Genomic DNA, 54458 nt, shown 5'->3' on the forward strand with positions numbered 1-54458 from the left:
GTAGCGGTCGCCGAGACGTCCCCAGAGCGGCGCCACCAGCGCCGCCGCGAAGAACGTCGCGCCATAGGCAAACCCCGACCATTGCACGATCGCCGCGTGGCCCTCGGCGCCGAGCTGCTCGATATAGAGCGGCAGGAACGGCAAGAGCAGCGTCATGGCGACAAGCGTCGAAAACGATCCGGCAACGCACACGAACAGATTGCGCCGCCAGTGGATGTTGTAGGTGCTGTCGGTCGCCGGGGGCGTGCTCTGCTGCTGCATGTCATATGTCCTGTCCCAGCAACTCTTATCGATGCTTGCTGCGGATACCAATTTGGGATACCAAGATGGTGTTCCTGATGGACGCAAGCTTGACCGCTGTCAATGCGACCGTCTCAAACGTGATCGGAAAAGGCGGCCGGCAAGACGATCGCCAGCAACGATCAGAAAATGGAAACGACAATGTCGCAGATGCAGAGCGTCGAAAAACAGCTTCGGCAAATGATCCTGGGCCTCGAGATCGGTCCCGGCGAGAAGCTGACGGAGCGCTGGATCGAGAGCCGCTTCGGCGCGTCGCGAACCCCTGTCAGGGCAGCACTTCTGCGGCTCGAGACCGAGGGCCTGGTCGGCAGGGACGGACGGGGCTGGACGGTGTCGCCGATCAATCTGGCTGAACTCGAGCAGATCGCCGTCTACAGGGAAGCGGTCGAGGTTGCGGCGCTTCGCCTGACATGCGGCCTGGCGGACCGGAGCGCCGTCGATGTCATCGAGGCGATGCTCGAGTCCTGCGACAACGACACGCCGCGCGAGGAATGGCATCGCGTCGGCATGGATTTTCACATCGAGCTGGCTCGTCTGTCGGGCAATGAATTCCTGTTCCGGGCGGTGCGCGATGCCATGACGCGCCTGTCGCGGGCGCGCTGGCTGGAGGTCCGCGACGAAGCGGCCCTCAGCCGCGCCTGGGCTGAACATCGCGCCATACTGGCGTCGGCACGCCTTGGCGACGCCGATGAAGCCGCGCGCCTGCTGTCAGGCCACATCGTCGGCAGCCGCGACCGGCTGGTGACGTCGCTGGCCAACGATCGGCGCGGTCTTCGCGCCAGAGGCTTTGCCGTCGTTGCTGCTTAATGGATGAAGGGGCGCAAAGCGGCGTCTGGACCTATGCGCACTTTCGCCTCGCTTCGCAGACGCCGATGGCGTAAGGAGCGGCCATGGAAAACAACCGATTTGAAACACCTGTGACTGTGAAGTCAGTCGCGGCGGGAAGCACTCAGCTCTTGCGCACGGCGCGTGAGGCTTCCGACTACCTCCTCAACAGCTGGCCCGGCAAGCGCAGCCCCAAGCATCGCGCGGCCCTGCAGGCCTGCCATGACGCACTCGCCGGCGACAAGCCGGCGATGAACGCCAGGCGCGCCTTCATCGCGGCAGCACGCGAAGTGGACGTGTTCGTCAGCGACAAGGCGCCCGCCTGACACAAGCCGACATTTGGGGCGGCAATCTGGATTGAGGCACGGCCCGCATCTGCGGGCCGTTTGCCGTCACTTTGCCGTTTCGGTTTCGGCTTCAGTCTCGTCTTCGGGCTTCGAACGTTCCCGCGCTGCAACCTTGGCTGCCAGCTTCTCGGCCTTCTTGGCCGCTTTCTGGCGGTCGCGTTCCTTGCGTTCCTGATCGTAGTTTGGTGGTCGCGCCATATTGGCTCCTTTTCACTGCCTTGCGGCTCTGGTCCTGCCTAGGAGCATTAGCCGTCAAACACAACAGCTGAAGCGATAGTGCGTCGATGATGGCCAGGCTTGCAAGATGCGCGTCGCAATGAAGGGGTCAGATCCATCATTGCGGCGGCCAATATCTATCGCCATCGATTTGCCGATCAGATGCCGCTTCGGTCAATCACCAGATCGGCGGCACCAAAACGGTCCTTTGCCGTCAGCTGCTGGTGCCAGTAGGGATAGAGCAAGGGCGGCCTGCTGACCGCGTCGAGGCGCTCGCGCTCCTCGCCGGAGAGCATCAGGCTTGCCGCCGCGATGTTGTCCCGGAACTGCGTTTCCGTCCTGCCGCCGATCACCAGCGAACTGACGGCCGGCCGGCCAAGCAGCCAGGCCAGCGCCACCTGCGCTGCCGACACGCCGCGCTGCGCGCCGATCTCGACAAGCACGTCGACGATCCGCCACAGCCGGTCCTCGTCGCGGATCGGCGGTTCGGACCAGCCGGCAAGCTGGCGGGCGGTGGGGCTGTCGCGGCGGTATTTGCCGGACAGCAATCCGCCGGCAAGCGGGCTCCAGACCAGGACGCCCAACCCCTGGTCGACGGAAATCGGCAGCAACTCGTACTCCGACTCACGCGCTTCCAGCGTGTAATGGATTTGCTGCGTGACGAAGCGCGGCTGATGATGGCTGTCGCTGATGCCGAGCGCCTTCATCACCTGCCAGCCGGAATAATTGGAGCAGCCGACATAGCGGATCTTGCCTTGGGCAACCAGCGTGTCGAGCGCGCCGATGGTTTCCTCCAGCGGTGTCACGCCATCCCATTCGTGCAGGAAATAGATGTCGATGACGTCTGTCCTGAGCCGCTTCAGGCTCTTCTCGCATTCGCGGATCAGGTGATGGCGTGACAGGCCTTCATCATTCGGGCCTTTGCCGATCCGCATCCGTGCCTTGGAGGCGATCAGCACGTCGCCCTTGCGCTTGCCGCCGAGCGCTTCGCCGATGATTTCTTCGGAAATGCCATTCGAATAGACGTTGGCGGTGTCGATGACATTAATGCCGGCGTCGATGCAGAGATCGATCATCCGGCGCGCCTCGTCGAGATCGGTCTTGCCGACAGCCGAAAATGCGCCGGCGCCGCCGAACGTCATGGTCCCCATGGTCAGCGTCGAAACTTTCAGGCCGGAACGGCCGAGGGTGCGGTATTCCATGTCGATCCTCGCGATTGCGTTGAGAAAGGGGCTGGGGAGGGTGCCCGAATGTGGCCGCTATTTGTAGGACAATTTGCGCGACTTGTCGCCATGCCAGGACGCCGGATCGATCATGCCTGGCGGGATTGGCAGCGGCGGCGATCACGCTCGGGCTGCAATAAAACCGTCATTGCAGGCCTATATTGAAGTCGGCTCAGGCGTTGCCGTTCCGGGCTGTAAGCCGGAGTTTGGGGCGCCGGACGTGGATCGACAGAGCTTGCAAGTGGAGCAGCCGATAATGACCGAGCTAAAACAGAATTCTCCGGCCAGGGATTGGCTTGAAGCCGAGCTCGCCGACACGCTCGACGAAGACTATGAGCTCGAAATGTCGGAGCCGGCGCTGTCGATGGAGATCGCCAAGATCTACAAGAACTCGCATCCGCCTTCGATCGATCGCATGCAGTATTTTCGCGACCTCATCACCCTGCAGTCCGAATTGATCAAGCTGCAGTCCTGGGTCGCCTACCACAAGAAGAAGCTGGTGGTGATCTTCGAGGGACGCGATTCGGCCGGCAAGGGCGGTGTCATCAAGCGCATCACCCAGCGGCTCAATCCGCGCATCTGCCGCGTCGTGGCACTGCCGGCGCCGACCGAGCGCGAAAAGTCGCAATGGTATTTCCAGCGCTATGTCCCGCATCTGCCGGCCGGCGGCGAGATCGTGCTGTTCGACCGCTCATGGTACAACCGCTCGGGCGTCGAGCGGGTGATGGGCTTTGCCCAGCCCGATCAGGTCGAAGAATTCTTTCACGACGTGCCGGAGTTCGAGCGCATGCTGGTCCGCTCGGGCATCACCGTGGTCAAATACTGGTTCTCGATCACCGACGAGGAACAGCAGATGCGCTTCCTGATGCGCATCCATGATCCAATGAAGCAGTGGAAACTGTCGCCGATGGATCTGCAGTCGCGTGTGCGCTGGGAGCAATACACCAAGGCCAAGGAAGAGACCTTCGCCCGCACCAACATCCCGGAAGCGCCTTGGTTCATCGTCGAGGGCAACGACAAGAAGCGCGCGCGGCTGAACTGCATCGACCATCTGCTCAAGCAGTTGCCTTACGAGGAAGTGCCGCACGAGGAGATCACGCTGCCGGAGCGCGTCTTCAACCCCGAATACGAACGCCAGGTACTGCCGCGCGAACTCTACGTGCCGGAGAAGTATTGATGGATCGCTCCCTTCTCCCCGTCACTATACGGGGAGAAGGTGCCGGCAAGCGGATGAGGGGCGGCGCCTGCGTTGGTTGAGTCTAAAAAATTCTCCATGCTGGCAGAAGACTATTCTGCCGTTATATTGCCCTCGATAGCGTTTTCGGCGCCATACTTCGGCTGGCTGGCGTCGCCCCTCATTGCCCTGCCGGGCATTTCTCCCCGTATAGTGACGGGGAGAAAGAGCTGTAACTACGCCCGCTTGATGGTGACGTGCGTGGCAAGCGGCGTCGCCACCTGCTCGCTGCAGATATAGCCCAGCTTGAGCATATCGAGGCCGGCGAAAAGGTTCTCGCCCGAGCCGAGCAGCACCGGCGCGATCGCCAGATGCATCTCGTCGATCAGTTTTTCCTGCAGATATTGCCGGATGGTGGCGACGCCGCCGCCGACCCGCACGTCCTTGCCGCCAGCGGTAGCCTTAGCCTGTTCAAGAGCTGAATGGATACCGTCAGTGACGAAGTGGAAAGTCGTGCCGCCCTCCATCATGATCGGTTCCCGCTTGTGATGGGTGAGCACGAAAACCGGCACATGATAGGGCGGGTTGTCGCCCCACCAGCCCTTCCAGCTGTCGTCAGGCCACTCGCCGCGGATTGGCCCGAACATGTTGCGGCCGAGGATCCAGGCGCCGACATTCTCGAAGCTGCGCGCCGCGAACGCCTCGTTGACGTCGGTGGTGCCGCCATCTTGTCCGAGCACCATCTCGCGGAAGGTGCGGGTGTCGACAAACCACTTGTGCAAGGATTCCCCACCGACGCCGAGAGGATTTTGCAGATCCTGATCGGGACCGGCGCCATAGCCGTCGAGCGACAGGGTGAAAGCGTTGACGCGAAGTTTGGACATGCGAGCCTCCTCGATAACCGGTTGTATTTTGCAAGCAGTTGTTTTGTAGCAAACTGATTGTGAATTGCAAGCGGTATTTTCAAGCTCAAACGAAGCTCAGGCAACGGTCAAGCGGCCCTCGCTATGGATTCCCCGGCCAGGAGCCGGAAATTGGTATGGATGTCGAAGCGGATTGGCCGACATTGCTCGCCGCGATCGGCCGTTGTCGCGAAGAGAAATTACCCCTTCAGCATCTCCGCCACTTCGGGTGCGAAATAGGTCAGGATGCCGTCGCACCCGGCGCGCTTGAAGGCGAGCAGCGATTCCAGCATTGCCTTCTCGCCGTCGATCCAGCCATTGGCGCCTGCCGCCTTGATCATCGAATATTCGCCCGACACCTGGTAGGCGAAGGTCGGCATCTGGAACTCGTCCTTCAGCCGCCGGATGATGTCGAGATAGGGCAGGCCGGGCTTGACCATCAGCATGTCGGCGCCCTCGGCGATGTCCTGTTCGGCCTCTCGCACCGCCTCGTCGGAATTGGCATGGTCGATGTAATAGGTCTTCTTGTCGCCCTTGAGCAGACCGGCGGTGCCCACCGCCTCGCGATAGGGACCGTAGAAGGCCGAGGCGAATTTGGTCGCATAGGACATAATCGCCACGTCCTGAAAACCATTGGCGTCAAGCGCGTCCCGGATGGCGCCGATGCGGCCGTCCATCATGTCGGATGGCGCGATGATGTCGGCGCCGGCGGCCGCCTGGATGACGGCAGCGGCGGTCACCTGTTCCACCGTCTCGTCATTGACGATGATGCCGTCGCGCAGGATGCCGTCATGGCCGTGGCTGGTGAATGGGTCGAGCGCGGCGTCGGTGATGATGCCGATCTGCGGCACCGCATCCTTGATCGCACGGGTGGCGCGGTTGATGACATTGTCGGGATCGAGGATATGCGAGCCGGTCTGGTCGCGCAGCGAGATGTCCACATTGGGGAAGGTGGCGAGTGCCGGAATGCCGAGTTTCGCCGCGCGCTCGGCCTCCTTGACGGCGAGATCGATCGACAGGCGGAAGACGCCGGGCATGGCGGCGATCGGCTCGCGGACACCCTTGCCCTCGACGACGAAGATCGGCCAGATCAGGTCGTCGACCGTGAGCCGGTTCTCCTGCACGAGACGGCGCGACCAGTCGGCCTTGCGCATGCGGCGCAGACGGCGGCTGCCGGTGATCTCGTCGACGCCGCGCGCGCCGGCGGGCTTTGCGGGGGTGAATTTGTTCATCGCTAAATACTCTCGTTCGGGCAGGCTTTTACCACGAGCTCCCGCTGCTGACCAATGCGGCACGATTGTGCCAGCGATCCGGTCGAAGTCTATTCGGGTTGCCCATTGCCTGACAGAATCTGTGCTGCGCCCCTGATGGCGACACGGAAAGCCTCGTCGAAGCCGACACCGCGCACCTGCCAGATGTAGGTCTTGCCGGCCGCGGCCAGCCGCCAGTCGGCGATCCAGCCCAGTTCCTTGTCGCTCCAGACGAGACTGCCGGAAAGCGCCTGGTCGGCGCCGGTCTTCTTCGCCAGTGTGTCGAGCTTCGTCATCTCGGCATTGCGAAGCGCCTGATCGTCCAATCCGGCCCGCGACAGCTGCGCCGCCGTGGGAAAAGCCACCTGCATGGCCAGCGGTACGGCGGCATTGCCGAACGATTCGCGCATCGGCATGCCACGGTCGTCGTCGGCATCGAGCGCATAATGCATTGTTCCGCGCTCGGTCGTCAAAAACACCGCCAGCTGCGGCCGCTCGGCCAGCCACGGCCTGCTGCCGAGCGAAGCCAGCACCGGGTCGATTTCAGCCGGCTTGTACTGGCAGGAAAGGTTGTGGGGCCGATCGTACGTTCCCTGATCGTCATGGTTGGGAATGCCTTCCATGCGGTCGCGGTAGCGAAAGCCTGCGACGAAGCTGCCGGCCTTGTCGCGCAATGCCGTCATTTCAGGTTTCGCCGGCAGGCGCTGATCGCCGGAAACCCGCACCAGAACCGCGTCGAGGCAGCGCTTGAAGCCGGACTGGCGGTTCTTCTCGTACTTGCCGTTGACGATGGTATGCGAGCTGTAGAGATCTTCCAAAGTCGCCGCCATGACCGGGTGAACAGCCAAGCCGATGCTCAGCCCGATTGCCATCCGCGCAAGGTGCGAAAATCGAGTCATGAACAATCGTCCCGTTCGAAGCCCCGCCAGAGCCGCACTGCACCGAACTCTATCCAGTTTTCCAGTATTGCAGTTCGATTTTTAGCACTGGCTCCTGGTCCGGGCCAGAGCTTGCACCGGTGCGCTCGCCATTGACGCACCCATGCGCCACGCTTTAGCACTTCAGTCCCGGCGGCCGGGAGAGGGATTCTTTCACGATGGATTTTGGCGGAGGCGACGAGATCCGCTTCGAACATCTGGGCCGGGCCGGCGTCGTCACCTTGACGCGGCCGCAGGCGCTCAATGCGTTGACGCACCGCATGATCGGGGCGCTCGGCGCTGCCCTTTCCGCCTGGGAGGACGATCAGGGCATCGACGTCATCGTCGTCAAGGCAGAGGGCAGGGCCTTTTCGGCCGGCGGCGATATCCTGCATGTCTATGAGACAGGCCGGGCGGGAAAACCGCCGGTCGAGTTCTTCGCCGACGAATACCGGCTCAACGCCCGCATCAACAGTTTCAAGAAACCTTATGTGGCCCTGATCGACGGCATCGTCATGGGCGGTGGTGTCGGCATCTCCTTCCATGGCTCGCACCGGGTGATGACCGAGAATGCCCAATTTGCCATGCCGGAGGTCGGCATCGGCTTTTTTCCGGATGTTGGCGCCAGTCACCTGCTGCCAGATCTCGGCGGCTCCTTCGGCATGTATCTGGCGCTGACCGGCAATCGCATCCGCTATGGCGATGCGCTGTGGTCGGGGCTGGCCACCCACACCATCAAGGCCGAGGACCAGGCTGGCTTCCTCGACCGCCTGGCGCTGACCGGCGATCCGGAATCGGTGCTGCGCGGCTTCTTCGTGCAGGCAAGGCGCGAAACCGACAGGCCGACGCTGGAGGCGATTGTTCGCCATTTTTCGCAACCGTCCCTGAACCGCGTCATCGACAGCCTCGAGCGTGCGGCGGACGCCGACGAGTTCGCGGCAAAGACACTTGCGACGATCCGCACCCGCTCGCCGACCAGCCTGCGCGTCGCCTGGCGGCAGATCAGCGCCGGACTGACGCTGTCCATGGAAGCCTGCATGAAGATGGAGTTCCGCATCCTCAACCGGATGCTCGCCGGCCATGATTTCTACGAAGGCATCCGCGCCGCCATCATCGACAAGGGCTCGAAGCCGCAATGGCGGCCGGCAAGCCTCGCTGCGGTCAGCGAAGCGGATGTCGACGCCTATTTCGCCCCGCTCGGCGAACGGGAACTCTTGATATGAGCGAGGTGACTTCGAGGCGCGTCGTGCTGCAGCCCTCCGGGGTGGAGGTGATCTTCGCCTGGTTCCAGCGCGTCATATCGGGCTATTGCCTGCTGTTCGGCATTCTCTACTGGATCAGGTTGATCGGCTTTTATCCGGGTACGCTGTGGCGGTTCGACCTGATGCCCGTGCACTGGCAGGTCGCTGCGGTGGTGCTCGCCGTGTTCTTTCCCTTTGCCGCTGCCGGCCTGTGGATGCTGGCGTCCTGGGGGCCGGTGATCTGGTTCATCTGCGCGGTGACCGAGACGGTCATGTATGCCGGCTTTCCCGAGCTATTCGGCCACCGCTTGCTGATTGTCGCCTCGCATGCGGCGGTGGCGCTGCTCTACATCGTCTTCCGTGTCGTCATCTACCTGCAGAAGCGCCCGGTCCGCCACTAAGCCGTTGAACCCATTGGCGGCCCCGCTTTCGCCTCGAATGAGCCCCGCAATCGTTGCCGAAATCTTTAGGTTAATTATCCTTGCTCGGGTGACCGTTCGTTAAGCCTCTTCCGAAACCCCTTACCGGTAAGCTCTTGTTAGCCCTAGCGTTTAAGTCGAATTTTATGAGTATTCGATAGTGTCGCGATCAAGGTGAAAAACAAAAAATCACCAGGGCGACAAACGAGAGGCAAAGACAATGATCAATTCGCGTCCGGCGGCGAAGACCGCCAACGTATCCGACGATCGCCGCGAGGCTATCCGTTCCCTGTACATGGAATCGCTGCAGCTTGTTGAGCGGCTGCACCGCCGCCTGCTTGATGTGATCAAGGACGAATTCGACCGCAACGGCCGTTCCGACATCAATGCCATCCAGGCGCTGCTGCTGTTCAATATCGGCAATTCCGAGCTGACCGCCGGCGAGTTGCGCTCGCGTGGCTACTATCTCGGCTCGAACGTCTCCTACAATCTGAAGAAGCTGGTCGATCTCGGCTTCATCAATCACCAGCGCTCGCGCATCGACCGCCGTTCGGTCCGTGTCTCGCTGACGCCGAAGGGCAACGAGGTGGCGGAAGTCGTTGCCGGCCTCTACGAGCGTCATGTCGGCTCGATCGAGCAGGTCGGCGGCATCAACACCGACGAGTTCAAGCAGATGAACCGTGCTTTGCAGCGGCTCGACCGCTTCTGGAACGACACCATCGCCTACCGGATGTAAGGCGCCGCATCGGATCCGGCCCGCGCCACAGAAACGCGGCCGAAATATCGACCTTCAGTCAGGGCCGGTGCCGAGAGGCATCGGCCTTTTTCTAGCGACTGACGGCGACTTGAGTTCATCTGTTTGTCGGCTGACCGCAACCCCGTAGGCCACGCTTTGCTTTCGCTTCCACAATGCCTAATGTCGCCGCACAAGGGGGCATGATGGGTCGAAGCAGGCGTTTCAAGATCTGTTTTGTCGCGGCGGCGCTACTGCTTGCGTCAGAAACGGCTTTCGCCGAGGAATGGTGGAAGGATGCCTTCGCCATGGAAGGCAGCAGCCCGTGCGACGGCAATGACTCCAGAGTGACGTTCACCGATAAGTCGGTGGAAATGTGGGAAGTCGGCTGCACAATCGACAAAGTCCAGAAGATCAAAGGCCTGGACGCCGTCATTTTGGACCTGACTTGCTCGGACGATAACGACAGTGTGGAAAAGAGGCGGGCGCTGCTGCTCAAACTCGATGACAGCAAGATATTGCGTTACCCTGAGAACCAAGTGCTGCAACGATGTTCCGAGTTGGAGGCTCCGGGTTCGAAGCCTTGAGCCAGGGTCGTTCGCGGCTGGCTGCCGGTCCTGCCGCGCGGCAGTCGACCCCATGTCGGCGACGCTCCGACCCGATACCCAAAAGCATCGGTCCGTCCTTTTCGGAATGCCGGTCAGTCGGATTCGGGCGCTAGGCCACGTTGCCGCCATATTCCAGTGGAACCGAGAGTGGCAGTGATGCTGGTGTGAAGACCATGCGTTCACCCGCAATCCGTATCGCGCCTGGGCGCTGTCACACCAAGGTGATACGGAGCATGGTTGGCTAATTGTTAAGATTGCCAATTTTACAGTGCGGGCGAGATCGCCCGGTGATCAACGCAGCAAGTGATCGAACTGCTACAAATGTCTGGAACGTCCATGAGAACCAGCCGTCGTTTTTTCCTCTCCGGAGCCTCCGCGCTCGCAGCCGCAGTGGTCGCCGGCGGCGCCAATGCGCAGGATGTGATCGGTGACATCCTGAAATCCTCCGCGCGCGGCAATTGGGACGACCAGTTCGATGCCCGCGCCAGCGAGGGCGGCAAGGTGGCCTCGACGCTGCCGATCTTCAGCCCGCAGACCGTCGCCTTCACGGAACAGGCGGTCGGGCAATACCAGAACATTGTCGGGCAGGGTGGCTGGGTCGACGTTCCCGCGACCAAGAAGCTGCAGCTCGGCGTCGATGACCCGGATGTGGTGCCGTTGCGCAAGCGGCTGATGGTTTCCGGCGATCTGTCGCAGAGTGCCGGCATTTCGACGGCCTTCGATTCCTATGTCGACTCGGCGGTCAAGCGTTTCCAGCTGCGCCATGGCCTGCCTGCCGATGGTGCGCTCGGCAAATACACCTATGCGGCGATGAACGTTTCGGCGCAGATCCGGCTCGGCCAGTTGCAGACCAATCTGCAGCGGCTGCGCGAGAAGGCCGGCACGCTGGGCAGCCGTTACGTGCTGGTCGACATTCCGGCAGCGCAGGTCGAAGCGGTCGAGAACGACCGCGTCGTGCTTCGCCACACCGCGATCGTCGGCAAGATCGACCGACAGACGCCGATCGTCAATTCCAAGATCAACGAGATCATCGTCAATCCATACTGGAACGCGCCCGTCTCGATCGTCCGCAAGGACATCATTCCGCTGATGCGGAAGAATCCCGATTATCTGAAGGACAGCCACATCCGCCTGTTCGCACCGGATGGCAGCGAAGTCGATCCGATGAATGTGGACTGGTCGACCGACGACGCCGCCAAGTACCGTTTCCGCCAGGATCCCGGCTCGGAAAACGCCATGGCTTCGGTGAAGATCAATTTCCCGAGCCCTGACGGCGTCTACATGCACGATACGCCGCAGCAGAGCCTGTTCGGCAAGATGTTGCGTTTCGATTCCTCGGGCTGCGTGCGCGTGCAGAATGTGCGCGACCTCGTCACCTGGATCCTGCGCGACACGCCTGGCTGGGACCGCCAGCATTTCGAAGCGGCGATCAAGACGGGTGAAAACACGCCGATCCAGGTCACCAATCCGGTGCCGGTCCATTTCCTCTATCTCTCGGCCTGGTCGACCGGTCCGGGCGTCGTGCAGTTCCGCGACGACGTCTACGCGCTTGATGGCAACAACGAACTGCAGATCACGTCCGCGCTGTAAACATTTGATTCCTAGCTAAAAAGGCCGCCTCTCAGGGCGGCCTTTTTCATTGATTGGGTGCCGCGGCGTTTTTCACGGGACGGGCGGCTGGACGGATCGGCCGGCTTTGCGCATGGTCGGCGGAAAGCCTGGAACCGGACCATGGAAGTCGCCGTCTTCATTCTGGTCGTGCTCGTCTTCGTGGCGCTTTCCGGCGCTCTGGTTCGCCTGGTACGGGTGCCGTTGCCGGTGCTGCAGATTGCGATCGGTGCCGCGCTTGCGTGGCCGGTGCGCGGCATCCATGTCGAGATCAATCCGGAACTGTTCCTGCTGGTGTTCATCCCGCCGCTGCTGTTCGGCGATGCCTATGGCGCGCCGAAGCGTGAACTGATGGCGCTGCGCCGACCGATCCTGGATCTGGCCATAGGGCTGGTCTTCTTCACCATCGTCGGCTTCGGCTACGCCTTGCATTGGCTGGTGCCGAGCATCCCTCTGGTGGTTGCTTTTGCGCTAGCCGCGGTGCTGTCGCCGACCGACGCGGTGGCGGTGTCCTCGATCGTCGACAGGAATGTCGTCCCGGCGCGGCTGATGCACATTCTGGAAGGCGAGTCGCTGCTCAACGATGCGTCCGGGCTGGTCATGTTCCGCTTTGCCGTCGCGGCGGTGCTGACCGGCAGCTTTTCCCTTGCGGCGGCTTCGCTCAGTTTTCTCTATGCTGTGGCGATCGGCATCCTGATCGGCGTGGCGGCGCTGTTCGTTGCCGCCAAGCTGCTGCAATTGCTCAACCGGATCGGCGGCGTGCCGGCCGAAGCGCAGGTGCTGGTGATGGTCCTGCTGCCCTTCATCGCCTATCTCGGCGCCGAGCATGTCGGAGCTTCCGGCATTCTGGCGGCTGTCACCGCGGGCCTGCTCACCGGCGGCTCCGGCGTGTTTCGCTTCCTCGGCGTCTCTGCGCGCATGCAGACGATGTCGCTGTGGACGACGCTCTCCTTCGTTTTCAACGGCGCTCTCTTCATCGTGCTCGGCCTGCAGCTTCCCGACATCATCCGCCATGTGCCGCCGGAACTCATGAGCCTGCACCCGATCATCCAGCCGATCGCGACCGTCATCGCGCTGACGCTGTGCCTGATCGCGTTGCGCTTCCTGTGGATCTGGGTGGGCGATATCGCCGCCGGCATCGCTGCGCGTCTGGGCAAGCGCAAGGTGGAGCCGTTCGGGCTGCGCGTGCGGCTCGCCGGTTCGGTGGCCGGTGTGCGCGGCGCCATTACGCTGGCCGGCATCCTGTCACTGCCGCTCGCCATGCCGGACGGCTCGCCGTTTCCGGCGCGCGACCTGGTCATTTTCCTGGCCGCCGGCGTCATCATCTGCTCGCTGGTCATCGCCAGCCTCGCTCTGCCGACGATCGCCAGGGGGCTGGTCGAGCCCGGTGAGGATGCCGGCGCCGCCGAGGAGCGCCTGGCGCGCGTCGGCGCCGCCAAGGCGGCAATCGCGCGCATCGAGAGCATTGCCGGAGCCGCCGATGATGAGGGAGGCGAGGTGCCCGGCACCAGGCTTGCCGCTGCCGACAGCATCGTCGCCGGCTACCGGCGCCGCATCGCCGCCTCGGACGAAGCCGATGAGGCCCGCGCCGAGGCGCGCGAAGCCGGAAGGCTGGAGCTCGAATTGAGATTTGCGGGCATCGAAGCCGAGCGCGAGGCCGTGCGCGCCATGTTTCGCAGCGGCGAGATCAACGACCATACGTCGCAAGCGCTGTTTACCGAGATCACGCTCACCGAGGCCTTGCTGAAAGGCCGGAAGGCTCGGAAATAACGACCCGCGGGCCAGGCTGGCGCAATCCGGCCAGCAAATTTCGCGCCGCAAACGTGGCGGGGCGAAAACAACTGTGTTAATGGCGCGGCAAATGCATGTCGCCCAAAAGTGTGCAGCGGTTTTGGGACAACGACATGCATAAATCAAAAATTGCCCCCGAACCTCGAGGATTTCAGGCCATGGCAACAGCAGCGGCAGTGTCGAACAAATTCGAATCCTTCTTCGAAACCACGCTGGCCGATGCCGATCCGGAGATTTTCGGCGCCATCCGCAACGAACTCGGTCGCCAGCGCCACGAGATCGAGCTGATCGCCTCGGAAAACATTGTTTCCCGCGCCGTGCTTGAAGCGCAGGGCTCGATCATGACCAACAAGTACGCCGAGGGCTATCCGGGTAAACGCTACTATGGCGGCTGCCAGTTCGTCGACGTGGCCGAGGAACTGGCCATCGAGCGCGCCAAGAAGCTGTTCGGCTGCAACTTCGCCAACGTCCAGCCGAATTCCGGCAGCCAGATGAACCAGGCCGTGTTCCTGGCGCTTTTGCAGCCGGGCGACACGTTCATGGGCCTCGACCTCAATTCCGGCGGCCATCTGACCCACGGTTCGCCGGTCAACATGAGCGGCAAATGGTTCAAGGTCGTGTCCTATGGCGTGCGCCAGGACGACCATCTGCTCGACATGGACGCCATCGAGAAGACCGCGCATGAGACCAAGCCGAAGCTGATCCTTGCCGGCGGCACCGCCTATTCGCGCGTCTGGGACTGGAAGCGTTTTCGCGAGATCGCCGACGCGGTCGGCGCCTATCTTATGGTCGACATGGCGCACATCGCCGGCCTCGTCGCCGGCGGCGTGCATCCGTCGCCGCTGCCGCATGCCCATGTCGTGACCACCACGACGCACAAATCGCTGCGCGGCCCGCGCGGCGGCATGATCCTGTGCAATGACGAGGACATCGCCAAGAAGATGAATTCGGCGGTGTTCCCCGGCTTGCAGGGCGGCCCGCTGATGCATGTCATCGCTGCCAAGGCTGTCGCTTTCGGCGAAGCGCTGAAGCCAAGCTTCAAGGTTTATGCCGAGAGCGTTGCCGCCAACGCCAAGGCGTTGGCCTCCAGCCTCAAGGAGACCGGTCTCGACATCGTCTCCGGCGGCACCGACAACCATCTCATGCTGGTCGACCTCAGGCCCAAGAACGCCACCGGCAAGCGCGCCGAGGCGGCGCTTGGCCGCGCCAACATCACCTGCAACAAGAACGGCATCCCGTTCGACCCGGAAAAGCCTTTCGTCACCTCGGGCGTGCGTCTCGGCACCCCGGCCGGCACCACGCGCGGCTTCGGCCAGGCCGAATTCCGCGAGATCGGCAAGCTGATCGCCGAAGTGCTGGACGGTCTCAAGGTTGCGAATTCCGACGAGGGCAATGCCGCTGTCGAAGCTGCGGTCAAGGCCAAGGTCGTGGCGCTGACCGATCGCTTCCCGCTCTATCCCTATCTCGGCTGAGGCGATAGGAAGGCTTACCGCCTGCTGCAACGACAAGCGTCGTTTCAGCAGGCCGGGGCGACCGGCAGGAGCCTTGATGATGCGACCGTTTCGTTTCGCCAACCTTGGTGCCGTTGGCGCTCTGGCCGCTTTGATCGCCGTGCCTTTCCCCGGCGTCGCCTTGGCGCAAACCGCCTCTGCTCAACCCGCGCCCGCGCAACCCGCACCTCAGGCCGAGCCGGCGGCGCCCGCCCAGGCGGCACCCAAGCTCGAAACGTTCGGCAGATGGTCGACCCTGGTCGACGAGGTCGACACCGGTGAGGATCTGCGCAAGACCTGCGCTGCCTCGACCGCCTTTATCGGCGCGGGCGGCGTGCCCGGTACCTTGACGCTCGTCATCACGAACGGCGATGCACTGCCGCCGGATGCCTACCCCTCCATAACCATCGCCGTCGACAACAAGGGTCTGCCGGCCGGCAAGTCGATTGCCGCCACCTTCGGCGATGACAAGGGCCGTGTCGCCGCCAAACTCCATTCCGATGGCGCCGTCAACGGCCGGCTCAGCTGGACCGTGGACAATCAGGCCAAGATCAGCCTGGCGCTCCTGCGCGCCATGCGCCGGGCATCGGTACTTGATGTCTCCTTTGGCGACGCACCTGTTGGAAGCATATCCATGGATGGCTTCACCAAGGCCTATCGCAGCCTCGGTGCATCGTGCGGATTCCCGACCGCCGACGTAGCTCCCTGAAAACATCGGTACGCGGTGCGGCTGCCTGGCGAGGCTGGCAATCCTGCTTGCGCCTCGCTATCTCTGAAGCGCAAGGGGCTGTTGGCGACACTTTGCCATCGCTGCAAAAACCTCTAAGCCTTTCCCTTCACCAGATTCGCCAACCAAAGGCTTCTCCATGCGCTGTCCCTATTGCCAGTCAGAAGATACGCAGGTGAAGGATTCGCGCCCCGCAGAGGATGGCGCGGCGATCCGCAGGCGGCGTGTCTGCCCCGATTGCGGCGGTCGCTTCACCACCTTCGAGCGCGTGCAGTTGCGCGACCTCGTCGTGGTCAAGAAATCGGGCCGCAAAGTGCCCTTCGACCGCGACAAGTTGCTGCGCTCCGTGGAGATCGCCGTGCGCAAGCGCAATGTCGATCCCGAGCGCATCGACCGCGCGGTGACCGGCATCGTGCGCCAACTCGAAAGTTCCGGCGAGACGGAGGTTGCTTCGGGAGAAGTCGGCCGGCTGGTCATGGAAGCGCTGAAGTCGCTCGACGACGTCGCCTATGTCCGCTTTGCCTCGGTCTACCGCAATTTTCGCGAGGCCAAGGATTTCCATGAATTGCTGGGCGAGCTCAAGGGCGACGAAATCAAGGGTGAAGAGGAAGCCAGCTGAGCATGACTGCAAGCGAACAGGCCGCCCTTGATCGCCGCTTCATGGCGGCGGCACTCAGACTGTCGCGAAAAAATGCCGGGCGCACCGCGACCAACCCGTCCGTCGGCACGCTGATCGTACGCGATGACGGCAACGGTCCGATGATCGTCGGCACCGGCGTCACCGCTGTCGGCGGCCGCCCGCATGCCGAGACCGAGGCCCTGGCCGAGGCCGGCGAGCTCGCGCGCGGCGCCACCGCTTACGTCACGCTGGAGCCTTGCGCCCATCACGGCCGCACGCCGCCTTGCGCCAATGCGCTGGTCAATGCCGGTGTCGCGCGCGTCGTCGGTGCGGCCAGCGATCCCGATTCGCGCGTGTCCGGCAAGGGCTACGCGATCCTGCGTGCCGCCGGTGTCGAGGTGGTCGAGAAGGTGTTGGCCGAGCAAGCCTCCGAGCAGATGGCCGGCTATTTGATTCGTTCGTTGAGAAAACGCCCAGAAGTGGTTCTCAAGCTTGCGCTTTCCAGCGACGGAAAGATCGGCAGGGAAGGCGGTGGGCAGGTGTCGATCACCGGAGATATCGCGCGCCGCGAAGTGTATCTGATGCGGGCCGAGGCGGATGGCATACTGGTTGGTATCGGCACGGCCCTTGAGGACGATCCGGCCCTGACGGTGCGTTTGCCGGGGCTGGAGAACCGTTCGCCTGCCCGCATCGTGCTCGACCGCCAGATCCGGTTGCCGGAGGCCTCGAAGCTGGTTTCGGGCGTCGACCGGGTGCCGCTCTATGTCGCCGCCTACCTGGAGGCCGATCCGCTGCGGCGCGCAGCACTCGAACGCGCCGGCGTCCGCTTCATCGGCACGGAAACGCACGAGGGCGGCGTAGCCTTGCCGGAACTACTCGAGGATCTGGCCGCGCTCGGCATGGCCAGCGTGCTGGTCGAGGGCGGCGCCAGGGTGGCGAGCGCCTTCCTGGCCGATGGGCTGGTCGACCGCATTGTGCTGTTCCAGGGGCCGGAAGCGATCGGCGACGACGGCATTGCATCGCCAATCGACGCCGACCATATCCCGGCAGGATTTCGCAAGCTGCGCGACATGCGTTTCGGCGAAGACAGCTACGCCGAGTGGATAAGAGACCTCTAGGGATCAACACCGATGTTTACCGGAATTGTCACCGATGTCGGCACTGTCGCTTCCGTCAAGCCGCTCAGGGAAGGGGTGGGGCTGCGCATCGACACAGCCTATGACCCGCAGACCATCGCCATCGGCGCCTCGATCTCCTGCGGCGGCGTCTGCCTGACGGTGACGGCCTTGCCCGACAGCGGCTCGAATGCGCGCTGGTTCGAGGTTGAAGCATGGGAGGAAGCCTTGCGGCTGACCACGGCCTCGGGCTGGAAATCCGGCACCAAAGTCAATCTCGAGCGGGCGCTGAAGATCGGCGACGAACTCGGCGGCCACATCGTTTCGGGCCATGTCGACGGCATGGCCGAAATCGTCGAGCGCAAGGATGAGGGCGACGCGGTGCGCTTCACGCTGGAGGCGCCGCGCGACCTGGCGAAGTTCATTGCGCCCAAGGGATCGGTCGCGCTCGACGGCACCTCGCTCACCGTCAACAAGGTCGAAGGCGCGCGCTTCGACGTGCTTTTGATCCACCATTCGCTGACCGTGACCACTTGGGGTGAGCGCAAGGTCGGTGACCGCGTCAATCTCGAGATCGACACCATGGCCCGCTACGCGGCGCGGCTGGTGGAGGCGACGAAAGAGGGGCTTTGATGGTCAGGAATAGACGGATCTCGGCTGTACCGGAAGGGGGAATACCGGCGACGGACGCTCGAGGCTCTGGCCGATGTGGACGCTGGTCGTGTGATTGATCATCAGGCCGTGCTGGCTTGGGTTGAGAGCCTCGACGGCCATCTCAAAAACGAGGTTGGTGAACCTGAATAGGTCGGCAAACCGGGCGTGCGCAACATCTTCGCTTGCGATGAACCCGGCTTCGGCCTAAGTCACCGGCAACTCCCCGGAGACTTTTATGGCTGGTACATCCCAACACGGCAAAGCCTTCATTCGTCCGAAGGCGAAGGCGCATCTGCTCATTGTCGAAGCGCGCTTTCATGACGACCTTGCCGACGCGCTGCTCGATGGCGCGACAAGCGCGCTCGATGAAGCGGGCGCGACTTATGATGTCATCACCGTTCCAGGTTCGCTCGAGATCCCCGCGGTGATCACCTTTGCACTGGACGGCGCAACGGAAGGCGGCACACATTATGACGGCTTTGTCGCGCTCGGCACCGTCGTCCGCGGCGACACCTATCATTTCGACATTGTCGCCAATGAATCCAGCCGAGCGCTCATGGATTTGAGCGTGCAGGACTCTGTCTGCATCGGCAACGGCATCCTCACCACCGAGAATGACGCCCAGGCCTGGACTCGCGCCAAGCGCTCGGAAGGCGACAAGGGCGGCTTTGCCGCGCGTGCGGCGCTGACCATGATTGCCCTCAAGGAACAATTGGGAGCGCGATCGTGAGCGAACCCGCTTCGCCCGGCCAGCCCACGGTGCGCCACGCCAACAAGCGCGGCGCTGCCCGTCTGGCCGCCGTGCAGGCGCTCTATCAGATGGATGTCGCCGGCAGCGGTGTCTTCGAGATCACCGCCGAATATGAGGCCTTTCGTCTCGGCAAGGAAGTTGACGGCGCGCTCTATCGCGAGGCCGATGCGCAATGGTTTCGCGCCATCCTGGCGGGTGTCGTCGAGAACCAGAAGACCATCGATCCGATCATCCGCCAGGCGCTGACCGAGGACTGGCCCCTGTCGCGGCTGGATTCGACGCTGCGCGCCATCCTGCGCGCCGGCGTCTACGAACTGATGAAGCGCGAGGATGTCCCCGTCGCCGTCATCGTCTCCGAATATGTCGACATCGCCAAGGCCTTCTACGAGGAAGACGAGCCGAAGCTGGTCAATGCCGTGCTCGACCGTGTGTCTCGCCGGGTGCGTGGCGAGGGGCGCGGCAAGGACGCATCATGACGGCGATCGCCCTCGAGACCGGTCAGGAGGCGCGCCGCACCGCGCTGATCCTCGCCGCCTCGCAGGCGATCATCGGCTCGGCGGCCCCCATCGCCATCTCCGTGGGCGCGCTGGCCGGGCAATATCTGCTTGGTCCCGACAAGTCATTGGCGACAGCGCCGATCACCGGCTTCAACATCGGCGTGGCGCTCGGCGCGCTGCCTGCAGCGGCCATCGTCCGCAGCATGGGCCAGCGAAGCGGCTTCATGACCGGCACGATCGTCACGGCGCTTGGTGGCCTGATCGCCTCCTTGGCGCTTTTTCAGGGCGGCTTCTGGCTGTTTGCCTTCGGCTTGCTCACGATCGGTGTCGGCGGCGCCTTCGTCCAGCAGTTCCGCTTTGCCGCCGCCGACAACGCACCGCCTGAATTCAAGGCGCGCGCCATCTCCTTCGTGCTGGCCGGCGGCGTCGTCACCGCCATCCTCGGGCCGCAGATCGTCATCTTCACCCGCGAATTGCTTGCGCCGGTCATGTTTGCCGGTTCGTTCATCTCCATCCTGCCGCTGGCCGCCGTCGGCGCCATCATCCTGTCGTTCCTGCGGCTGCCGGCGAAAGCATCCGGCAAGGTGGAGATCGCCGACAGCGACGCCAGACCACTGGCTGAAATCATCACGCAGCCGCGTTTCGTCGCCGCGCTTTTCTGCGCGGTCGGCAGCTATGCGCTGATGAGCTTCGTCATGACGGGCGCACCGCTGGCCATGGTCGGTTGCGGCCTTTCGGAAAACGACGCGACGCTCGGCATCTCCTGGCACGTCATGGCGATGTTCGCGCCAAGCTTCTTCACCGGCTCGCTGATCCATCGCTTCGGCGCCGAACGCATTGTGGCCACCGGCCTGATCCTGCTCATCGGCTGCGCCATTGTCGCTCTGTCCGGCCTGGCGCTGTGGCAGTTCTGGACGTCGCTGATCCTGCTGGGCCTTGGCTGGAACTTCGGCTTCATCGGCGCGACCGCGATGGTTGCCGCCACCTACCGGCCGTCGGAAAAGGGCAAGGTGCAAGGCTTCCACGACTTCGTCCTGTTCGGCTCCGTCGCCTGCGCCTCGCTGATGTCGGGCATGGTCTACAACGCCTGGGGCTGGGAGATGCTGAACTGGATAGTCTTTCCGGTCACCGTCCTGTGCTTCGTGGCGCTCGGCGCGCTCAAGCTGACGAGCTTGCGCAAAGCTGAAGCCTGATCCATCCGCCGTTTCACCTGACACGGCGCTGTCAGCACGATGTCGGCCGAATTTACCGCTTCGGAACAAAAATATTGCGTCTGTACCTACTGTTATGAAACCGTGTGCCCCGACTGGCCGTTGAAGCCATGCTCATATGCGGTCACCGCGTTTCGGTTCATAGCAAGGGGTTTCACAATGTTTTCAGTCAAGTTTCTGGCCGGCGCGGCATTGGCGCTCGGCATCACGGTGGCTTCCGCCAATGCTCAGGTGGTTGTCTCTTCCAAGATCGACACAGAGGGCGGCGTGCTCGGTAACATCATCCAGCTCGTGCTCAACGCCAACAACATCAAGACATCGGACCGTATCCAGCTCGGTGGCACGCCGGTGGTGCGCAAGGCGATCACCGCCGGCGAGATCGACATCTATCCCGAATATACCGGCAACGCCGCTTTCTTCTTCGAAAAGGCCGACGACCCGGTCTGGAAAGACGCCGCCAAGGCCTATGAAACGGCCAAGAAGCTCGACTACGACGCCAACAAGATCGTCTGGCTGTCGCCGTCGCCCGCCAACAACACCTGGGCGATCGCGCTGCGCAAGGAAGTCGTCGAAACCAACAAGCTCGCCACGCTCACCGATTTCGGCAAATATGTCGCGGGCGGCGGACAGGTGGTGCTGGCGGCTTCCGCCGAGTTCGTCAATTCGGCGGCTGCACTGCCGGCCTTCCAGACCACCTATGGCTTCACGCTGAAGCCGGACCAGCTGATCACGCTCTCGGGCGGCGACACGGCGGCAACCATTGCCGCGGCCGCCAACCAGACCAACGGCGCCAATGCGGCCATGGTCTACGGCACCGATGGCGGCATCGCACCGTCCGGGCTCGTCGTGCTCGACGACGACAAGGGCGTGCAGCCGGTCTACCAGCCGGCGCCGATCATCCGCGAAGCGGTGCTGAAGGAGCATCCCGAGATCGAGACGCTGCTGAAGCCGGTCTTCGCCAAGCTCGACCTCGTCACGCTGCAGGAGCTGAACGGTCGCGTGCAGGTCGGCGGCGAGCCGGTCAAGGGCGTCGCCGAGGACTTCCTGAAGAAGAACGGCTTCCTGAAGTAGGAGGATTCCGGCGCGTCGCTTTCGTGGCGCGCCGGATCGACTGACGGGGCAGAGCGTGAACAGCCGCTTCGACAAGCTCGGCGTGGTCATCGCCGCGATATCAGCATATGCGGCCTTCGCCGCCCCCTTTGCCACGTTCCGTGCCAACCGCATCGTCCCCGGCCAGGCGCGCTCGATTCTCGATGCGCTGCCGGCAACGACCGGAACGCTGCTGCTCGCCATCATTGTCGCCGCAGCACTCATTGCGCTGTTCAAGACACCACTTGTGCTGCGCCTTGCCGCCAGCGTGATGGCGCTTGCCGCGCTTGCGCTGCTGATCGGTGTCGCCGGAACATTTCTCACGCCGGCGGGCAACACCTTCGCCAGAGTTTCGCCAGCCTCCGGTTTCTGGATTCTGATCTTTGCCTTCACGCTTTTGCTCGCCGACGTGCTGACAAGGCTGAACCTGTCGCCATTGGCGCGGGTTGGCGTGCTTGTGGTCGCGGCTTTGGCGATCGGGCTGCTGTTGATTTCGGGAAGCTGGGACAATCTGTCGATCCTGAAGGAATATTTCAACCGCGCCGGCAGTTTCTGGGTAGAGGGCTCCAAGCATGTAACGCTGGCGCTAGGGTCGCTGCTTGCGGCGATGGTCGTCGGCCTGCCACTCGGCATTCTCTGCCATCGTGTCGAAAGTCTGCGCGCCGGCGTTCTCAACGTGCTCAACATCATCCAGACCATTCCCTCGATCGCGCTGTTCGGCCTTTTGATCGCGCCGCTCGGCTGGGTTGCCACGCATGTGCCGGGAGCTGCCGCGCTCGGCATTCGCGGCATCGGCACCGCACCGGCTTTTGTGGCGCTGTTCCTTTACTCGCTGCTGCCGGTAGTGGCCAACACCGTGGTCGGTCTCGCCGGCGTGCCGCGCGCCGCCAACGACGCCGCGCGCGGCATGGGCATGACCGACAGGCAGCGCCTGTTCGGCGTCGAGTTTCCGCTGGCTTTTCCTGTCATCCTCACCGGCATCCGCATCGTCTTGGTGCAGAACATCGGCCTCGCCACCATTGCCGCGCTGATCGGCGGCGGCGGTTTCGGCGTGTTCGTCTTCCAGGGTGTGGGCCAGACGGCGATGGACCTTGTGCTGCTTGGCGCGGTGCCAACGGTCGCGCTCGCCTTTGCCGCCGCCATCATCCTCGATGCGGTGATCGAAATGACCGCCACCAGGCGCAGGGTTGAAACGGCATGATCGAGATCGAAGGCATCACCAAGCGCTATGACGCGACGACCGTGGTCGATGACGTGTCGATGGTCATCGAGCCGCGCACCATCGCCGTCATTGTCGGCACGTCCGGTTCCGGCAAGACGACGCTGCTGCGCATGATCAACCGGCTGGTCGAGCCGACCTCAGGCATCATCAAGCTCGACGGCGCCGACAATCGTTCGCTGCCCGGCTACGAGCTGCGCCGCAGCATCGGCTACGCTATCCAGGGCCACGGCCTATTTCCGCATCGCACGGTGGCACAGAACATTGCCACCGTGCCGGTGCTGCTTGGCTGGGACAAGGACCGTATCAAGGCCCGGGTCGACGAGTTGATGACGCTCTATCAGCTCGATCCCGAAGCCTTCGGGCCTCGCTACCCGCACGAACTGTCCGGCGGCCAGCAGCAGCGCGTCGGTGTTGCCCGCGCACTCGCCGCCGAACCCAACGTGCTGTTGATGGACGAACCGTTCGGCGCCCTCGACCCGATCATCCGCACCAAGGCGCAGGAAGATCTGCTGGCGATCCAGAAGCGCTTCGGCACCACCATCATCCTCGTCACCCACGACATGGAAGAGGCCGTGCATATGGGCGACAAGATCGCGGTCATGGATGCCGGCAAGCTGGTGCAATACGCCAAGCCGGCCGAGATCCTGGCAAAGCCGGCAAGCGCCTTCGTCGAGACCCTGGTTGGCGCCAGCGAAAGGCCGTTCCGGTTGCTGTCGCTCGGCCGGGTCCGCGATGCCGTGGAGAAGGGCTCCGCCGAAGGTGAGGCGATCCCCGGCGATGCGAGCCAGCGCGACGCGCTGGCCGAATTGTTGTGGTCGGGCCGGCCGGCGCTGCCGGTCAAAGGCGCCGACGGCAAGCCGCTTGGCCGCGTGACCGTCGAAGGGCTGGTGAAGCGTGCGGCGAGGCCGGCATGAAGGCCTGGCTTCCATCGCTGCTCAGGCTAGCATTGGTGGTGCTGCTTGTCGCCTTCGTCACCAATCCCGGGTGGTTCGTGCCGCTGCTGAAGCCGCTGACCGAAAACAACGCGCCGGTGATCTACAACCAGGGCAGTCTGCTGACGCTGACCCTGCTGCACTTACGCACGGTTCTGATCGCCACCGTGGCGGCAACCATCGTTGCGGTGGCGCTTGCCGTCCTGGTCACCAGGCCGGTCGGTGTTGAATTCCTGCCGCTATCGCGCAGCCTCGTCAACATCGGTCAGACCTTTCCGCCGGTGGCGGTGCTGGCGCTTGCCGTACCGGCCGTCGGCTTCGGCGAGAAGCCGACACTGATCGCCCTGTTTCTCTATGGCCTGCTGCCGATTTTCGAGAATGCACTGACCGGCCTGACGACGCTGCCGGCCAATGTCGTCGAGGCGGCGCGCGGCGCCGGCATGACCGGTTGGCAAAGGCTCACCAAGGTCGAGCTGCCGCTCAGCGCCCCGATCATTCTCGGCGGCATCAGGCTGTCGGTGGTGATCAGTCTTGCCACCGCGACCATCGGTTCGACCGTGGCAGCCAAAACGCTGGGCGAAGTGATCATCGCCGGGCTGTTGTCCAACAATCTCGCCTTCATCCTGCAAGGCGGCCTGATCGTGGCAGCGCTTGCCGTGCTGATCTATGACGGTCTGTCGGCGATCGAGCGCTACACGGCGCGCCGCATGGGCAGAGAGGCCGAATAGTCGACAGTATCTCAGATATCGCGCTCGTTCATTTCAGCGAGCGCTAGGAGATGTCGTAGAAGTCCGGTTTTGAGCGGTTTATTGGCATGAATAGGGATTGAAAGCCGAACAATGCTTCCCTGCTTGCCATAGATGTGGTGGCTTCCGGCGATGCGCAAAAGCTTCCAGCCTTGCCGTTCGACGGCACGCGCAAATTCCTTGCGGGAAATGGACTTCAAACAGCGATTTCCACGATCCGCCCAGGCTCCGACGTGAATGACAGCGGCTCTACTGAGAGGCAGCCTTCGATCGCTTCACGCAAATTCTGGACAAGTTCTTCCATGGTTTCGCCCTGGGTCGCGCAGCCCGGAATTGCCGGCACCTCTGCCCAGAACCCGCCTTCGTCGGCTTCGTGGATAATAGCTTTGAAATTCATAGGCTAGCTCCGGTTCCATCCTGAAGATAGGCTACCCTACAGGTCTTTGCAAAGAAGCATAGGCGCCGGCGGACGCGTTCACGCTCCACGTCGCTAGCGGATCGGGTGGGAGGAGCTGACAGCTCAGTGCCGCAGCGTCATTTCAATCGATCTAATCAGGCGACATCATTGCCAAGCACGCCGCCGTCTAAACCATTTAGGCGAAAGCCGGGCAAAAACCGAACAATATCTTGACGTTCGCAGCCCTGTTTCGCATACACCGATGCGAAGAGGCGGATTCCGTGCGCGGAATCCGGTCTTTGTCTCAACGGCCCAGGGAGGGGTTCTTTTGGGCCATCAATCGAGGAAAATCCGGCAATGACAATTATTTCCGCCGTCATCGCCTGCGGCCTGCTTTCAATCCTTTACGCCATCTGGGCGACACGTTCGGTCCTTGCGGCCGATCAAGGCAATGCACGCATGCAGGAAATCTCCGCGGCTATCCGCGAGGGCGCACAAGCCTATCTGGCGCGTCAATACACCACCATCGCCATCGTTGGCGTCGTCGTCCTCGTGCTCGCCTGGTGGCTGCTGTCCATCACCGCCGCGATCGGCTTCCTGATCGGTGCGGTGCTTTCGGGCGCCGCCGGCTTCATCGGCATGCATGTCTCCGTTCGCGCCAACGTTCGTACGGCGCAGGCCGCATCGAACAGCCTCGCTGCCGGCCTCGACATCGCGTTCAAATCGGGCGCCATCACCGGCATGCTGGTTGCTGGCCTGGCCCTGCTCGGCGTGTCGATCTACTACCTCATCCTGACCCACTTCATGGGCCTCCAGCCCAATGACCGCATCGTCATCGACTCGCTGGTCTCGCTCGGTTTCGGCGCATCGCTGATCTCGATCTTCGCTCGTCTCGGTGGCGGCATCTTCACCAAGGGCGCCGACGTCGGCGGCGATCTCGTCGGCAAGGTCGAAGCCGGCATTCCCGAAGATGATCCGCGCAACCCGGCCACCATCGCCGACAATGTCGGCGACAATGTCGGCGACTGCGCCGGCATGGCCGCTGACCTGTTCGAAACCTATGCGGTGACCGTCGTCGCCACCATGGTTCTGGCTGCCATCTTCTTTGGCGGCACCGCCGTGCTGGGTGCGGCCATGCTTTATCCGCTCGCCATCTGCGGCGCCTGCATCCTGACCTCGATCGTCGGCACCTTCTTCGTCAAGCTCGGTTCCAACGGCTCGATCATGGGCGCGCTCTACAAGGGCCTGATCGTCACCGGCCTGCTGTCCATCGTCGGCCTCGGCGTCGCCACACAGGTGACGCTCGGCTGGGGCGAGATCGGCACAGTCGCCGGCATGGTCATCACCGGCAAGAACCTGTTCATATGCGGCCTGATCGGCCTCGTGGTGACCGGTCTCATCGTCGTCATCACCGAGTACTACACCGGCACCAACAAGCGCCCGGTCAACTCCATCGCTCAGGCGTCGGTCACCGGTCACGGCACCAACGTCATCCAGGGCCTTGCGGTCTCGCTGGAATCGACGGCGCTGCCGGCGATCGTCATCGTCGGCGGCATCATCTCGACCTATCAGCTTGCCGGCCTCTTCGGTACGGCGATCGCGGTCACGACGATGCTCGGTCTTGCCGGCATGATCGTTGCGCTCGACGCCTTCGGCCCGGTCACCGACAATGCCGGCGGCATTGCCGAAATGGCCGGCCTGCCCAAGGAAGTGCGCCACTCCACCGACGCGCTCGACGCGGTCGGCAACACCACCAAGGCGGTGACCAAGGGCTACGCCATCGGCTCGGCCGGTCTCGGCGCACTGGTGCTGTTTGCCGCCTACTCGAACGACCTGAAGTTCTTTGCCGCCAATGGCGACAAATATCCCTACTTCCAGGGCATGGGCGAGATCTCCTTCGATCTCTCCAACCCCTACGTCGTCGCCGGCCTGATCTTCGGCGGCTTGATCCCATATCTGTTCGGCGGCATCGCCATGACGGCCGTCGGCCGCGCGGCGGGCGCCATCGTCGAGGAAGTGCGCAAGCAGTTCCGCGAGGATCCGGGCATCATGGCCGGCACCTCGAAGCCGAACTACGCACGCGCGGTCGATCTGCTGACCAAGGCGGCGATCCGCGAGATGATCATCCCGTCGCTGCTGCCGGTGCTGGCACCGCTCGTGGTCTATTTCGGCGTGCTGTTGATCTCGGGCTCGAAGGCGTCCGCCTTTGCAGCGCTGGGTGCCTCGTTGCTCGGCGTCATCGTCAACGGCCTGTTCGTCGCCATCTCGATGACCTCTGGTGGCGGTGCCTGGGACAACGCCAAGAAGTCCTTCGAAGACGGCTTTGTCGACAAGGACGGCGTCAAGCATCTCAAGGGTTCCGAGGCGCACAAGGCTTCGGTGACCGGCGACACGGTCGGCGATCCCTACAAGGACACCGCTGGCCCGGCCGTCAACCCGGCGATCAAGATCACCAACATCGTCGCGCTCTTGCTGCTGGCGGTGCTCGCGCACGGCTGATCAAGGCTTCAGCCCGAAAAAAACCCGCGGGAGCGATCCCGCGGGTTTTTTGTTGAGGCAAAGCCAAACTATCCTTCAGCGCTCGCTTTCGCCCGGTCTTCGCAATGCGTGCGCTGGCACCTTATGCCGGACCCAGCGTCGTGTTTTCAGTGGTGGCCACTGCAGCATGCCAGTGGCCGTGCCCGACTGGTGACCCATAACAAAAACCCGCAGGATCGCTCCCGCGGGTTTTTGGTCGCCTGAGATGACGAGGCTTCCGGGAATGGAAGCCGAAGGGAATTAGACGCCGCCGCCGGGAATGCCGGGCGCCAGCTTGCTGGCACCGTTGATGACCTGGCTGAGGAAGTTCTGGTCCTTGCCGCCGGTCGGTGTGGTGCGCGAGATGAAGTCGAACATCTTGCCATCCTTCTTCCCGTAATTGGCGATCTGGGTGACACGGCCATCGGCGCCGAAATAGACAGCCAGCACATGCTGGTCAATGAGCCGTGGCTTGTCGAAGGCGACGTAGCGCTTGCGCGTCTGCGAAATGTAATAGAATGCCTCGTTGTCGAAGGTCGCGGTCGTCGACGGCGTGCCGAGCGCCAGAAGCACCTGCTCGCGGCTCGAACCGACCGGCACCAGGTCGATTGCCTGCTGGTCTATGACGTAACCTTGCGTCAGCGTCTCGCTCGGGCTGAGATCGCCCATCATCTTGGAGGTGTGGCAGGCGGACAGTGCCGAAACGATCATCAGCAGCGAGATCGCGCCGGCGGGCCTGGACGAGAAGGTCAACTTGAAATTCAGCGCGCGCAACAACAACTCCATTAGCTGGCCGCAACTTGCGCTGGGCCGCGAAACCGGTAAACCAGCTTGCTTGCCGATGCAACAAGCCCACTTCAACAAACGGTCCCCAGGAGACCATCCCCAATGTTCCAGCGCTTTTTTGGCCGCGAACGCTACGCCAACCGCGCTATCACCGAGGCGCTTTACGCACAAATCGTGGCGGCGGCGCGGCAGACTGTGTTTTATTCCCACTGGAATGTGCCAGATACGCCGCTTGGCCGTTTCGAGATGCTGTCGCTGCACATGTTCCTGTTCCAGCACAGGTTGCGCGGGGAGAGCGGTGCGGCGCAGGAGGTCGCCCAGGTGCTGATCGACGAGTTCTTCCTTGACGTCGACCATTCGTTGCGGGAATTGGGCATTGGCGACGTTGGCGTGCCCAAACGCATGAAAAAGCTGGCAAAGATGTTTTATGGCCGAACCGCTGCCTATGACGATGCCCTGGAAAGAAACGACCATGAAGGGCTGACCGCGGCTCTTGCCCGCAATGTCCGGCCCGACGCGGGCGCCTGGGCGGAAGCATCGCTGCTGGCCAACTATGTTACCGACGCGCGCAGTCATCTGGCCGCGCAGCCATCCGAATCGATTGTCTCCGGCACGCTGACCTTTCCCGCCGCCAAGGAGGTTGAACAATGAAGCATGTTGACCCGCAAAGCCCGGTCTCCTTCCGCGCCAACATTACGCGCCTGCCGCAGAAGGGCCTGCCGCTGGTTATCGAGGCCGATGCCGCACAGCGTGCGGCACTGGCCGAGGAGCACGGGCTGATTTCGGTCGAATCCTATCGCGCCGAGCTTCTGGTGGCGTCGTGGAAGCGCAATGGCGTGAAGATCAGCGGCCGCGTCGAGGCCGACATCACTCAGGCCTGCATCGTCACGCTCGAGCCTGTCGAAGCGCATATCGACGAACCGGTCGAAGCGCTGCTGCTGCCCGAGGATTCCAAGCTCGGTCGGCAGGGCTTCGATGGTGGCGGCGAGATCCTGCTCGATGCGGAAGGCCCTGACAGTCCAGAGACATTTTCCGGTGACACGATCGATGTCGGGGCACTCGCCGAACAGTATTTCGGGCTCGCCATCGACCCCTATCCGCGTAAGCAGGGCGCATCGCTCAATGCCGGCAGCGAGACCGAACCGGCGGAGAATGAATTTCAGCAAAAACTGCGATCCTTGCTGGGAAAATCCTGAAAAGCTCGCCCGCGACGGAAAAGTCGGTTGTGCGGCAGCCCAAAACCGTTATTTTCGCCGAACCTTCGCGGTCGCTCAAGCGACCTGCCGCCTAACCGTGAGATAAATACCGCGTGATCAGGATTTCCATCGATGCCATGGGCGGCGATCACGGACCAGCCGTGGTCATACCAGCGCTCATGACGGTCGCGACCCGTCGTCCCGACGTCCGCTTCGTCATCTTCGGGCGTGAGGAAGTCGTGCGCCCCGAACTTGCCAAATTTCCCAAGCTCGCCGAGATCAGCGAATTCTTCCATTGCGAAGTTGCGGTCAGGATGGACGACAAGCCGAGCCAGGCGCTGCGCCACGGCCGCTGGAAGTCATCGATGTGGAAGGCCGTCGAAGCGGTCAAGGCCGGCACGGCCGACGCCTGCATTTCCGCCGGCAACACCGGCGCGCTGATGGCGATGTCGAAATTTTGCCTGCGCACCATGGCCACCATCGATCGCCCGGCGATTGCAGCCCTTTGGCCGACATTGCGCGGCGAAAGCGTGGTGCTGGACGTCGGCGCGACCATTGGGGCCGATGCGCAACAGCTCATTGATTTTGCCATTCTCGGCACCGGCATGGCGCGCTCGGTCTTCGGCATAGCCCGGCCCAGCGTCGGCCTGCTCAATGTCGGCGTCGAGGAGATCAAGGGCCAGGAAGAGGTCAAGGAGGCCGGGCGCATGCTGCGCGAAGCCAACATGGCCTCGATGAACTATCACGGTTTCGTCGAGGGTGACGATATCGGCAAGGGCGTGGTCGACGTCGTCGTCACCGAAGGCTTTGCCGGCAACATCGCGCTGAAGACGGCGGAAGGCACGGTGCGCCAGATCGGTGGCTATCTGCGCGCGGCGATGAGCCGGACTCTGATGGCCAGGATCGGCTACATCTTCGCCAAGGGCGCCTTCGATCGCCTGCGCGAAAAGATGGATGTCGGCCGCTCCAACGGCGGCGTTTTCCTGGGGTTGAGCGGCATCGTCGTCAAAAGCCATGGCGGTGCTGATTCTGACGGGTTCGCCGCCGCGATCGAACTCGGCTATGACATGGTCCGCAACAACCTCCTCGACCGCATCGAGGCCGATCTGGACCTGTTTCATGCGCGCAACCCGCGTGCCCTGTCATCTAGGAAATCCGACGTCGTCACCGACGCAAAGGAATAGGAAAGAACTTTGATCAGATCAGTCGTGCGCGGCACGGGCGCCGCGCTGCCCCGCCGAATCATGAAGAATGCCGATTTCGAAGGCATGGTCGAGACCTCCGACGAGTGGATCGCCCAGCGTACCGGTATTCGCCAGCGCCATATCGCTGGTGACGACGAGACCACGGCTTCGCTGGGGGAAGCAGCGGCACGTGCCGCACTTGCCAATGCGGGCCTCACGCCCGCCGACATCGATCTGATCGTGCTGGCGACCTCGACGCCCAACAACACGTTCCCGGCCACTGCCGTCGAGATCCAGAACCGGCTCGGCATGCATCACGGCTTTGCCTTCGACCTGCAGGCGGTCTGTTCGGGCTTCGTCTATGCCGTGACCACCGCCGATCTCTACATCCGCGGCGGCCTGGCCAAGCGTGTCCTGGTGATCGGTTCGGAAACATTCTCGCGCATCCTCGACTGGAGCGACCGCTCGACCTGTGTGCTGTTCGGCGACGGCGCCGGTGCCATGATCCTGGAAGCAGGCGAGGGGACGGGCGCGATCGCCGACCATGGCGTTCTGGCGGCCAGCCTGCGCTCCGACGGCACGCACAAGGACAAGCTTTTCGTCGACGGCGGGCCGTCGACCACGGGTACGGTCGGCCACCTCCGGATGGAGGGCCGCGAAGTCTTCAAGCACGCGGTCGGCATGATCACCGATGTCATCGAGGCGACGTTCGCGCAAGCCGGTATCTCGGCCGATGATCTCGACTGGTTCGTGCCCCACCAGGCCAATAAACGAATTATTGACGCTTCCGCCAAGAAGCTCGGGATAGCTGAGCAAAAGGTGGTGGTTACGGTCGATTTGCACGGTAACACCTCGGCTGCTTCCGTGCCGTTGGCGCTGTCGGTGGCCGTCGCCGACGGCCGCATCAAGAAGGGCGATCTCGTCCTCCTGGAAGCGATGGGTGGCGGCTTCACCTGGGGCGCTGTCCTGGTTCGCTGGTAAGTGCCGAACGGTCCAGTTTCGGTCCTTGACCTTGACGGATCAATTACTTAGGCTCTGCCGTTGTTGTGCCGAATTTTATGTTTTGAGCTGATGGGACGGTCGCATGGGGGGAAAGACACTTACGCGCGCCGACCTTGCCGAGGCAGTTTACCGGAAGGTCGGCCTGTCGCGCACTGAATCGGCCGAACTCGTCGAAGCGGTGCTGGATGAAATCTGCGAAGCCATCGTGCGCGGCGAAACGGTGAAGCTGTCGTCCTTCGCGACATTCCACGTCCGCTCCAAGAACGAACGCATCGGCCGCAATCCCAAGACCGGCGAGGAAGTGCCGATCCTGCCGCGTCGGGTGATGACCTTCAAGTCGTCGAATGTGCTGAAGAGCCGTATCTTGCGCTCCCATCAGAGCGGCAAGGCCAAAAGCGGCAAGTAGTCCTACTGCGCGGTTGAAAACCGTCGCCGCCATGACGCCGGGCTTGAATATTGCTTCATAAACCGCTGAAATAAGCCCCGATTCGGCAGGTAGGCCGGATCATCGTCCAGCGTGAGGATTCGCCCATGGACAAGAGCCCCGACGCCTTTCGTACCATCAGCGAGGTCGCCGAAGATCTCGATCTGCCGCAGCATGTGCTGCGCTTCTGGGAAACGCGTTTCAACCAGATCAAGCCGATGAAGCGCGGCGGCGGCCGTCGTTACTACCGGCCGCAGGATGTCGAGCTGATCAAGGGCATCCGCCACATGCTCTACGACCAGGGCTACACAATCAAGGGCGTGCAGAAGCTGTTGCGCGAGAACGGCAACCATTTCCTGGTTGCCATCGGCAATGGCGACATGGCCGCCGTAGAGGCGATCTCGCAGCGAAAGCAGGCTGACCAAGTGCCGCTGACGCCGGCGGCTCAGCCGCGCGGCATGGACGACGAACTGGTTGGCCAGCCGCGGGTGAAGCCCAGCCGCCGCTTTTTCGGCCTGGGCAAGAGCGACGAGGACGGTCCGGTGCAGCCGGATGCATCGAAACTCTCGCGCGACAACAGGGCCTTGCTGCAGGAGGCGCTGTTCGACCTCCTGGAATGCAAGCGCCTGCTTGACCAGGTGCGCTAGAGCAATTCTAGGAAAAGTGTGAAGCGGTTTTCCGTCTAGAATTGCGTAAAAACAAAGAGATAAAGCGGCCCGACGCGACATCGATAGTTCGAAAGCCGGAACCCGTCTTCCGGTGAGGCGTTACGCTTCCTTCTGCAAGTGAAGGAAACATACCAATGGCATCATTTTCGACCCTCTCCGACATCGATCTCGACAGGCAGGTCGCGGCTCTTACCAAGGAACTGGCCAGCTTGAAGAGGGCCGTGGCAAGGCGAGGCGGCGCGTATTACGAGGACGGTCGCGATGCCGCGCTGGACACCTATTCCGATCTCGCCGGGCGCCTGCGCGACGCCATGCCGGCAATCCGTAAACAGGGCAGGGTGATCGAGAGGTCGGCCCGCGACCATCCGGCGGCTGCCGCGGCGGTGGGCCTTGTGGTGCTCGGTCTTGTCGCCAGTCTGCTGTTCAGCCGGCGCTGAATTCTAGAACCCAAATCCCGGGGATACGAGCAGGAGAAGTGACGGCTCGCCTCAAGGTGATCCGTCATTTTCCTTGCGGTCGGCTATGTCTGTTGTCGCTGGAGGCGCCTCGCATCTCTGTGCCGCCGGCGCAATGCGATTGGGCGAGCCGCCAGAGCCGCTCGATTTCGCTGGCGAATGCCGGATTGGTCGTGGTGCCATACCAGCGCCGGGATAGACGACGACGTCGCGGCGTGGATTTGCGTGAATTGTTGATCCAGTCCGAGATCGAGCCTCGCGGGGCGGAGTAGCCGGCCTTGGACAGGAAGCCAAGGCCGGTCTTCTCGGTGGCAGTCTGCGGTGCTTAGGCCTTGTTTCCGATCACATGGTGGTGGTGGCGGTGATGATGGTGGTGGCGGACATGGTGGCGGTGATGATGGTGGTGACGATGATGCTTGGCCATCGGGGCCGCATCCGCGCTCGTCGCGCCGATGACGGGCACCGTGAAAGCCAATGCAACTGCAAGCCCGAGGGCCGAGAGGAGGGACTTCTTCATGGATGGTTTCCTTTTGTTTCGCGGGCGCATATGGATCGAGGCGATAGCCCGGCCGCCGCGAATGGAATTACGCGCCTGAATTTTTTCGTCAGTATTTCCCGATTGTAGAATTTTGTTTCTGGACTGTTTCTGCCCAATCCAGCCTCCCGCCACCATGCACGGCAAGATCGAGAGAGACGGCCATTGGGCCGCCTGTTCGACTACATCGGTGGCACGACGCCGTTGGTTCCGACCACGACGCGGCTGGCGCTCAGCGCGCCGTCGCTGCCCCGCTCAGCGGTGACGAAGACCGTCGCACTCGGCTTGAGGTTGGTAGGCGTCGCCGGCGCGAAGGTCACGACGGGCGTGGTGTCGGGGATCGAGATCTTCTTGGTCTGGCCATTGTCATAGGTCAGGGTGACGGATCGCCCGCTTATATCGGTAACGTCGGCGACGGTGCCGTTGGTCATCCGGCTGTTTGGCTGCAGGTCCCAGGGACGGTCGCCCTCGCCAGTGCCTTTCAGCGCGGCCGGAAAGACCACCACCTCCAGGGCGCCGCTGCCGCCATCCGCTTTCGAAACAGAGGCAATGCCGAGGAAATCGCCCTGCTTGATATCCTTTGCCGAGGCGTTGGCGACGCCCGAGATCTTCCAGCCAGCCTTGAGCTTGATCGCATCGGTATCGCCCTGGCGCGTTTTCACGGTGAGCAGCGTGGGCTCGAAACTGACCACCGTGCCGCGCACACGCAGCGCGTCTGCGGCCTGGGCGGCGCCCGCGCCGGCGACGGAAAGGCTGGAAATCGTGCCGAGCACGACCATGACTGTCTTCAGGTTCATTGCAAAAAATCCTTCCGGGAACGAGCCGGCTGGAACCGGATGGTTTCACGCCAGCGACCCGGAGATAACGAACGAGCGCGGCGAAACTGCCGGCAAAAGGCTGATCGGACCTTCAAAACAACTTGATCGCGACGTGTGCGCGAGAGGGCCGCGCCAGGCACCTGGTTCACGATCCCGTGACGGCCCTTTTGGCTCTTGGCAAATCGCCGGCGAGAGGGCATCTTCCCGACCGTCTCAGGCAACACTCCTCATTTGATCAAACTCTTTCAGTCATGGAGTTGCCAATGCCCCATAATGCGAAAAGCGAAGCCCACTCCGAACCGGCAACCAACGGAAGCGGGCCAAATTACAATACCCTCAGAGCGATGCGGGAGACCCGCGGTTACAGCGTGGAAGAGCTCTCCCTGACATGCGGCCTGGCGGTGGACGAGATTGAGGATATCGAAAGCGGCAGAGTGACCGACCCGTCGAAGCTGCGTCGTATTGTGTCCGCGCTTCACCTTCCCCAGGAGGCTCTGATCACCCCGGCTGCGCCGACGCCGGCGGCGCAAGGCCGATCGCTGGCGTAGATCCGCACCACGCATTCCAGAGAACCCGCCAAGGCTCCTTGGCGGGTTTCTTTGTACCTGCCGCAGCGTCTGCTTCAGCCTGGGGCTTGCCGATCCGTCTATCGCACGTGCTTATACGCGCGGCGGCCCCCGGCTGCCGAACCGCAATCTGCCGTCCATCAAGCTTTTTGAGCCATGGGTTTTCGATATGAGCCTGGAATCCGTTCGTGCCTTCTTCGCCGCCCACGCGCCCGACATCGACGTCATCGTCACGCGGGCGAGCTCGGCGACGGTGATGTTGGCGGCCGAGGCGCATGGCGTGCTGCCGGCCCAGATCGCCAAGACGATCTGCCTGCGCGTCGGCGACCGCGCCATGCTGGTGGTGACCAGCGGCATCGCCAGGCTGGACAACCGTAAGTTCAAGGACCAGTTCGGCGGCAAGCCGCGCATGCTCGACGCCGCCGAAGTTGTCGAAGCGACCAGCCATCCGGTCGGCGGCGTCTGCCCGTTCGGCCTGCCGGCGCCGCTGCCGGTCTATTTCGACGTATCGCTGCGCGAGTTTGAAGAGGTGGTGCCTGCGGCAGGCGCCACCAACGCCGCGGTGCGGATTGCGCCGCAGCGCATGGTTGAGATTACCGGCGCTGAGTGGGTGGATGTGTGCCAGAGGTAGCATTAGCACCAAGCCGGAGCTCAAGCGCACAGGACATGGTGCCCCGATCCGAGATTTGGCCGGACTGACCGGGGCATCTGGAGGGGCGGACTTCGGGGGAAAGTCCTGCTTTGAATTGGTCGGAGTGGCCGGATTCGAACCGACGACCCCTTGACCCCCAGTCAAGTGCGCTACCGGGCTGCGCTACACTCCGGACCGGTCGCGATGTATCGTGATAACCCCGTGCGGGTCAACCGAATTCCGCGACTTTTATACCGCTGCGATTGCCGGTGCCGGCGAGCCCTGCAAGGCAGGCCGCAACAGCCGTTGGTGCCTGTATTCCAGCGCGATGGCGCCCCAGATCAGGCCGAGCAGCAGGTAGACATGGCGCCAGTGGTCGATGTCGATGAAGGTGCCGAGCCCGATATTGCCGATGAAGGCGACATAGGCACACAGGAGATAGGGCTGCCACGGCCGGTCGCGCAGCAGGATGCGGAAGCCGGCTGCTATCGTCCATAAGACGAGCGCCAGGAACGACACGAAGCCGAGCCAGCCATAATCCATCAGCATCTTCAGCCAGATGTCGTGGGTGTCTTCGCCGAAGATCGTGCCGAAGACCAGCGGGCCGATGCCGAACGGATGCTCCATCGCCATCTGGAAGCCGATCCCGTAGCGGGCGAAGCGGCCGAGGCGGGCGGTGTCGTAGCTCTGTTCGAGCTGGGCACGGTTGGAGAACATCTCCGACACGCCGGGCAGCTGCAGGATGACGATGATGGCGATGACCAGCAGCGCCAGTGCTGCAATCGTCATCACCACCACACGCAGCCGGAACTTGCCGCTGGCGCTCTGCAGGAACAGGCAGCCGGTGAGCAGGACGGCCGAGACGGTGAACATGCCCCAGGCGCCGCGCGAGAAGGAGAAGAAGATGCCGGCGGTGATGATCAGCAGCGGCACCGCCAGCAGCGGCATGCGTGTCGCCGGTCCGGTCAAAAGCAGATAGAGTAGATAGATGCCGGGCAGCACCAGGAACGGGCCGAACACGTTCGGGTCCTGGAAGGCGCCGGCGGCGCGATCGTATTTGGTGAACATCTCCGCGCCCGGAAAGGCATGGAAATAGCCTGCAATGCCAAGCAGCGAGGTGGCCACGGCCGAGACCACATAGGCAATGAAGATCAGCCGGTATAGGCTCGGTTGTACGGCGGTGATCGATGCGAAGAACACCGCGCTGAAGGCGAGAAACAGCGACACGGCGAGATAGAGCGGCGTGTTGGCGAGGTCCGCCATCTGCGTCATGGAGATCATGCCGCCGATGTTCATCATCACCAGTAGCACCAGCAGCGGCGTGGCCGCGCGGGAAATCCTCAGGCCGAAAAGCGCCCAGATGGCGATCAGGCCGGCCATGTAGAGCTCATAGGGCGCCGGCTCGCTGATGACGAAGCCCGACAGCAGAATGCCGAGGAAGACCGCGCCCGACGAAATCAGCGCGACCAGCTTGGCGTTGACCGCCGCGCGCGGCAGATCATGGCTGATCGCACTCAATAGGCGTTTTCCGTATTGAGCAGCCGGAGCGGCGTCAGGAACAGGATCCGCAAATCGAACAGCAGCGACCAGTTCTCGATGTAGTAGAGATCATACTCGGTCCGCATGCGGATCTTCTCGTTGGTGTCCATCTCGCCGCGCCAGCCATTGATCTGCGCCCAGCCGGTGACGCCGGGCTTGACCTTGTGGCGGGCGAAATAGCCGTCGACCACCTCGTTGTAGAGCAGGTTGTGCGACTGCGCGGCGATGGCATGCGGACGCGGGCCGACCAGCGACAGCGAACCGAGCAGCGAGTTGAAGAACTGCGGCAGCTCGTCTATCGAGGTCTTGCGGATGAAGCGGCCGACGCGGGTGACGCGAGGATCGTTCTTGGTCACCGTCTGCTTGGCGGTCGGGTCGGCCTTGTCCGTATACATCGAGCGGAACTTGTAGACCTCGATGATCTCGTTGTTGAAGCCGTGCCGCTTCTGATGGAACAGCACCGGACCCTTGCTGTCGAGCTTGATGGCGATGGCGGTCGCCAGCATGACCGGCGAGAACACGACGATGCCGATCAGGCTGAAGACGATGTCGAAGGCGCGTTTGGCGACCGAATCCCAGTCGTTGATCGGCTTGTCGAAGATGTCGAGCATCGGCACCGCGCCGATGTAGGAATAGGCGCGCGGGCGAAATTGCAGCGCGTTGGAATGTGCCGATAGCCGGATGTCGACCGGCAGCACCCACAGCTTCTTCAGCAGCTGCAGAACGCGCGATTCGGCGGTCAGCGGCAGCGATACGATCAGCATGTCGATGCGGGCGATGCGGGCGAACTCGATCAGTTCCGAAATGGTGCCGAGCTTGGGGTAGCCGGCGACGATGGGCGGCGAGCGCTTGTCGCCGCGATCGTCGAAGATGCCGCAGATGCGGATATCGTTGTAGGGCTGCTTTTCGACCGAGCGGATCAGGATTTCCGCCGCCTTGCCGCCGCCGACGATGACGGCGCGCCGCTCCATGCGGCCATCGCGCGCCCAGGCCCGGATCAGCTTCGACATCACCAGCCTGAGGCCGAAGATGAGAACGAAGCCGATGACGAACCAACTGCCGAACAATAGGCGCGAATAGTCCTGCGACATCTTCATGACGAATGCCGTCAGCGCCATCAGGGCGAATGTGCCGGCCCAGACCAGCAGCACGCGGCCGAAATTGGCGATGGGCCGCATCAGGGCGACGATCTGGTAGCAGTCGGTGACGTCGAGCAGCACCACGGCAAGGAACGAGCCGGCTGCGATCGTCACCGGATATTGCCAGGCGAGATAATTGAAGAAACCGACATAGTGGAAATAGACGGCGAGCCCGGACAGGAACAGCAAGCCGAATTCGACCATGCGCAGGACACCGCTGACCATGATCGGTGACATCGTATCGCGCCGGTACTGCGAGGCGACCTGGCGGGCGACATCGTTCATGCCGCTTGGCGTGTCGCCATCGGCCGGGCCGTCGAATTTACGCACCGCCTCTGCTGAAAAGCGGCGCGCGGGGTCGATCTCGTTCATGAGGGCTTTCCGCAAACTTCCCCACGGTCATAGCAAAAGAGAGCTAAGAAACCCTTGAAACAACGTATGGCTTTGGAACGGCTTGGCCCTGTGCCTACCTGTCGAGCGCTGCGAAATAGGCCTTCTCGATGTCGGCGGCCATCACATCGGCGCCGAAGCGTGCCTTGAGGTTGGCGCTATCGGGCATCAGGTCGCGATAGGCGACCGGGTCGGCCAGCGCCTGGCTCATCCTGTCGGCGAGCTCGATCGGGTCAGGTCGGATCAGGGCAGGGGAACCGGTGTCGAATATCTCCGGGATGCCGCCGACCGCGGTTGCGATCATCGGCTTTCCCGCGGCAAGCGTTTCCAGGACGATATAGGGCATGGCTTCGGCGCGCGAGGGAACGATGATAAGCGCGGCAAGGGCAAAGGCCTCCCTGGCCGGCATCGGCGGCAGAAAGCGGACATGGCGCTCGAGCCCGAGGCGTTTCACTTGCCCGTGGTAACGCAGAAGGTCGTCGCCGTCGCCGACCATCACCGCCGTCAGCGCGCGGCCGAACCGTGGGCCGGCAAGGGCCAATGCGTCGATGAAGATATCCGGTCCCTTCAGGTCGCGCATCATGCCGATATAAAGCAGGTCGGCTGCGTCGGGCTCGGTGATCACCGGCTCGAATTCAGTGGCGCGCAGGCCGTTATAGACGAGGGTGTTGGGAATGGGAGGCTCGCCAACCTTGTGGCGATAGGTCCGCCGCTCATAGTCCGAGACAAACAGCAGATAGTCGGTGAAGCGAGCCATGAATCGCTCGAGCGCGAAGAACAGCTTTCCGATGACCGTGCTCTCGTCATAGTGGAGCGAGCCGCCATGCGGCGAATAAAGGCGGGCTACGCGAGACCTTGATACCCGCAACAATGAGCCGAACAGACGGGCATAGGCGCCACCCTTGGCGCCGTGCCCATGCAGTACGTCCGGCCGCAATTCCTTGATGATCCTGTATGTGCGCCAAGCCGAGGCAAGGTCGCCGGGACCGACATGGCGCTGCATCGGCGTGCGATGAATGCCGAGCGCCAGCATGCCCTTCATCTGCTCGAACAAATGTTCCTCGAACGCGCCGCCCGTCGTCGAATCGCAGACGATGCCGACCGAATGCCCGGCGGCGACCTGCGCCTCGGCCAGGTCGCGCACATGCCGGAAAATTCCTCCGACGGGTGAGCGAAAGCAATGGACGATCCTGAGCCTGTCCGCCACTTGGTATCTGTCAGAACAGACGTTCGCGGACGTAGACCGTATCGCCCGGCAGCAGCGGGTCGGAGGTGACCACGCGGCCGGTCATCACCTTGCCGTTGATGTCGCGGGTGATGTCGACGCTTTCCTGGTTGGCGCGCGCCGTGAAGCCGCCGGCAATGGCGATTGCCTTCTGCACCGTCAGGCCGGGAACATAGGAATATTGGCCGGCGGCACCCACTTCGCCCATCACGAAGATCGGCCGGTAGCGGTCGATCTCGACCGAAACGTCGGGATCGCGCAGATAGCCTTGCCGCAATTTGTCGGCGATCTCCTTTTCCATCTGCTGCGCGGTGTGGCCGCGCGCCGGTATGGCGCCGACAAGCGGGAAGGAGAGATAGCCGGATTGATCGACACTGTAGGTGTTGGTCAGCCCGTCCTGCTCGAACACGGTCACGCGGACGCGGTCGCCGGCGCCAAGACGGTAGGGCTGATCGAGCACCTCATGGAAGGCGGCCGGCGTCGGCCGGTAGCTGGAACAGCCAGCCAGCATCGATACGGCAAGCAGCGCGCGAAACAGGGAAGCAGTGCTTTTCATGACCGGACAAGTACCTTCGACTGGGCCGCTGCGGCGTCGCAGCAAACATCAGGGATCGAGGCCCGTTATCATCCTGTTAGGGTTAATGGCCGGTAAAGGGAGCGGCCGACGCGTGGCGCATCGGCAAGAGTTTTTGTGATTCTTGGCGGTTTTGTTTGCCGCCCGCCAGTAAACCCTAACGGAAACTTACCACGATCTTAACGGCTGAGTTACCATAGTTGTTTACGGTGCGTGCTGACCCAGTATCGGAGTAGGGATGCATGTCCGTTCAGTCCGCGGCCGCAGATGTCGATGTCGATCTCAGGCAGCTCTTCGCCAGCCTGGCGAGGAACTGGCTGCGTATAGTCCTCGTCGTCCTGTTGGCAACCGGGCTGGCCTTTGCTTTCGCCTCGCTGGCAACCCGGCACTACAAGGCCGAGACGCAGGTGGAGATCGCGCCGCGCGAATCCATCTACACGCGGCCGGCCAGCAACAACAACGACACCGACAAGCCTATCCTCGACGAACAGGGCGTCGCCACCCAGGTCCAGATCATTTCCTCCAACGAAATCCTCAAGCAGGTCTCGCAAAAGCTTGGTCTGGAAAAACTGCCCGAGTTCAATGAAGCGCTCGACATGTCGGCGCTGAGCCGCGCTCTGGTCCTGGTCGGCCTGAAAAGCGACCCGATGGAAATTCCGACGGAAGAGCGCGTGCTCAAGAAAATGCACGAGAAGCTCAACGTCTATGGCGTCGAGAAGACCCGCATCATTGCCATCGAATTCTCATCGGAAGATCCCAAGCTCGCGGCCGCCGTACCGGACGCCATCGCCGCCGCCTATATAGCGGGGCAAGGGGCGGCCAAGCTCGAATCGAACAGCGCCGCGGCAGACTTCCTGGCGCCCGAGATCGCCGACCTGCAGCGGCAGGTCAAGGATGCCGAGGCGAAGGTCGCCGCCTATCGCGCCCAGTCCGATCTTTTGATGGGTGGCAACAATTCGGTGCTGGCCACCCAGCAGCTTTCGGAACTGTCGAGCGAACTGTCGAAAGTGCGCGCCAACCGCGCCGCGGCCGAAGCGACCGCCGACGGCGTGCGCAGGGCGCTGCAGAATGGCGGTTCGCTGGATGCTGTGCCGGAGGTTCTGTCGTCGGACCTGATCCAGCGCTTGCGTGAGCGACAGGTCGAATTGCGCTCCAACATCGCCGATCTGTCGACGACACTGCTAGGCAACCATCCGCGCATTCGCGCGCTGAAATCGCAACTGTCCGATCTCGACGCACAGATCCGCAGCGAGGCCCAGAAGATCATGAAAGGCCTGTTGATGCAGGCCGAGACGGCAAAGGCCCGCGAGAACCAGCTTGTCGCAGACGTCAACACATTGAAAGCCGCTTCGGCGCAGGCCGGCGAACAACAGGTCGATCTCGACGCACTGCAGCGCGACGCGACCGCCAAGCGACAGCAACTCGAGCTGTACCTGACCAACTACCGCGAAGCCGCTTCGCGCCAGGATCGCAACTATCTGCCGGTCGACGCGCGGATCGCCTCGAAGGCTTCGGTTCCCTCCGAGGCCTATTTCCCGAAGGTCGGGCCGATCGTCGGCGCGGCTTTCGCCGCATCGCTGCTGATCATGGCGATCGTGACGCTTCTGCGGGAGCTGTTTTCAGGCCGCGCGATGCGGCCGGCGAGCGGTTCCCGTTTCGAACGGATCGATGAGGTCGCGATGCCCCAGGTGGCGCAGGCGCCGGTCGCCAAGCCATTTGTCCGCCACGAGCCTGCCGTCCTGCAGGACCCCTTGGTTGGCCAGGAGCTGCCTGAACGTGCGGATGAAACAGATGCGGAGCCCTATGCCGCCGGAATGCCGGCCATGGCCGAGGCACCGGATGTGGTCGCAATGCCCGATACGACGGCGACAGAGCAGACGGCTGTCGAGCCCGAACCGGCGCGTTCCACCCTGGGCGAGATCGATATCGAGAAGGCTGCCGAAAAGCTGATCTCCAGCGGTGCGGCGCGCGCCATATTCGTCTCGCCGGAAGGCGACGAGGCGGCTGCATCCGCGATCCTGGTGGCGCGCGAGGTCGCCGACGCCGGGCTGCGCGTGCTGTTGCTGGACCTCACCGCGTCGGGGGCCGCCTCGCGGCCGATGCTGGACAGCGGGCTTTTCCCCGGCATCACCAACCTGCTCGCTTCGGAAGCGCAGTTCAGTGACGTCATCCATGCCGATCTCTATTCGGACTGTCACGTCATCCCGGTCGGAACCGCCGATCCGGTTCGTGCCATGCGTGCCGCCGACCGGCTGCCGATCATCATGCAGTCGCTGACGACAGCCTACGACCTGGTCGTGGTCGAGTGCGGACCGGCCGACGCGCAAGGCATCGGCCGCCTGACCGGCGATGCCACCGAGGTCTTTCTCTCCATGCTGGAGGCCGACGATGAGGTGACGCAGGCTGCGGTCAAGCTGATCGAGAACGGCTACCCCGACCTCACGCTGGTGACGCCGCTCGGCCACGAACCGCCCGGCAATCCGGTGCCGGGAAGGCGCACTGCCGCTGCCTGAGGGGAGCCCCGGATCGCCGGCGGGGCCGTTCTGCGGTTCGCCCGATCTATCCCAGTTCAAGCGTCGTTACGCCGAACACCCTTCGCAGGTCCAATTCCGGGGCAGGACCCTTGTACATGCGCGTGGTGGTGAAGGTCGGCGCAAAGCCGGCCGCATCGAGCGCAGTTATGAAGCCGGCGTTATCGGCGGGGACGTCGATGTGCATCTCGCCGCCCTCGCAGGCACCGGCCAGTCCCTCCAGGAGTTGCAAAGCGATTTCTATATCGTCGGCAAACAGCGGGCCGATCTTGAAGCCGGATCGACAGCTGCGCGCCACGCCAAAACCGGTCGCGCCGCGCGAATTGATCGCCGCCAACCCATGATGCGGCTCCTGCAGCCATCGCTTCAGAAAGGTGCCTCGGGGCGCCGGAAAACAATGGGCGTCATAGGCGACGATGCCGGACAGGAGCTGCGTCGTAATCATCCGCAACCCATCGGCCCTGACCGGCTGGCCTGCCATGCGCCCGGTGAAGCGGATGGTCTCATAGGCCGGCGCGAAGCCCTTGCGCCGGTAATTGGCCTGCTGCTCGGCGACGCCGTCGAGGCCGACAGTCCGGCCCGAGAGCCTTTTCATGCCGGCGTCCCACACGGCCTTGCCGTAGCTCATGCCGCGCATGTCAGGCCGGCAGATGTAGAGGCCGATGAAACCGAATTCGCTTCCATAGGCCACGGCCGAAATTGCCGCGACCATGTCGTCGCCGACAAAGGCGCCGATGAAGCTTTCGGGGTCCGCGGCCTGGAACATCGCCGGGTCTTCATGACCTGGGTTCCAGCCTTCCGCGGCCGCCCAGTCGACGAGAAGCGCCAGTTCCTGCAGGGACAGTGTGCGGATGATCGGCTTCATGGCGTCAGCTATCTTCTTCCGCGGGCGCTGCCTGGCCGGCGGCTTTGCGGCGCAGCACTTTGGTCAGCTTCCAGATCGTCGGGCTGTTCTTGACGAAGGCCTTCAGCCGTGCGCCTTGCCGAAGCGTCAGCGCCAGCATGCGGCCCTTCACGGTCAAGGGGACCAGCACTTCGAAATGCCGCGTTTCGATATCGCACCACAGCCGCTTGTAAGGCTCATCTCCGACCGAAAAGTCATAGACCTCGAAACCGGTCTCGCAGGCTTCCTGGATGTTGTCGAAGAACAGGAAGTCGCCGGGGCTGGCGTGCCCAAGATCGTCCTCGGCGATCGCTCCGAATTCGCAGATCAGGCGTTTGCCCAAGCGGCTTGAACCGGTGATGGCGCGCAGCTTGCCGGCAACCTCGAGCCCGTGCAGCACGAAGGAAGGCCTGTCCTCGGCAAGCGCCTGCATGAACAGCGCGCGGAAGAAGCCGCGTACCTGTGCGTCGCCAAAAACATTGGCGATGCCCATCTTGCGGAAGCGGAGTTCCTTCATCTCGAAGAAGGCGTCGAGCAGTCTGCCCACCTCGTCGGGGGTGCGGGCCCCGATGCGCCGATAGCTGCCTACGGCCTCGAATTTCCGGATCTGCGACCGGTGCTTCTTGCGTTTGCGTTTGCCGCTGGCGCGGGAAAGCAGCGCATCGAAGCCGCCGGCGAGATCGACGGCCAGCGACAGGTTGGGGCTGGAAAAATGCTCAAGCGATGCGAGCGGATTGGCGACGCCGTCGAGATCGGGCAGCAACCTCTCGAGCGCGACCAGATCGATGTCCGGGCGTGCCTTGGCGATGGCCGCCAGCACCGATCGGAGGGCCGGTATATCCGCTTTGGCCAGCCAGTTCGGGTCCGCGGCGACGAAGTTGCCGTTGGCGTGGCGCCCACCCATGAAGCGGGCGATCCGGAACGGCCCCCTGGCGGCAACCTCCAGCGCCAGCGAGAAAACCGGTTTGCCCTCGGCACTCAGCGTCGCGACGAGCAGGTCCGGTCGTGTCTCGGCCGCCCAGTTCTGGACCCAGGCAGCACTCTGCGCCGGCCCAAACAGAGCCGAGCGGCAGAACGCGGCATAGGCCGCGAGTCCGTCCGTGGACGCCACTGAAATCGACAGGCCGGCATGGTCCCGTGGCAAGGGGCGCGACGATGCCTCGGTGGCCGCAAGCCGATTGCCGTCAAATGACGCGGTTGCGTCAACCATACCTCAATCCTTAAGACGTATTGATCGCGATTTGGGGGTTCGCATAGGCGCATTCCGTGCTTGGATCAGCCTAGGCGCAAAAGGTGAATGAATGATCGACGGCGGGGAGGCAATCCGGAAACTGGCGCTGAACGTCGCCCGCTATACCGGCCTTGCACCGCTGGCCAAGCCGTTCATCGGCGGCATTGGCGCCATCCTGATGCTGCACCGTGTTACCGCGACGCCGGAAAAGCCGGACAGCGTCAACCGGCATCTGAATATCGCGCCCGGCTTCCTTGACGCCATGATCGCGGACATGAAGGCGCATGGCTATGCCTTCGTCTCCATGGACGAAGCCGTTGAGCGCATCAAAGCAGGCGGCAAGGGCGGTCAGTTTGCCACGATCACCGCCGACGACGCCTATCGCGACAACATGACCGAGGCGCTGCCGGTGCTGGAGAAGCATGGCGCGCCAATCACCATCTATGTCGCGCCCGGGCTGATCAACGGCACCGCCGACCTGTGGTGGGATGTGGTCGAGGACATCGTCAACGCGCGCGATATCCTCACGCTGACGCGGCCGAATGGTCCGCTGACGATCGATTGCTCGACCCCCGCGAAAAAGCTGCAGGCCAATGCACGCCTGCACGCCTATCTCACCTCCGAAATCCGCGAGGAGGACCTGCAGGCCGTGTTGCGTGACCTGGCTCGCGCAAACGGCATCGACGCCGACGGCCCACGCTTGCGCACATTGATGAGCTGGGATGAAATCCGTCGCATCGCCGCGCATCCGCTGGTGACGATCGGCGCCCATACGATCAACCACAGCAATCTGAAGCGGCTCTCAGAAGCCGATGCCCGGCACGAGGTTGGCGACGTGCGCGCCATGTTGCAGGCCGAACTGGGCGAAATGCCCCGCCATTTCGCTTATCCCTATGGCTATGCCAGCGCTGTCGGCTGCCGCGAGGTCGGCTTTGCCCGCGACGCAGGCTATACCTCCGCCGTGACGACGCGCCACGGCGTGCTGCGCGCCGAGCATGCCGGGTTCCTGCACGCCTTGCCGCGCATTTCCGTCAACGGCCGCTACCAGAGCCTCGCCCACATCCGCACCATGCTGTCGGGCGTGACGACGCCGCTCGCCAACGCCGGCAAGATGGTCGTCACCATCTGACGCTGGCGGTTTCGCCTATCGCTTGGCCCTCGGCTCCAGCATCAGCCATTTGATGATGCCCATTGCCGGCAGCACCCAGAGCAGGCCGCTGAGCAGGAAGAACAGGAAATGCACCCACGGACCCGACTCCGACAGCCGGGCGACCGCGAAGATCGATGCGACCAGCGCATAGACGATGACCAGCGCGACCAGCAGAAACATTCCGATCAGCTTTTTCAGGCGCAGGGGCATGGCTGGTCTCCTGATCGAGCATGCCGGAATTCGCACAAGAGGCCTGGCAGGCTCAAGGGGTATCGGCCTCGCATAGGCCTTGAGGCGAGACTGTGCAACCGGTGAGACGCGGCGCGACGGCGTGCCGCGCCGTATGGTCTTGCCAGCACGGGTGCGATGGTCCACCAATCCGCCAAATCAACCTGCCGGGACAAGATCATGGCTGCCATATCAGCTGCCGCGCCATACGTCGCCCGCGACCGCGACCTGCATAACCGGGCGCTGCTGCGCGGCTGGCTCTATGTGGTGCTTCTGGTGCTGTTTGCGCTGGTGCTGGTCGGCGGCGCCACAAGGCTCACCGATTCCGGCCTGTCGATTACGCAGTGGAAGCCGATCCATGGCGTGATCCCGCCGCTCAACGATGCCGAGTGGCAAGAGGAATTCCAGCTCTACCAGCAGATCCCGCAATATGCCGAGCTCAACAAGGGCATGAGCATCGAGGCGTTCAAGTCGATCTTCTGGTGGGAATGGGCGCACCGCATCCTGGCGCGCAGCGTCGGCCTGGTCTTTGCCCTGCCGCTGCTGTTCTTCTGGGCGACGCGCCGCATCGAACGCGGCCTGGGAGCGAAGCTGGTGGGCATTCTCCTGCTCGGCGGCCTGCAAGGCGCCATCGGCTGGTGGATGGTGGCTTCAGGATTGGTCGACCGGGTCTCCGTCAGCCAGTACCGGCTGGCGACCCACCTGACACTCGCCGCGCTGATCTTCACCGCCACCATGGTGGTCGCGCGAGGATTGGCGCCGCATTCCGAACCCGCCGCCGATCGGTCGACGCAGAGGCTGGCCGGGTTCATCGTGCTGCTGGCGCTGATCCAGATCTATCTCGGCGGCCTGGTCGCCGGGCTCGACGCGGGCTTAAGCTACAACACCTGGCCGTTGATGGACGGCAAGATCATCCCTGGCGATCTGCTGATCCTCGAGCCGGCGTGGCGCAACTTCTTCGAGAGCCCGAAGACGGTGCAGTTCGTCCATCGGTTTGGCGCCTACACGGTATTCGTCGTGGTATTGTGGCACATGATCGCCACGCGCCGGCGGCTGCCTGAAACAACGCATGCGCGGCGCGCGACGCTGCTGTTTCTACTGGTGCTGGTCCAAGCTTCGATCGGCATCGGCACGCTGCTGATGCATGTGCCGCTGCATATGGCGCTGACCCATCAGGGATTTGCGCTGATCGTGCTGGGTTTTGCCGCCGCACACTGGCGCGGCACCAAGGGCGCCTATCCCTTGCCGGCGGGAATAGCGCTCAGGGGCTGATCTTGGAGCTGATCTACCGGGTCCGGATCAGAAGCTTGCCCGTACCGCCCGGATCGCCTTGACGACCGACAATTCGCGGTTCTCCTCGACCGCATTGTCGTCCTCATGATGCCAGGATGCCGAAAGGCAGCCATAGGCGATGGCATGATCAAGGATAGCGGCCGGTGTCTGGCCCAGAGTGTTGGCAAAGATCCCGGCCATACCAGCGATCCGCTCGGGGTCGAGGCAGAGATCGTCCCGCTCGAGCGGGTTGTAGAACATGTTCGCCGCATCGAAGCCGGGGTCGCCGAGCACGCCCTTCGGATCGATAGCCAGCCAGCCGCGCGGTCCGTGCAGGATGTTCTCGTGATGCAGGTCGCCATGCAGTGGCCTGATATCGTGCGGATCGGTCAGCAGCCGGTCGGCAATAGTGGCGGCCTCGACATAGAGGCCGTCATGGCCGGCGTCGCGATCGGCATTCGCCTTGTTGAACAGGCTGGCGAAGCGTTCCCGGAGCGGCTGAAGTTCGGGCGGGAAGGGGTCTTTCCCCTGTGAAAACAGCTTCGCCATCACCTCGGCCGCAATTGCGGTCGCTACAAAGTCGCCCTGTTCGTCGAGAACTTGCTGAAGCAGCGTTTCACCGGCATATTCCAGCAGCATGCTGTGGCTGTCGCGGCCGAGCAGGCGCACCGCGCCTTCGCCGCGCCGCCAGGCGAGATAATGCTCGCCGCGCAACTCGTCGGCGACGTCGTCGAAAGGCTTGAGCGCCTTGACGATCGCCGGCGACCCGTCTTCGCGCAAAACCTTCCAGATGCGGCTCGAAAAGGTCTCGGCAATGAGTTCGGGCGCGCTGACTTTCCAGCGCGCCGGAAAGGCTGGCGCGTCCATCAGAGGCCGAGCATCAGGTCCATGTTCTGCACGGCGGCACCCGAGGCACCCTTGCCAAGATTGTCATAGACCGCCAGCAGCAGGGCCTGCGCCCGTTTGTCATTGGCAAAGACATAGACCTTCATCCGGTTGGTGCCGTTGTAGACCTCGGGATTGATCTCCGGCATGCGCTCCGAATGCGCATAGGGCGCCACTTCGACCACGCCGCCCTTGATGGCGGCGAAATGGTCGGCAATCGCCGCATGCAGCTCCGCACCGGTCGGCACATGGTCGAGGCTGCCAAGCTGCAACGGCACCACGGTGATCATGCCTTGCGCGAAATTGCCGACCGCCGGCTGCATGATCGGATCATGCGACAGCCTGGCATAGGCCCTCAATTCCGGCACGTGCTTGTGCTGAAGCGTGAGGCCGTAGGGCAGGAATTCCGAGGCTTCCTCGCCCTTGGCGACATAGTCCTCGATCATCGGCCGTCCGCCGCCCGAATAGCCCGAAATGCCGTTGACGGTGATCGGGAAATCCGCCGGCAGCAGGCCTGACGTGACCAGCGGCCGTAGCGTGGCGATCGGTCCCTGCGGCCAGCAGCCTGGATTGGCGACGCGTTTTGCCGAGGCGATCGCCTTTGCCTGGTCCTTGTCCATCTCGGCGAAACCATACGCCCAGCCTTCCGCCACGCGATGCGCGGTCGACGCATCGATGACCTTGGTGGTGTCGTTGGCGATCAGCGAGACGCTTTCTTTCGCCGCGTCGTCAGGCAGGCACAGGATCGCGACATCGGCGGCGTTGAGAAACTCGGCGCGCGCCGCCGTTTCCTTGCGGCGTTCGGTCGGGATGGAAATGATCTCCAGATCAATGCGCTCGGCAAGCAGCGCCCTGATCTGCAGGCCGGTGGTGCCGTGTTCGCCGTCGATGAAGATTTTCGGTTTCATGGGTTGATCAAATTCCCTGATATTTCAAGATCATATGCCCTGACCTTGAATCACTGCGGCACCATTGTGGTTGCCGTTGTTCAACTCTTCAAGCCGGGCCTTTCGCTCAGCCAGCAGGCCGAGATATTGCATGGCCACCATCGAGCCGGCGATCGCCGTTATATCGGCGTGATCATAGGCCGGCGCAACCTCTACGATGTCGGCACCGACAATATCGATCTGGTTGAGTTGGCGCAGCGTCGACAGGATCTTCGCCGAGGACGGCCCGCCGGCAACTGGCGTGCCTGTGCCAGGCGCGTAGGCCGGATCGAGGCAGTCGATGTCGAAGGTGAGGTAGGTCTTCTTGCCGCCGGTGCGGTCGACGATGGCGTAGGCGATATCGGACGCCCGCATCTCCTCGATTTCATGGCCATGGAGGATCTTGATGCCGAACGTGTCGGGTGCATGGGTGCGGATGCCGATCTGGATCGAGCGGTCGGGGTCGATGATGCCTTCCTTGACGGCGCGGCCGACGAAGGATCCGTGGTCGATGCGCTTGCCGTCGTCCGGCCAGGTGTCCTGATGGGCGTCGAACTGCACCAAGGCGAGCGGACCATGGATGGCGGCATGCGCCTTGAGCAGCGGCCAGGTGACGAAATGATCGCCGCCGAGCGTCAGCAGGAAGGCGCCGGATTTCAGGATCTTGGCCGCTTCACGTTCGATCGTGCCGGGTGTCTTCTGGTGATTGCCCGAATCGAGCAGGCAATCGCCATAGTCGACCACCGCCAGATGCTCGAACAAATCGCGTGAGAACGGATATTGCGGGTCGTTATCGAGGATCGCCGAGGCGCGGCGGATCGCCTGCGGCCCGAAGCGGGCGCCCGGCCGGTTGGTGACGGCGGCATCGAAGGGAATACCCCACACCACCGCGTCCGCGCCCTTCACGTCTTTTGTGTATTTGCGGCGCATGAACGACAGCGCGCCGGAATAGGTCGGCTCGAACGCGGCGCCCGTTTTGGAACGGGCGGTGAAGGCGTTGTCGATGTTGTTGTTCGCCATTACGAATCCTCGTTTTTCATCGGGGTGCAACAACTACAGAACCGGCACGGAAGATGCCAGTCACAGCTTGGCGAGACGGAATGGCGCTGCCCGAGTGCCACGGCAAGACAGGATTGTATCATCATGACGCAGACCGCGTTTCTCAACCCCACCCTTGTCGTGGCGTCGGCCCGCACCGGCACGGTCGCCGGCGAACGCTTCCTGGTGCTCGATTCGTGGCGCGGCATCTGCGCGCTTCTGGTGGCGCTGTTTCACTTTCCGACCGCTTCGACGATTTCGCAAAGCGCCTTCATCGGTTCGTCCTACCTGTTCGTCGATTTCTTCTTCGTCCTCTCCGGTTTCGTCATCGCCAGCAGCTACGGCGATCGGCTGAACCAGCCGGAACAGGTCGCGCGCTTCGCACTGGTCCGTTTCGGCCGCATCTACCCGCTGCATCTGCTCATGCTTGCCGCCTTCGCCGGCTTCGAGTTGCTGCGGCTGATGCTGCCGCAATTGCACGGCACCGGGGCTGCCCCCTTCAGCGGAGGCTTCGACCTCGGCAGCCTGCTTGCCAATCTTCTTCTGCTCCAGGGTGTCGGTTTCGAGGATCAATTGACCTGGAATGCGCCAAGCTGGAGCATTTCGGCCGAGTTCTTCGCCTATCTCCTGTTTGCTGGCGTGGTCTTCGTCGCCGGCGCGCGCGCCTGGATATGGTTCGTCGCCGCCGCCGTCACCGCGCCGCTGTTCCTGCTCGGTTTCTCGACCCATCATATGGATGTGTCCTTCGATTTCGGCTTCATCCGCTGCCTGTACGGCTTCTCGCTCGGCGCCTTGCTGGCCTGGTTTCAGCATGATTCCATTGCAGGGGCGCGACAGGCCCTCGCCAGGAGCGGCCCGCGGATGGACTGGACCCTTGCCGAAATCGTCATGGTGACCGTCATCGTGCTTTTCGTCTCGCTGGCGGGCGGCAATGATTTCGGCATCGCGGCACCCCTGGTGTTCGCGCTGGCGCTGTTCCTGTTCGCCCATGAGGGCGGCTGGATCAGCGCCTTGCTGAGAACCCCGTTCATGTTGACGCTCGGCGCGCTGTCCTACTCGATCTACATGGTCCACATTTTCGTCCAGGCGCGCCTGATCAACATCGCCGGGCTCGTCGAGCGCAAGCTCGGCCTCGGCCTGATGGGCGATTTCATGCTGCGCGGCCAGCCTGCCACCGGCTTCGGCGCCGGCTGGACCGGAGCATTGGCGATCGTCGTCATGCTCGCGGCCACCATTGCCGCCTCCTGGATCACCTGGCGTTTTGTCGAGATGCCGGCCATGGCGTGGTTCCGCCGGCTCTCGAAACGCATCTGACGCGCACTCCCCGCGAACAACCGCTAGCCGGCTTCGTTCACCTGGATGTCACGAGGGTCGCCTATCCCGATCTCGATCCGGCAAGGAGCGATTCTCGATGCGGACCATCTGGCTGAGCCTTCTGTTTTCCTCGGCACTTGTGGCCTTTTCTGACCAGTCATTGGCCGGCGAGACCCGCGCCAGGCAGATTCTTGACCGCTTCGAGCACGCCAACCAGTGGCGCGACCACGTCATGGTGGTCGCGCATCGCGCCGGCAGCATGCAGGCGGGCAAGACGCTCTACGCGGAAAATTCGATTGCCGCCGTGGAGGGGTCGATCGCCATGGGCGCAGAAATCGTCGAGGTCGATATCAGGCGCTCGAAGGACGGTGAGTTCGTCGTCATGCATGACAGCTGGCTCGACCGCACCACCACCTGCAAGGGCGAGGTGGTCAAATACACCCTGGCCGAACTGAAGACCTGCAGGCTGGTGGTCGAAGGCACCGGTGCGGTGACGGGTGAAACAGTCTCGACGCTGCGCGAGATGCTGATGGCGACCAGGGACAGGACCCTCATCAACCTCGACAACAAGCTCGACGTCGGCGACCTCTCGGGCATGATCGCGGTGGCTCGCGATCTCGGCATGGCCGAGCAGGTTATCGTCAAGGAGAATTTGTGGAACCAGAACCGGATCACCACGGTCCAGGCGGCAATGACCGCTATCGGCGGCGGCTTCCAGTTCATGCCGATCATCGCCGATGACGCGGTGCGTGATGCCGGCTTCGCCCGGACGGTCGGCCATGCCTTTTCGCCGCGCGCAATCGAGCTGATCAACTGGCGGGCAGGCGCCGAGACGCTGACCGAGACCGGCGGGCCGTTGTTCAGCACGCGCATGCGCGCGGCCGCGGTCAGGGGCAACTGGCACATCTGGGCCGACACCTACGCCATCGCCAACAAGCCGGGAGGCTTCCTGGCCGGCGGCCGCGGCGACGAACTGGCGGTGCAGGCCAGCCTGCCGCGCGAAGTCTGGGGTTTTTGGGCCGATCGCGGCGCCACAATCATCCAGACGGACGAGCCGAAGGCAGCCATCGTATGGCTGACGGCGAATGGTTTTCGCGTGCCTTATGCCGACGAGGCGCGGCCGGCTGAGCCGGCGAACACGGCGAGCATCAACTAGCAATTCGACGCTGGCGCTGTCACCCACCTTGGGAACGCCGGCGCCATCACCCCACCCGGCGCTACGCGCCGACCTCCCCATCGAGGGGAGGTGGAGGTCGCCGCCAGTCTCGACGCATTGAGTAGACCGCTGAGCCGGCAGGCGTTGCAAGGGTGTCTGTATGTAAAGCGCGGCGCCCTACCTCCCCTTGATGGGGAGGTCGGCGCGTAGCGCCGGGTTGGGTGACAGCCGAGACCCAACAGGCAGCATATGCTCCCGGTGGGGCGCCCTATCAAGCAGCCATCGCCATCCCATCCAACTCCCCAAGCACATCATCCGAAAGCTCCAGTTCGGCAGCCGCGAGGTTCTCCCTGAGATGTCCGACCGACGATGTGCCGGGAATCAGCAGGATGTTGGGCGCGCGGCGCAGCAGCCAGGCGAGCGCAACCTGCATTGGCGTGGCGCCGAGGCGTGTTGCGACGTCCGACAGGGTGGAGGATTGCAGCGGGTTGAAGCCGCCGAGCGGGAAGAACGGCACATAGGCGATGCCGTCGCGGGCAAGGTCGTCGATCAGGGCGTCGCCGCCGCGATGCGCAAGATTGTACTGATTCTGCACGCAGACGATCTCGGCGATACGGCGCCCTTCGGCGATCTGCGCCGGCGTCACGTTGCTCAGCCCGATATGTTTGACCAGGCCTTTCTGTTGAAGCCCGGCCAGCACGGTGAGCGGCGCTTCGATCGACCCTTCGGCTGGACCATGGGTATCGAACATGATGCGCAAATTGACCACATCGAGCACCTCGAGCCCGAGATTGCTTAGATTGTCATGCACGGCCTGGGTCAGCTCTTCCACGGAAAAGGCCGGCAACCACGATCCATCCGCGCCGCGCCGGGCGCCAATCTTGGTGACGATGACGAGATCGTCAGGGTAGGGCGCCAGCGCTTCGCGGATCAAAAGGTTGGTGACGTGCGGTCCATAGAAGTCGCTGGTGTCGATGTGGTCGACGCCTTGCGTCACGGCCTCGCGCAGCACGGCCAATGCCGCGTCATGGTCCTTGGGCGGCCCGAACACGCCGGGTCCGGCGAGTTGCATGGCACCGTAGCCGAGCCGCTTCACGGTGTGGCTGCCAAGCTTGAAGGTGGCGGGGGCGAAGGTGCCGGATTGTTGGATGTTGGACATGATTGATCTCCTTTGAGGAGGCAGAGATAGGC

General features: G+C 63.1%; 58 protein-coding genes and 1 tRNA gene (1 of these 59 only partly in view). 36 read left to right on the plus strand and 23 right to left on the minus strand.

Features of this window, described 5'->3' with window-relative positions; translation table 11 throughout:
• Window positions 1–261: the 5' end (the start) of a multidrug efflux MFS transporter gene (locus tag AC0L2U_RS26660; RefSeq protein WP_473602876.1), read on the minus strand. Its footprint begins 1002 nt before the window's first position; 261 of the gene's 1263 nt are visible here — the first part of the coding sequence; the start codon lies at window positions 259–261; its stop codon lies beyond the left edge, outside the window.
• 180 nt (window positions 262–441) lie between these two features.
• Between AC0L2U_RS26660 and AC0L2U_RS26665 the strand changes: the two genes are divergently transcribed.
• The gene (locus AC0L2U_RS26665; protein ID WP_127810711.1) at window positions 442–1107 is read left to right on the plus strand and encodes a GntR family transcriptional regulator; all 666 of its coding nucleotides are present in this window, start codon (window positions 442–444) and stop codon (window positions 1105–1107) included.
• A gap of 83 nt (window positions 1108–1190) precedes the next feature.
• A complete protein-coding gene (locus AC0L2U_RS26670; protein WP_013532263.1) occupies window positions 1191–1451 on the plus strand; it encodes a DUF982 domain-containing protein in 261 nt (86 codons plus the stop codon).
• A gap of 66 nt (window positions 1452–1517) precedes the next feature.
• Here the strand turns inward: AC0L2U_RS26670 and AC0L2U_RS26675 are convergent, their stop codons facing one another.
• Together AC0L2U_RS26675 and AC0L2U_RS26680 are read right to left on the minus strand one after the other, a co-directional pair.
• On the minus strand, window positions 1518–1670 hold the full coding sequence (locus tag AC0L2U_RS26675; RefSeq protein ID WP_013532262.1) for a hypothetical protein: 153 nt from the start codon (window positions 1668–1670) through the stop codon (window positions 1518–1520).
• A gap of 176 nt (window positions 1671–1846) precedes the next feature.
• A complete protein-coding gene (locus AC0L2U_RS26680; RefSeq protein ID WP_473602877.1) occupies window positions 1847–2890 on the minus strand; it encodes an aldo/keto reductase in 1044 nt (347 codons plus the stop codon).
• A gap of 277 nt (window positions 2891–3167) precedes the next feature.
• On the opposite strand from AC0L2U_RS26680, the gene ppk2 reads away from it, so the two are divergent.
• Window positions 3168–4088, plus strand: coding sequence for a polyphosphate kinase 2 (ppk2, locus tag AC0L2U_RS26685; RefSeq protein ID WP_127270468.1), 921 nt, complete (start codon window positions 3168–3170; stop codon window positions 4086–4088).
• Window positions 4089–4321: 233 nt separating this feature from the next.
• Here ppk2 and AC0L2U_RS26690 read toward each other — a convergent pair whose 3' ends face one another.
• The 3 genes from AC0L2U_RS26690 to AC0L2U_RS26700 form a co-directional block, all read right to left on the minus strand.
• Window positions 4322–4969: a dihydrofolate reductase family protein gene (locus AC0L2U_RS26690; RefSeq protein WP_292334829.1), complete on the minus strand. Its 648-nt coding sequence runs from the start codon at window positions 4967–4969 to the stop codon at window positions 4322–4324.
• 218 nt (window positions 4970–5187) lie between these two features.
• Window positions 5188–6219 (minus strand): porphobilinogen synthase, encoded by a 1032-nt coding sequence (gene hemB, locus AC0L2U_RS26695; protein ID WP_256748204.1) that lies wholly within the window; start codon window positions 6217–6219, stop codon window positions 5188–5190.
• Window positions 6220–6308: 89 nt separating this feature from the next.
• Window positions 6309–7136 (minus strand): DUF2066 domain-containing protein, encoded by an 828-nt coding sequence (locus tag AC0L2U_RS26700; protein ID WP_473602878.1) that lies wholly within the window; start codon window positions 7134–7136, stop codon window positions 6309–6311.
• A 197-nt stretch (window positions 7137–7333) separates the two neighbouring features.
• Between AC0L2U_RS26700 and AC0L2U_RS26705 the strand changes: the two genes are divergently transcribed.
• The 18 genes from AC0L2U_RS26705 (at window position 7334) to AC0L2U_RS26790 (ending at window position 24589) form a co-directional block, all read left to right on the plus strand.
• Window positions 7334–8377 (plus strand): enoyl-CoA hydratase/isomerase family protein, encoded by a 1044-nt coding sequence (locus AC0L2U_RS26705; RefSeq protein WP_473602879.1) that lies wholly within the window; start codon window positions 7334–7336, stop codon window positions 8375–8377.
• Window positions 8374–8796 carry a DUF6163 family protein gene (locus AC0L2U_RS26710; protein WP_127272646.1) on the plus strand — a complete coding sequence of 141 codons (423 nt, stop codon included), beginning with the start codon at window positions 8374–8376 and terminating at the stop codon, window positions 8794–8796. The genes AC0L2U_RS26705 and AC0L2U_RS26710 overlap by 4 nt, the downstream gene beginning before the upstream one ends.
• A 238-nt stretch (window positions 8797–9034) precedes the next feature.
• Window positions 9035–9550, plus strand: a complete 516-nt coding sequence (ldtR, locus tag AC0L2U_RS26715; protein ID WP_008875359.1) for a transcriptional regulator LdtR — start codon at window positions 9035–9037, stop codon at window positions 9548–9550.
• A gap of 173 nt (window positions 9551–9723) precedes the next feature.
• The gene (locus tag AC0L2U_RS26720; RefSeq protein WP_245481746.1) at window positions 9724–10134 is read left to right on the plus strand and encodes a hypothetical protein; all 411 of its coding nucleotides are present in this window, start codon (window positions 9724–9726) and stop codon (window positions 10132–10134) included.
• A gap of 357 nt (window positions 10135–10491) precedes the next feature.
• Window positions 10492–11745: a L,D-transpeptidase family protein gene (locus AC0L2U_RS26725; RefSeq protein WP_127329923.1), complete on the plus strand. Its 1254-nt coding sequence runs from the start codon at window positions 10492–10494 to the stop codon at window positions 11743–11745.
• A 141-nt stretch (window positions 11746–11886) separates the two neighbouring features.
• Window positions 11887–13533, plus strand: coding sequence for a Na+/H+ antiporter (locus AC0L2U_RS26730; RefSeq protein ID WP_128288392.1), 1647 nt, complete (start codon window positions 11887–11889; stop codon window positions 13531–13533).
• A gap of 179 nt (window positions 13534–13712) precedes the next feature.
• Window positions 13713–15026: a serine hydroxymethyltransferase gene (glyA, locus tag AC0L2U_RS26735; RefSeq protein WP_013532252.1), complete on the plus strand. Its 1314-nt coding sequence runs from the start codon at window positions 13713–13715 to the stop codon at window positions 15024–15026.
• A 76-nt stretch (window positions 15027–15102) separates the two neighbouring features.
• On the plus strand, window positions 15103–15753 hold the full coding sequence (locus tag AC0L2U_RS26740) for a hypothetical protein (protein WP_127810704.1): 651 nt from the start codon (window positions 15103–15105) through the stop codon (window positions 15751–15753).
• Window positions 15754–15910: 157 nt separating this feature from the next.
• Window positions 15911–16390, plus strand: coding sequence for a transcriptional regulator NrdR (gene nrdR / locus AC0L2U_RS26745; protein ID WP_023810227.1), 480 nt, complete (start codon window positions 15911–15913; stop codon window positions 16388–16390).
• A 2-nt stretch (window positions 16391–16392) separates the two neighbouring features.
• Complete coding sequence (ribD, locus tag AC0L2U_RS26750) at window positions 16393–17508, plus strand: bifunctional diaminohydroxyphosphoribosylaminopyrimidine deaminase/5-amino-6-(5-phosphoribosylamino)uracil reductase RibD (RefSeq protein WP_473602880.1); 1116 nt, start codon at window positions 16393–16395, stop codon at window positions 17506–17508.
• Between the two features lie 12 nt (window positions 17509–17520).
• Window positions 17521–18138 (plus strand): riboflavin synthase, encoded by a 618-nt coding sequence (locus AC0L2U_RS26755; protein ID WP_127810702.1) that lies wholly within the window; start codon window positions 17521–17523, stop codon window positions 18136–18138.
• A 256-nt stretch (window positions 18139–18394) separates the two neighbouring features.
• A complete protein-coding gene (gene ribH, locus AC0L2U_RS26760; RefSeq protein WP_127810701.1) occupies window positions 18395–18889 on the plus strand; it encodes a 6,7-dimethyl-8-ribityllumazine synthase in 495 nt (164 codons plus the stop codon).
• The gene (gene nusB, locus AC0L2U_RS26765) at window positions 18886–19386 is read left to right on the plus strand and encodes a transcription antitermination factor NusB (protein ID WP_127322245.1); all 501 of its coding nucleotides are present in this window, start codon (window positions 18886–18888) and stop codon (window positions 19384–19386) included. The genes ribH and nusB overlap by 4 nt, the downstream gene beginning before the upstream one ends.
• Entirely contained in the window at window positions 19383–20600 is a 1218-nt protein-coding gene (locus AC0L2U_RS26770) for an MFS transporter (RefSeq protein ID WP_127397085.1), read from the plus strand. Before nusB ends, AC0L2U_RS26770 begins: the two co-directional genes overlap by 4 nt.
• 177 nt (window positions 20601–20777) lie before the next feature.
• Window positions 20778–21689: a glycine betaine ABC transporter substrate-binding protein OsmF gene (gene osmF, locus AC0L2U_RS26775; protein WP_127397086.1), complete on the plus strand. Its 912-nt coding sequence runs from the start codon at window positions 20778–20780 to the stop codon at window positions 21687–21689.
• Window positions 21690–21744: 55 nt separating this feature from the next.
• Window positions 21745–22908, plus strand: a complete 1164-nt coding sequence (locus AC0L2U_RS26780) for an ABC transporter permease (protein WP_128288393.1) — start codon at window positions 21745–21747, stop codon at window positions 22906–22908.
• Complete coding sequence (locus AC0L2U_RS26785; protein ID WP_127267858.1) at window positions 22905–23843, plus strand: ABC transporter ATP-binding protein; 939 nt, start codon at window positions 22905–22907, stop codon at window positions 23841–23843. The genes AC0L2U_RS26780 and AC0L2U_RS26785 overlap by 4 nt, the downstream gene beginning before the upstream one ends.
• Window positions 23840–24589, plus strand: coding sequence for an ABC transporter permease (locus tag AC0L2U_RS26790; protein WP_128288394.1), 750 nt, complete (start codon window positions 23840–23842; stop codon window positions 24587–24589). The genes AC0L2U_RS26785 and AC0L2U_RS26790 overlap by 4 nt, the downstream gene beginning before the upstream one ends.
• Window positions 24590–24600: 11 nt before the next feature.
• Here AC0L2U_RS26790 and AC0L2U_RS26795 read toward each other — a convergent pair whose 3' ends face one another.
• Both AC0L2U_RS26795 and AC0L2U_RS26800 read right to left on the minus strand, forming a co-directional pair.
• Entirely contained in the window at window positions 24601–24807 is a 207-nt protein-coding gene (locus tag AC0L2U_RS26795) for a type II toxin-antitoxin system HicA family toxin (RefSeq protein ID WP_473602882.1), read from the minus strand.
• Complete coding sequence (locus AC0L2U_RS26800) at window positions 24804–25004, minus strand: type II toxin-antitoxin system HicB family antitoxin (RefSeq protein WP_127329711.1); 201 nt, start codon at window positions 25002–25004, stop codon at window positions 24804–24806. The genes AC0L2U_RS26795 and AC0L2U_RS26800 overlap by 4 nt, the downstream gene beginning before the upstream one ends.
• A 357-nt stretch (window positions 25005–25361) precedes the next feature.
• Between AC0L2U_RS26800 and AC0L2U_RS26805 the strand changes: the two genes are divergently transcribed.
• The gene (locus AC0L2U_RS26805; protein ID WP_127381998.1) at window positions 25362–27503 is read left to right on the plus strand and encodes a sodium-translocating pyrophosphatase; all 2142 of its coding nucleotides are present in this window, start codon (window positions 25362–25364) and stop codon (window positions 27501–27503) included.
• Between the two features lie 279 nt (window positions 27504–27782).
• Here AC0L2U_RS26805 and AC0L2U_RS26810 read toward each other — a convergent pair whose 3' ends face one another.
• Window positions 27783–28295, minus strand: a complete 513-nt coding sequence (locus tag AC0L2U_RS26810; RefSeq protein WP_473602883.1) for an outer membrane protein assembly factor BamE — start codon at window positions 28293–28295, stop codon at window positions 27783–27785.
• A 114-nt stretch (window positions 28296–28409) separates the two neighbouring features.
• Here AC0L2U_RS26810 and AC0L2U_RS26815 point away from each other — a divergent pair, with 114 nt between their 5' ends.
• The 7 genes from AC0L2U_RS26815 (at window position 28410) to AC0L2U_RS26845 (ending at window position 33218) form a co-directional block, all read left to right on the plus strand.
• Window positions 28410–28958: a ubiquinol-cytochrome C chaperone family protein gene (locus tag AC0L2U_RS26815; protein WP_128288395.1), complete on the plus strand. Its 549-nt coding sequence runs from the start codon at window positions 28410–28412 to the stop codon at window positions 28956–28958.
• Complete coding sequence (locus AC0L2U_RS26820) at window positions 28955–29503, plus strand: YceD family protein (RefSeq protein WP_027162417.1); 549 nt, start codon at window positions 28955–28957, stop codon at window positions 29501–29503. The genes AC0L2U_RS26815 and AC0L2U_RS26820 overlap by 4 nt, the downstream gene beginning before the upstream one ends.
• Window positions 29504–29616: 113 nt before the next feature.
• Entirely contained in the window at window positions 29617–30687 is a 1071-nt protein-coding gene (gene plsX / locus AC0L2U_RS26825) for a phosphate acyltransferase PlsX (protein WP_127396161.1), read from the plus strand.
• A gap of 9 nt (window positions 30688–30696) precedes the next feature.
• Entirely contained in the window at window positions 30697–31668 is a 972-nt protein-coding gene (locus AC0L2U_RS26830) for a beta-ketoacyl-ACP synthase III (protein ID WP_127320649.1), read from the plus strand.
• A 103-nt stretch (window positions 31669–31771) separates the two neighbouring features.
• The gene (locus AC0L2U_RS26835) at window positions 31772–32095 is read left to right on the plus strand and encodes an integration host factor subunit alpha (protein WP_013532231.1); all 324 of its coding nucleotides are present in this window, start codon (window positions 31772–31774) and stop codon (window positions 32093–32095) included.
• A 125-nt stretch (window positions 32096–32220) separates the two neighbouring features.
• Window positions 32221–32760, plus strand: a complete 540-nt coding sequence (locus tag AC0L2U_RS26840) for a MerR family transcriptional regulator (RefSeq protein WP_027038390.1) — start codon at window positions 32221–32223, stop codon at window positions 32758–32760.
• A 155-nt stretch (window positions 32761–32915) separates the two neighbouring features.
• The gene (locus tag AC0L2U_RS26845) at window positions 32916–33218 is read left to right on the plus strand and encodes a hypothetical protein (RefSeq protein ID WP_127270978.1); all 303 of its coding nucleotides are present in this window, start codon (window positions 32916–32918) and stop codon (window positions 33216–33218) included.
• Between the two features lie 343 nt (window positions 33219–33561).
• Here AC0L2U_RS26845 and AC0L2U_RS26850 read toward each other — a convergent pair whose 3' ends face one another.
• Together AC0L2U_RS26850 and AC0L2U_RS26855 are read right to left on the minus strand one after the other, a co-directional pair.
• Entirely contained in the window at window positions 33562–33753 is a 192-nt protein-coding gene (locus AC0L2U_RS26850; RefSeq protein WP_164781747.1) for a hypothetical protein, read from the minus strand.
• Window positions 33754–33953: 200 nt separating this feature from the next.
• Window positions 33954–34568 (minus strand): hypothetical protein, encoded by a 615-nt coding sequence (locus AC0L2U_RS26855; protein ID WP_292630376.1) that lies wholly within the window; start codon window positions 34566–34568, stop codon window positions 33954–33956.
• A gap of 284 nt (window positions 34569–34852) precedes the next feature.
• Here AC0L2U_RS26855 and AC0L2U_RS26860 point away from each other — a divergent pair, with 284 nt between their 5' ends.
• Together AC0L2U_RS26860 and AC0L2U_RS26865 are read left to right on the plus strand one after the other, a co-directional pair.
• Window positions 34853–35137 (plus strand): helix-turn-helix domain-containing protein, encoded by a 285-nt coding sequence (locus AC0L2U_RS26860; RefSeq protein ID WP_127810696.1) that lies wholly within the window; start codon window positions 34853–34855, stop codon window positions 35135–35137.
• Window positions 35138–35324: 187 nt separating this feature from the next.
• Entirely contained in the window at window positions 35325–35786 is a 462-nt protein-coding gene (locus AC0L2U_RS26865; protein ID WP_292630378.1) for a YbaK/EbsC family protein, read from the plus strand.
• Between the two features lie 116 nt (window positions 35787–35902).
• Here AC0L2U_RS26865 and AC0L2U_RS26870 read toward each other — a convergent pair.
• The 5 genes from AC0L2U_RS26870 to AC0L2U_RS26890 form a co-directional block, all read right to left on the minus strand.
• Window positions 35903–35979 (minus strand) — tRNA-Pro (locus AC0L2U_RS26870).
• Window positions 35980–36035: 56 nt separating this feature from the next.
• Window positions 36036–37304 (minus strand): O-antigen ligase family protein, encoded by a 1269-nt coding sequence (locus tag AC0L2U_RS26875; RefSeq protein ID WP_127397444.1) that lies wholly within the window; start codon window positions 37302–37304, stop codon window positions 36036–36038.
• Window positions 37301–38836: an undecaprenyl-phosphate glucose phosphotransferase gene (locus tag AC0L2U_RS26880; protein WP_127267065.1), complete on the minus strand. Its 1536-nt coding sequence runs from the start codon at window positions 38834–38836 to the stop codon at window positions 37301–37303. The genes AC0L2U_RS26875 and AC0L2U_RS26880 overlap by 4 nt, the downstream gene beginning before the upstream one ends.
• Window positions 38837–38930: 94 nt before the next feature.
• A complete protein-coding gene (locus AC0L2U_RS26885; RefSeq protein ID WP_127810694.1) occupies window positions 38931–40061 on the minus strand; it encodes a glycosyltransferase family 4 protein in 1131 nt (376 codons plus the stop codon).
• Between the two features lie 10 nt (window positions 40062–40071).
• The gene (locus tag AC0L2U_RS26890) at window positions 40072–40635 is read right to left on the minus strand and encodes a polysaccharide biosynthesis/export family protein (RefSeq protein ID WP_128288401.1); all 564 of its coding nucleotides are present in this window, start codon (window positions 40633–40635) and stop codon (window positions 40072–40074) included.
• Between the two features lie 260 nt (window positions 40636–40895).
• Between AC0L2U_RS26890 and AC0L2U_RS26895 the strand changes: the two genes are divergently transcribed.
• Window positions 40896–43166, plus strand: a complete 2271-nt coding sequence (locus tag AC0L2U_RS26895; RefSeq protein WP_127810693.1) for a GumC family protein — start codon at window positions 40896–40898, stop codon at window positions 43164–43166.
• A 46-nt stretch (window positions 43167–43212) separates the two neighbouring features.
• Here the strand turns inward: AC0L2U_RS26895 and AC0L2U_RS26900 are convergent, their stop codons facing one another.
• Window positions 43213–44049: a GNAT family N-acetyltransferase gene (locus AC0L2U_RS26900; RefSeq protein WP_473602884.1), complete on the minus strand. Its 837-nt coding sequence runs from the start codon at window positions 44047–44049 to the stop codon at window positions 43213–43215.
• Window positions 44050–44053: 4 nt separating this feature from the next.
• Complete coding sequence (locus AC0L2U_RS26905) at window positions 44054–45277, minus strand: GNAT family N-acetyltransferase (RefSeq protein WP_127397782.1); 1224 nt, start codon at window positions 45275–45277, stop codon at window positions 44054–44056.
• 91 nt (window positions 45278–45368) lie between these two features.
• Between AC0L2U_RS26905 and AC0L2U_RS26910 the strand changes: the two genes are divergently transcribed.
• Window positions 45369–46427, plus strand: coding sequence for a polysaccharide deacetylase family protein (locus AC0L2U_RS26910; RefSeq protein WP_128288403.1), 1059 nt, complete (start codon window positions 45369–45371; stop codon window positions 46425–46427).
• 15 nt (window positions 46428–46442) lie between these two features.
• Here the strand turns inward: AC0L2U_RS26910 and AC0L2U_RS26915 are convergent, their stop codons facing one another.
• A complete protein-coding gene (locus AC0L2U_RS26915; protein WP_023810263.1) occupies window positions 46443–46658 on the minus strand; it encodes a DUF2842 domain-containing protein in 216 nt (71 codons plus the stop codon).
• 198 nt (window positions 46659–46856) lie between these two features.
• Between AC0L2U_RS26915 and AC0L2U_RS26920 the strand changes: the two genes are divergently transcribed.
• Window positions 46857–47948 (plus strand): COX15/CtaA family protein, encoded by a 1092-nt coding sequence (locus AC0L2U_RS26920; protein WP_127810689.1) that lies wholly within the window; start codon window positions 46857–46859, stop codon window positions 47946–47948.
• Window positions 47949–47975: 27 nt separating this feature from the next.
• Here the strand turns inward: AC0L2U_RS26920 and AC0L2U_RS26925 are convergent, their stop codons facing one another.
• Genes AC0L2U_RS26925 through speB form a run of 3 tightly spaced genes read right to left on the minus strand, consistent with a single transcriptional unit; the run spans window position 47976 to window position 50779 of the window.
• A complete protein-coding gene (locus AC0L2U_RS26925; protein WP_473602892.1) occupies window positions 47976–48818 on the minus strand; it encodes an aminoglycoside phosphotransferase family protein in 843 nt (280 codons plus the stop codon).
• Window positions 48815–49741 carry an N-acetyl-gamma-glutamyl-phosphate reductase gene (gene argC, locus AC0L2U_RS26930; protein ID WP_127810687.1) on the minus strand — a complete coding sequence of 309 codons (927 nt, stop codon included), beginning with the start codon at window positions 49739–49741 and terminating at the stop codon, window positions 48815–48817. Before argC ends, AC0L2U_RS26925 begins: the two co-directional genes overlap by 4 nt.
• A 30-nt stretch (window positions 49742–49771) precedes the next feature.
• Window positions 49772–50779, minus strand: a complete 1008-nt coding sequence (gene speB, locus AC0L2U_RS26935; RefSeq protein WP_127810686.1) for an agmatinase — start codon at window positions 50777–50779, stop codon at window positions 49772–49774.
• Window positions 50780–50902: 123 nt separating this feature from the next.
• On the opposite strand from speB, the gene AC0L2U_RS26940 reads away from it, so the two are divergent.
• Together AC0L2U_RS26940 and AC0L2U_RS26945 are read left to right on the plus strand one after the other, a co-directional pair.
• Window positions 50903–52111: an acyltransferase family protein gene (locus tag AC0L2U_RS26940; RefSeq protein WP_127397416.1), complete on the plus strand. Its 1209-nt coding sequence runs from the start codon at window positions 50903–50905 to the stop codon at window positions 52109–52111.
• 97 nt (window positions 52112–52208) lie between these two features.
• Window positions 52209–53267, plus strand: a complete 1059-nt coding sequence (locus AC0L2U_RS26945) for a glycerophosphodiester phosphodiesterase family protein (RefSeq protein ID WP_128362729.1) — start codon at window positions 52209–52211, stop codon at window positions 53265–53267.
• A gap of 271 nt (window positions 53268–53538) precedes the next feature.
• On the opposite strand, the gene AC0L2U_RS26950 is transcribed toward AC0L2U_RS26945, so the two are convergent.
• Complete coding sequence (locus tag AC0L2U_RS26950; RefSeq protein ID WP_128289642.1) at window positions 53539–54426, minus strand: aldo/keto reductase family oxidoreductase; 888 nt, start codon at window positions 54424–54426, stop codon at window positions 53539–53541.
• Between the last annotated feature and the right edge of the window lie 32 nt (window positions 54427–54458).

This window comes from Mesorhizobium sp. WSM4808 (genome assembly GCF_055811675.1).

Bases quoted from the DNA above. Each gene is read 5' to 3' on its own strand.
- glyA (WP_013532252.1), top strand. From the start codon at position 13,713: ATGGCAACAGCAGCGGCAGTGTCGAACAAATTCGAATCCTTCTTCGAA.
- AC0L2U_RS26700 (WP_473602878.1), bottom strand. From the start codon at position 7,136: ATGACTCGATTTTCGCACCTTGCGCGGATGGCAATCGGGCTGAGCATC.
- speB (WP_127810686.1), bottom strand. From the start codon at position 50,779: ATGGCGAACAACAACATCGACAACGCCTTCACCGCCCGTTCCAAAACG.
- AC0L2U_RS26840 (WP_027038390.1), top strand. From the start codon at position 32,221: ATGGACAAGAGCCCCGACGCCTTTCGTACCATCAGCGAGGTCGCCGAA.
- AC0L2U_RS26670 (WP_013532263.1), top strand. From the start codon at position 1,191: ATGGAAAACAACCGATTTGAAACACCTGTGACTGTGAAGTCAGTCGCG.
- AC0L2U_RS26790 (WP_128288394.1), top strand. From the start codon at position 23,840: ATGAAGGCCTGGCTTCCATCGCTGCTCAGGCTAGCATTGGTGGTGCTG.
- osmF (WP_127397086.1), top strand. From the start codon at position 20,778: ATGTTTTCAGTCAAGTTTCTGGCCGGCGCGGCATTGGCGCTCGGCATC.
- AC0L2U_RS26880 (WP_127267065.1), bottom strand. From the start codon at position 38,836: ATGAACGAGATCGACCCCGCGCGCCGCTTTTCAGCAGAGGCGGTGCGT.
- AC0L2U_RS26755 (WP_127810702.1), top strand. From the start codon at position 17,521: ATGTTTACCGGAATTGTCACCGATGTCGGCACTGTCGCTTCCGTCAAG.
- AC0L2U_RS26915 (WP_023810263.1), bottom strand. From the start codon at position 46,658: ATGCCCCTGCGCCTGAAAAAGCTGATCGGAATGTTTCTGCTGGTCGCG.
- AC0L2U_RS26725 (WP_127329923.1), top strand. From the start codon at position 10,492: ATGAGAACCAGCCGTCGTTTTTTCCTCTCCGGAGCCTCCGCGCTCGCA.
- AC0L2U_RS26850 (WP_164781747.1), bottom strand. From the start codon at position 33,753: ATGAAGAAGTCCCTCCTCTCGGCCCTCGGGCTTGCAGTTGCATTGGCT.
- AC0L2U_RS26680 (WP_473602877.1), bottom strand. From the start codon at position 2,890: ATGGAATACCGCACCCTCGGCCGTTCCGGCCTGAAAGTTTCGACGCTG.
- AC0L2U_RS26865 (WP_292630378.1), top strand. From the start codon at position 35,325: ATGAGCCTGGAATCCGTTCGTGCCTTCTTCGCCGCCCACGCGCCCGAC.
- AC0L2U_RS26860 (WP_127810696.1), top strand. From the start codon at position 34,853: ATGCCCCATAATGCGAAAAGCGAAGCCCACTCCGAACCGGCAACCAAC.
- AC0L2U_RS26905 (WP_127397782.1), bottom strand. From the start codon at position 45,277: ATGGTTGACGCAACCGCGTCATTTGACGGCAATCGGCTTGCGGCCACC.
- AC0L2U_RS26950 (WP_128289642.1), bottom strand. From the start codon at position 54,426: ATGTCCAACATCCAACAATCCGGCACCTTCGCCCCCGCCACCTTCAAG.
- AC0L2U_RS26940 (WP_127397416.1), top strand. From the start codon at position 50,903: ATGACGCAGACCGCGTTTCTCAACCCCACCCTTGTCGTGGCGTCGGCC.
- hemB (WP_256748204.1), bottom strand. From the start codon at position 6,219: ATGAACAAATTCACCCCCGCAAAGCCCGCCGGCGCGCGCGGCGTCGAC.
- AC0L2U_RS26720 (WP_245481746.1), top strand. From the start codon at position 9,724: ATGCCTAATGTCGCCGCACAAGGGGGCATGATGGGTCGAAGCAGGCGT.
- AC0L2U_RS26805 (WP_127381998.1), top strand. From the start codon at position 25,362: ATGACAATTATTTCCGCCGTCATCGCCTGCGGCCTGCTTTCAATCCTT.
- AC0L2U_RS26900 (WP_473602884.1), bottom strand. From the start codon at position 44,049: ATGAAGCCGATCATCCGCACACTGTCCCTGCAGGAACTGGCGCTTCTC.
- AC0L2U_RS26945 (WP_128362729.1), top strand. From the start codon at position 52,209: ATGCGGACCATCTGGCTGAGCCTTCTGTTTTCCTCGGCACTTGTGGCC.
- ppk2 (WP_127270468.1), top strand. From the start codon at position 3,168: ATGACCGAGCTAAAACAGAATTCTCCGGCCAGGGATTGGCTTGAAGCC.
- ribD (WP_473602880.1), top strand. From the start codon at position 16,393: ATGACTGCAAGCGAACAGGCCGCCCTTGATCGCCGCTTCATGGCGGCG.
- AC0L2U_RS26800 (WP_127329711.1), bottom strand. From the start codon at position 25,004: ATGAATTTCAAAGCTATTATCCACGAAGCCGACGAAGGCGGGTTCTGG.
- AC0L2U_RS26895 (WP_127810693.1), top strand. From the start codon at position 40,896: ATGTCCGTTCAGTCCGCGGCCGCAGATGTCGATGTCGATCTCAGGCAG.
- AC0L2U_RS26690 (WP_292334829.1), bottom strand. From the start codon at position 4,969: ATGTCCAAACTTCGCGTCAACGCTTTCACCCTGTCGCTCGACGGCTAT.
- ldtR (WP_008875359.1), top strand. From the start codon at position 9,035: ATGATCAATTCGCGTCCGGCGGCGAAGACCGCCAACGTATCCGACGAT.
- ribH (WP_127810701.1), top strand. From the start codon at position 18,395: ATGGCTGGTACATCCCAACACGGCAAAGCCTTCATTCGTCCGAAGGCG.
- AC0L2U_RS26785 (WP_127267858.1), top strand. From the start codon at position 22,905: ATGATCGAGATCGAAGGCATCACCAAGCGCTATGACGCGACGACCGTG.
- AC0L2U_RS26705 (WP_473602879.1), top strand. From the start codon at position 7,334: ATGGATTTTGGCGGAGGCGACGAGATCCGCTTCGAACATCTGGGCCGG.
- AC0L2U_RS26740 (WP_127810704.1), top strand. From the start codon at position 15,103: ATGATGCGACCGTTTCGTTTCGCCAACCTTGGTGCCGTTGGCGCTCTG.
- AC0L2U_RS26730 (WP_128288392.1), top strand. From the start codon at position 11,887: ATGGAAGTCGCCGTCTTCATTCTGGTCGTGCTCGTCTTCGTGGCGCTT.
- AC0L2U_RS26675 (WP_013532262.1), bottom strand. From the start codon at position 1,670: ATGGCGCGACCACCAAACTACGATCAGGAACGCAAGGAACGCGACCGC.
- AC0L2U_RS26710 (WP_127272646.1), top strand. From the start codon at position 8,374: ATGAGCGAGGTGACTTCGAGGCGCGTCGTGCTGCAGCCCTCCGGGGTG.
- AC0L2U_RS26910 (WP_128288403.1), top strand. From the start codon at position 45,369: ATGATCGACGGCGGGGAGGCAATCCGGAAACTGGCGCTGAACGTCGCC.
- AC0L2U_RS26665 (WP_127810711.1), top strand. From the start codon at position 442: ATGTCGCAGATGCAGAGCGTCGAAAAACAGCTTCGGCAAATGATCCTG.
- nrdR (WP_023810227.1), top strand. From the start codon at position 15,911: ATGCGCTGTCCCTATTGCCAGTCAGAAGATACGCAGGTGAAGGATTCG.
- AC0L2U_RS26770 (WP_127397085.1), top strand. From the start codon at position 19,383: ATGACGGCGATCGCCCTCGAGACCGGTCAGGAGGCGCGCCGCACCGCG.
- AC0L2U_RS26920 (WP_127810689.1), top strand. From the start codon at position 46,857: ATGGCTGCCATATCAGCTGCCGCGCCATACGTCGCCCGCGACCGCGAC.
- AC0L2U_RS26890 (WP_128288401.1), bottom strand. From the start codon at position 40,635: ATGAAAAGCACTGCTTCCCTGTTTCGCGCGCTGCTTGCCGTATCGATG.
- AC0L2U_RS26845 (WP_127270978.1), top strand. From the start codon at position 32,916: ATGGCATCATTTTCGACCCTCTCCGACATCGATCTCGACAGGCAGGTC.
- AC0L2U_RS26835 (WP_013532231.1), top strand. From the start codon at position 31,772: ATGGGGGGAAAGACACTTACGCGCGCCGACCTTGCCGAGGCAGTTTAC.
- AC0L2U_RS26815 (WP_128288395.1), top strand. From the start codon at position 28,410: ATGTTCCAGCGCTTTTTTGGCCGCGAACGCTACGCCAACCGCGCTATC.
- argC (WP_127810687.1), bottom strand. From the start codon at position 49,741: ATGAAACCGAAAATCTTCATCGACGGCGAACACGGCACCACCGGCCTG.
- AC0L2U_RS26820 (WP_027162417.1), top strand. From the start codon at position 28,955: ATGAAGCATGTTGACCCGCAAAGCCCGGTCTCCTTCCGCGCCAACATT.
- AC0L2U_RS26855 (WP_292630376.1), bottom strand. From the start codon at position 34,568: ATGAACCTGAAGACAGTCATGGTCGTGCTCGGCACGATTTCCAGCCTT.